The sequence below is a fragment of the Cupriavidus sp. genome (assembly GCF_057315035.1).
Map to the genome: position 1 here is coordinate 458218 of NZ_DBHKYV010000001.1, position 53369 is coordinate 511586.

Annotated in this window: 64 protein-coding genes (2 of these 64 only partly in view); 47 read left to right on the plus strand and 17 right to left on the minus strand. The window is 65.4% G+C overall.

The features are described 5' to 3' along the window. From ACO550_RS02120 to ACO550_RS02140, 5 genes are all read left to right on the plus strand, one after another. A protein-coding gene (locus tag ACO550_RS02120; RefSeq protein WP_019726273.1) for a hypothetical protein crosses the window boundary here: on the plus strand, positions 1 to 200 show its 3' portion. The gene continues 79 nt to the left of window position 1, outside the view; the window shows 200 of its 279 coding nt (coding positions 80-279); its start codon lies beyond the left edge, outside the window; its stop codon occupies positions 198 to 200. A gap of 700 nt (positions 201 to 900) precedes the next feature. Next, positions 901 to 1725: a DUF932 domain-containing protein gene (locus ACO550_RS02125; protein ID WP_025981539.1), complete on the plus strand. Its 825-nt coding sequence runs from the start codon at positions 901 to 903 to the stop codon at positions 1723 to 1725. 64 nt (positions 1726 to 1789) lie between these two features. Further along, positions 1790 to 3847, plus strand: coding sequence for a ParB/RepB/Spo0J family partition protein (locus tag ACO550_RS02130; RefSeq protein WP_019726276.1), 2058 nt, complete (start codon positions 1790 to 1792; stop codon positions 3845 to 3847). 61 nt (positions 3848 to 3908) lie between these two features. Beyond that, positions 3909 to 4118: a hypothetical protein gene (locus ACO550_RS02135; RefSeq protein WP_019726277.1), complete on the plus strand. Its 210-nt coding sequence runs from the start codon at positions 3909 to 3911 to the stop codon at positions 4116 to 4118. A gap of 854 nt (positions 4119 to 4972) precedes the next feature. Beyond that, on the plus strand, positions 4973 to 5287 hold the full coding sequence (locus tag ACO550_RS02140; RefSeq protein WP_019726278.1) for a DUF736 domain-containing protein: 315 nt from the start codon (positions 4973 to 4975) through the stop codon (positions 5285 to 5287). 334 nt (positions 5288 to 5621) lie between these two features. On the opposite strand, the gene ACO550_RS02145 is transcribed toward ACO550_RS02140, so the two are convergent. After that, positions 5622 to 5915, minus strand: a complete 294-nt coding sequence (locus tag ACO550_RS02145) for a helix-turn-helix domain-containing protein (RefSeq protein WP_019726279.1) — start codon at positions 5913 to 5915, stop codon at positions 5622 to 5624. Positions 5916 to 6138: 223 nt separating this feature from the next. Between ACO550_RS02145 and ACO550_RS02150 the strand changes: the two genes are divergently transcribed. The 16 genes from ACO550_RS02150 to ACO550_RS02225 all read left to right on the plus strand — a co-directional run bounded on the left by ACO550_RS02150 (position 6139) and on the right by ACO550_RS02225 (position 18295). Continuing rightward, the gene (locus ACO550_RS02150) at positions 6139 to 6486 is read left to right on the plus strand and encodes a DUF2958 domain-containing protein (protein ID WP_019726280.1); all 348 of its coding nucleotides are present in this window, start codon (positions 6139 to 6141) and stop codon (positions 6484 to 6486) included. A gap of 340 nt (positions 6487 to 6826) precedes the next feature. Further along, positions 6827 to 7606: a DUF2285 domain-containing protein gene (locus ACO550_RS02155; protein WP_019726283.1), complete on the plus strand. Its 780-nt coding sequence runs from the start codon at positions 6827 to 6829 to the stop codon at positions 7604 to 7606. An 83-nt stretch (positions 7607 to 7689) separates the two neighbouring features. Beyond that, positions 7690 to 7971, plus strand: coding sequence for a helix-turn-helix transcriptional regulator (locus ACO550_RS02160; RefSeq protein WP_019726284.1), 282 nt, complete (start codon positions 7690 to 7692; stop codon positions 7969 to 7971). A 26-nt stretch (positions 7972 to 7997) separates the two neighbouring features. After that, positions 7998 to 8855, plus strand: a complete 858-nt coding sequence (locus ACO550_RS02165) for a replication initiator protein A (protein ID WP_019726285.1) — start codon at positions 7998 to 8000, stop codon at positions 8853 to 8855. A gap of 253 nt (positions 8856 to 9108) precedes the next feature. After that, entirely contained in the window at positions 9109 to 9747 is a 639-nt protein-coding gene (gene parA, locus ACO550_RS02170; RefSeq protein WP_019726286.1) for a ParA family partition ATPase, read from the plus strand. Continuing rightward, complete coding sequence (locus ACO550_RS02175) at positions 9744 to 10028, plus strand: hypothetical protein (protein ID WP_025981540.1); 285 nt, start codon at positions 9744 to 9746, stop codon at positions 10026 to 10028. Before parA ends, ACO550_RS02175 begins: the two co-directional genes overlap by 4 nt. Beyond that, positions 10025 to 10558, plus strand: coding sequence for a DUF2840 domain-containing protein (locus ACO550_RS02180; protein WP_025981541.1), 534 nt, complete (start codon positions 10025 to 10027; stop codon positions 10556 to 10558). The genes ACO550_RS02175 and ACO550_RS02180 overlap by 4 nt, the downstream gene beginning before the upstream one ends. Continuing rightward, on the plus strand, positions 10555 to 11130 hold the full coding sequence (locus ACO550_RS02185; protein WP_019726289.1) for a S26 family signal peptidase: 576 nt from the start codon (positions 10555 to 10557) through the stop codon (positions 11128 to 11130). The genes ACO550_RS02180 and ACO550_RS02185 overlap by 4 nt, the downstream gene beginning before the upstream one ends. Before the next feature lie 448 nt (positions 11131 to 11578). Beyond that, a complete protein-coding gene (locus ACO550_RS02190) occupies positions 11579 to 13573 on the plus strand; it encodes a relaxase/mobilization nuclease domain-containing protein (RefSeq protein WP_034112315.1) in 1995 nt (664 codons plus the stop codon). 114 nt (positions 13574 to 13687) lie between these two features. Further along, on the plus strand, positions 13688 to 14155 hold the full coding sequence (locus tag ACO550_RS02195) for a DUF6789 family protein (protein WP_034112313.1): 468 nt from the start codon (positions 13688 to 13690) through the stop codon (positions 14153 to 14155). A 310-nt stretch (positions 14156 to 14465) separates the two neighbouring features. Further along, positions 14466 to 15029: an RNA polymerase sigma factor gene (locus tag ACO550_RS02200; protein ID WP_034112311.1), complete on the plus strand. Its 564-nt coding sequence runs from the start codon at positions 14466 to 14468 to the stop codon at positions 15027 to 15029. Between the two features lie 224 nt (positions 15030 to 15253). Further along, positions 15254 to 15589, plus strand: a complete 336-nt coding sequence (locus ACO550_RS02205; protein WP_034112309.1) for a BufA1 family periplasmic bufferin-type metallophore — start codon at positions 15254 to 15256, stop codon at positions 15587 to 15589. A gap of 69 nt (positions 15590 to 15658) precedes the next feature. Next, entirely contained in the window at positions 15659 to 16552 is an 894-nt protein-coding gene (gene bufB / locus ACO550_RS02210) for an MNIO family bufferin maturase (protein WP_052229529.1), read from the plus strand. Next, the gene (locus ACO550_RS02215) at positions 16536 to 17324 is read left to right on the plus strand and encodes an HvfC/BufC N-terminal domain-containing protein (RefSeq protein WP_034112307.1); all 789 of its coding nucleotides are present in this window, start codon (positions 16536 to 16538) and stop codon (positions 17322 to 17324) included. The genes bufB and ACO550_RS02215 overlap by 17 nt, the downstream gene beginning before the upstream one ends. Further along, the gene (locus ACO550_RS02220; protein ID WP_052229528.1) at positions 17317 to 17826 is read left to right on the plus strand and encodes a DoxX family protein; all 510 of its coding nucleotides are present in this window, start codon (positions 17317 to 17319) and stop codon (positions 17824 to 17826) included. Before ACO550_RS02215 ends, ACO550_RS02220 begins: the two co-directional genes overlap by 8 nt. Before the next feature lie 13 nt (positions 17827 to 17839). Beyond that, a complete protein-coding gene (locus tag ACO550_RS02225) occupies positions 17840 to 18295 on the plus strand; it encodes a DUF302 domain-containing protein (protein ID WP_034112305.1) in 456 nt (151 codons plus the stop codon). Between the two features lie 191 nt (positions 18296 to 18486). Here ACO550_RS02225 and merR read toward each other — a convergent pair whose 3' ends face one another. Further along, complete coding sequence (merR, locus tag ACO550_RS02230) at positions 18487 to 18894, minus strand: mercury resistance transcriptional regulator MerR (protein WP_034112304.1); 408 nt, start codon at positions 18892 to 18894, stop codon at positions 18487 to 18489. Positions 18895 to 18965: 71 nt separating this feature from the next. On the opposite strand from merR, the gene merT reads away from it, so the two are divergent. Genes merT through merA form a run of 4 tightly spaced genes read left to right on the plus strand, consistent with a single transcriptional unit; the run spans position 18966 to position 21763 of the window. After that, on the plus strand, positions 18966 to 19316 hold the full coding sequence (merT, locus tag ACO550_RS02235; RefSeq protein ID WP_034112303.1) for a mercuric ion transporter MerT: 351 nt from the start codon (positions 18966 to 18968) through the stop codon (positions 19314 to 19316). A gap of 13 nt (positions 19317 to 19329) precedes the next feature. Then, a complete protein-coding gene (gene merP / locus ACO550_RS02240) occupies positions 19330 to 19605 on the plus strand; it encodes a mercury resistance system periplasmic binding protein MerP (protein WP_034112302.1) in 276 nt (91 codons plus the stop codon). 15 nt (positions 19606 to 19620) lie between these two features. Continuing rightward, a complete protein-coding gene (merC, locus tag ACO550_RS02245; protein ID WP_034112301.1) occupies positions 19621 to 20043 on the plus strand; it encodes an organomercurial transporter MerC in 423 nt (140 codons plus the stop codon). A gap of 37 nt (positions 20044 to 20080) precedes the next feature. Then, the gene (gene merA / locus ACO550_RS02250; protein WP_034112300.1) at positions 20081 to 21763 is read left to right on the plus strand and encodes a mercury(II) reductase; all 1683 of its coding nucleotides are present in this window, start codon (positions 20081 to 20083) and stop codon (positions 21761 to 21763) included. Positions 21764 to 21788: 25 nt separating this feature from the next. Here the strand turns inward: merA and ACO550_RS02255 are convergent, their stop codons facing one another. The 5 genes from ACO550_RS02255 to ACO550_RS02275 form a co-directional block, all read right to left on the minus strand. Then, positions 21789 to 22769: an HPP family protein gene (locus tag ACO550_RS02255; RefSeq protein ID WP_196680222.1), complete on the minus strand. Its 981-nt coding sequence runs from the start codon at positions 22767 to 22769 to the stop codon at positions 21789 to 21791. 61 nt (positions 22770 to 22830) lie between these two features. Next, a complete protein-coding gene (locus ACO550_RS02260; RefSeq protein ID WP_034112296.1) occupies positions 22831 to 23403 on the minus strand; it encodes a carboxymuconolactone decarboxylase family protein in 573 nt (190 codons plus the stop codon). Beyond that, positions 23400 to 24164, minus strand: coding sequence for a YiiX/YebB-like N1pC/P60 family cysteine hydrolase (locus tag ACO550_RS02265; protein ID WP_228022245.1), 765 nt, complete (start codon positions 24162 to 24164; stop codon positions 23400 to 23402). The genes ACO550_RS02260 and ACO550_RS02265 overlap by 4 nt, the downstream gene beginning before the upstream one ends. A 46-nt stretch (positions 24165 to 24210) precedes the next feature. Beyond that, a complete protein-coding gene (locus ACO550_RS02270; protein ID WP_034112294.1) occupies positions 24211 to 24939 on the minus strand; it encodes a cytochrome c biogenesis CcdA family protein in 729 nt (242 codons plus the stop codon). Further along, a complete protein-coding gene (locus ACO550_RS02275) occupies positions 24939 to 25325 on the minus strand; it encodes a thioredoxin family protein (protein WP_034112292.1) in 387 nt (128 codons plus the stop codon). The genes ACO550_RS02270 and ACO550_RS02275 overlap by 1 nt, the downstream gene beginning before the upstream one ends. Positions 25326 to 25647: 322 nt before the next feature. Here ACO550_RS02275 and ACO550_RS02280 point away from each other — a divergent pair, with 322 nt between their 5' ends. The 16 genes from ACO550_RS02280 (at position 25648) to ACO550_RS02355 (ending at position 39559) form a co-directional block, all read left to right on the plus strand. Further along, entirely contained in the window at positions 25648 to 25860 is a 213-nt protein-coding gene (locus ACO550_RS02280; RefSeq protein WP_052229527.1) for a hypothetical protein, read from the plus strand. Between the two features lie 14 nt (positions 25861 to 25874). Further along, positions 25875 to 26780 carry a LysR family transcriptional regulator gene (locus tag ACO550_RS02285; RefSeq protein ID WP_034112290.1) on the plus strand — a complete coding sequence of 302 codons (906 nt, stop codon included), beginning with the start codon at positions 25875 to 25877 and terminating at the stop codon, positions 26778 to 26780. 33 nt (positions 26781 to 26813) lie between these two features. After that, positions 26814 to 27044, plus strand: coding sequence for an EexN family lipoprotein (locus tag ACO550_RS02290; protein ID WP_034112288.1), 231 nt, complete (start codon positions 26814 to 26816; stop codon positions 27042 to 27044). Between the two features lie 217 nt (positions 27045 to 27261). Further along, a complete protein-coding gene (locus ACO550_RS02295; RefSeq protein ID WP_034112285.1) occupies positions 27262 to 29271 on the plus strand; it encodes a conjugal transfer protein TraG in 2010 nt (669 codons plus the stop codon). Next, positions 29268 to 29732, plus strand: a complete 465-nt coding sequence (locus tag ACO550_RS02300; RefSeq protein ID WP_034112282.1) for a CopG family transcriptional regulator — start codon at positions 29268 to 29270, stop codon at positions 29730 to 29732. Before ACO550_RS02295 ends, ACO550_RS02300 begins: the two co-directional genes overlap by 4 nt. Then, complete coding sequence (gene trbB, locus ACO550_RS02305) at positions 29729 to 30781, plus strand: P-type conjugative transfer ATPase TrbB (RefSeq protein WP_034112280.1); 1053 nt, start codon at positions 29729 to 29731, stop codon at positions 30779 to 30781. Before ACO550_RS02300 ends, trbB begins: the two co-directional genes overlap by 4 nt. Continuing rightward, positions 30778 to 31170: a TrbC/VirB2 family type IV secretion system protein gene (locus ACO550_RS02310; RefSeq protein ID WP_034112278.1), complete on the plus strand. Its 393-nt coding sequence runs from the start codon at positions 30778 to 30780 to the stop codon at positions 31168 to 31170. The genes trbB and ACO550_RS02310 overlap by 4 nt, the downstream gene beginning before the upstream one ends. Further along, positions 31167 to 31439 (plus strand): VirB3 family type IV secretion system protein, encoded by a 273-nt coding sequence (locus ACO550_RS02315; protein ID WP_034112276.1) that lies wholly within the window; start codon positions 31167 to 31169, stop codon positions 31437 to 31439. Before ACO550_RS02310 ends, ACO550_RS02315 begins: the two co-directional genes overlap by 4 nt. A 12-nt stretch (positions 31440 to 31451) precedes the next feature. Then, on the plus strand, positions 31452 to 33917 hold the full coding sequence (gene trbE / locus ACO550_RS02320; RefSeq protein WP_034112274.1) for a conjugal transfer protein TrbE: 2466 nt from the start codon (positions 31452 to 31454) through the stop codon (positions 33915 to 33917). Beyond that, positions 33914 to 34669: a P-type conjugative transfer protein TrbJ gene (gene trbJ / locus ACO550_RS02325; RefSeq protein ID WP_019726306.1), complete on the plus strand. Its 756-nt coding sequence runs from the start codon at positions 33914 to 33916 to the stop codon at positions 34667 to 34669. The genes trbE and trbJ overlap by 4 nt, the downstream gene beginning before the upstream one ends. A gap of 11 nt (positions 34670 to 34680) precedes the next feature. After that, positions 34681 to 34980, plus strand: coding sequence for a hypothetical protein (locus tag ACO550_RS02330; protein WP_019726307.1), 300 nt, complete (start codon positions 34681 to 34683; stop codon positions 34978 to 34980). Continuing rightward, complete coding sequence (gene trbL, locus ACO550_RS02335; RefSeq protein WP_019726308.1) at positions 34977 to 36326, plus strand: P-type conjugative transfer protein TrbL; 1350 nt, start codon at positions 34977 to 34979, stop codon at positions 36324 to 36326. Before ACO550_RS02330 ends, trbL begins: the two co-directional genes overlap by 4 nt. Before the next feature lie 11 nt (positions 36327 to 36337). After that, entirely contained in the window at positions 36338 to 37042 is a 705-nt protein-coding gene (gene trbF / locus ACO550_RS02340) for a conjugal transfer protein TrbF (RefSeq protein WP_019726309.1), read from the plus strand. Beyond that, positions 37039 to 38031, plus strand: a complete 993-nt coding sequence (trbG, locus tag ACO550_RS02345) for a P-type conjugative transfer protein TrbG (protein ID WP_019726310.1) — start codon at positions 37039 to 37041, stop codon at positions 38029 to 38031. The genes trbF and trbG overlap by 4 nt, the downstream gene beginning before the upstream one ends. 2 nt (positions 38032 to 38033) lie before the next feature. After that, positions 38034 to 39317, plus strand: coding sequence for a TraB/TrbI/VirB10 family type IV secretion system protein (locus ACO550_RS02350; protein ID WP_019726311.1), 1284 nt, complete (start codon positions 38034 to 38036; stop codon positions 39315 to 39317). Next, on the plus strand, positions 39314 to 39559 hold the full coding sequence (locus ACO550_RS02355) for a DUF2274 domain-containing protein (RefSeq protein ID WP_019726312.1): 246 nt from the start codon (positions 39314 to 39316) through the stop codon (positions 39557 to 39559). Before ACO550_RS02350 ends, ACO550_RS02355 begins: the two co-directional genes overlap by 4 nt. A gap of 311 nt (positions 39560 to 39870) precedes the next feature. On the opposite strand, the gene ACO550_RS02360 is transcribed toward ACO550_RS02355, so the two are convergent. Both ACO550_RS02360 and ACO550_RS02365 read right to left on the minus strand, forming a co-directional pair. Continuing rightward, entirely contained in the window at positions 39871 to 40335 is a 465-nt protein-coding gene (locus ACO550_RS02360; protein WP_315593367.1) for an excinuclease ATPase, read from the minus strand. A 107-nt stretch (positions 40336 to 40442) separates the two neighbouring features. Then, on the minus strand, positions 40443 to 41414 hold the full coding sequence (locus tag ACO550_RS02365) for a M48 family metallopeptidase (protein ID WP_485994172.1): 972 nt from the start codon (positions 41412 to 41414) through the stop codon (positions 40443 to 40445). 116 nt (positions 41415 to 41530) lie between these two features. Between ACO550_RS02365 and ACO550_RS02370 the strand changes: the two genes are divergently transcribed. After that, on the plus strand, positions 41531 to 42811 hold the full coding sequence (locus tag ACO550_RS02370; protein ID WP_315593368.1) for a muropeptide transporter: 1281 nt from the start codon (positions 41531 to 41533) through the stop codon (positions 42809 to 42811). Positions 42812 to 42818: 7 nt separating this feature from the next. On the opposite strand, the gene ACO550_RS02375 is transcribed toward ACO550_RS02370, so the two are convergent. The 6 genes from ACO550_RS02375 to argB form a co-directional block, all read right to left on the minus strand. Further along, positions 42819 to 43637, minus strand: coding sequence for a thioesterase family protein (locus ACO550_RS02375; RefSeq protein ID WP_315593369.1), 819 nt, complete (start codon positions 43635 to 43637; stop codon positions 42819 to 42821). A gap of 105 nt (positions 43638 to 43742) precedes the next feature. After that, on the minus strand, positions 43743 to 44354 hold the full coding sequence (gene metW / locus ACO550_RS02380; protein ID WP_315593370.1) for a methionine biosynthesis protein MetW: 612 nt from the start codon (positions 44352 to 44354) through the stop codon (positions 43743 to 43745). After that, the gene (gene metX, locus ACO550_RS02385; protein ID WP_315593371.1) at positions 44351 to 45523 is read right to left on the minus strand and encodes a homoserine O-succinyltransferase MetX; all 1173 of its coding nucleotides are present in this window, start codon (positions 45521 to 45523) and stop codon (positions 44351 to 44353) included. Before metX ends, metW begins: the two co-directional genes overlap by 4 nt. Positions 45524 to 45807: 284 nt before the next feature. After that, the gene (gene slmA / locus ACO550_RS02390) at positions 45808 to 46464 is read right to left on the minus strand and encodes a nucleoid occlusion factor SlmA (RefSeq protein ID WP_315593372.1); all 657 of its coding nucleotides are present in this window, start codon (positions 46462 to 46464) and stop codon (positions 45808 to 45810) included. Next, the gene (locus tag ACO550_RS02395) at positions 46461 to 47459 is read right to left on the minus strand and encodes a pyrimidine 5'-nucleotidase (protein WP_485994068.1); all 999 of its coding nucleotides are present in this window, start codon (positions 47457 to 47459) and stop codon (positions 46461 to 46463) included. Before ACO550_RS02395 ends, slmA begins: the two co-directional genes overlap by 4 nt. 75 nt (positions 47460 to 47534) lie before the next feature. Continuing rightward, on the minus strand, positions 47535 to 48452 hold the full coding sequence (gene argB / locus ACO550_RS02400; RefSeq protein WP_315593373.1) for an acetylglutamate kinase: 918 nt from the start codon (positions 48450 to 48452) through the stop codon (positions 47535 to 47537). Between the two features lie 222 nt (positions 48453 to 48674). Between argB and ACO550_RS02405 the strand changes: the two genes are divergently transcribed. Both ACO550_RS02405 and ACO550_RS02410 read left to right on the plus strand, forming a co-directional pair. Further along, positions 48675 to 48896, plus strand: a complete 222-nt coding sequence (locus ACO550_RS02405; protein WP_315593374.1) for a cysteine-rich CWC family protein — start codon at positions 48675 to 48677, stop codon at positions 48894 to 48896. A gap of 64 nt (positions 48897 to 48960) precedes the next feature. Further along, positions 48961 to 49899, plus strand: coding sequence for a LysR substrate-binding domain-containing protein (locus tag ACO550_RS02410; RefSeq protein ID WP_315593375.1), 939 nt, complete (start codon positions 48961 to 48963; stop codon positions 49897 to 49899). Positions 49900 to 49941: 42 nt separating this feature from the next. On the opposite strand, the gene ACO550_RS02415 is transcribed toward ACO550_RS02410, so the two are convergent. Then, complete coding sequence (locus tag ACO550_RS02415) at positions 49942 to 50442, minus strand: copper chaperone PCu(A)C domain-containing protein (RefSeq protein WP_315593376.1); 501 nt, start codon at positions 50440 to 50442, stop codon at positions 49942 to 49944. Between the two features lie 175 nt (positions 50443 to 50617). Here ACO550_RS02415 and ACO550_RS02420 point away from each other — a divergent pair, with 175 nt between their 5' ends. Together ACO550_RS02420 and ACO550_RS02425 are read left to right on the plus strand one after the other, a co-directional pair. After that, positions 50618 to 51985: an ATP-binding protein gene (locus ACO550_RS02420; protein ID WP_315593377.1), complete on the plus strand. Its 1368-nt coding sequence runs from the start codon at positions 50618 to 50620 to the stop codon at positions 51983 to 51985. Further along, a complete protein-coding gene (locus ACO550_RS02425; protein WP_315593378.1) occupies positions 51985 to 52578 on the plus strand; it encodes a response regulator transcription factor in 594 nt (197 codons plus the stop codon). The genes ACO550_RS02420 and ACO550_RS02425 overlap by 1 nt, the downstream gene beginning before the upstream one ends. A gap of 45 nt (positions 52579 to 52623) precedes the next feature. On the opposite strand, the gene ACO550_RS02430 is transcribed toward ACO550_RS02425, so the two are convergent. After that, positions 52624 to 52944, minus strand: coding sequence for a hypothetical protein (locus ACO550_RS02430; protein ID WP_315593379.1), 321 nt, complete (start codon positions 52942 to 52944; stop codon positions 52624 to 52626). 261 nt (positions 52945 to 53205) lie between these two features. Here ACO550_RS02430 and ACO550_RS02435 point away from each other — a divergent pair, with 261 nt between their 5' ends. Further along, a protein-coding gene (locus ACO550_RS02435) for a DUF1775 domain-containing protein (protein WP_315593380.1) crosses the window boundary here: on the plus strand, positions 53206 to 53369 show its 5' end (the start). The gene runs 367 nt beyond the window's last position; the window shows 164 of its 531 coding nt (coding positions 1-164); it begins with the start codon at positions 53206 to 53208; its stop codon lies off the right edge, out of view.

A 53369-nucleotide genomic window follows, 5' to 3' on the forward strand; every position in this document is an offset into this window, starting at 1 on the left:
AGCCGCTGCGCTTCAAGATCGGCGACGCGGTGATCTACACCAACCAGTTCGGCGTGCAGTTCCGTCGCCGCGTCACCGGTTTCTACCAGCCCAGCGGGCTTTGTGGTCACTATGCGCGCGGAGCGCGCTATCTGCTGAACTCGACTTCGCCGTGGGTGCCGGTTGCGCAATCCAGCCTGCGTCCTGACGACTCGGCCTGATGCCTTCGCGCCCCTTGCGGCGCGCTACGCGCTTCGCTTGCCTCCAGGGGAAAGCCCTGCGGGCTATCCCCGCCGCGCAGACTTGGCGCCCCTGAACATCGCCGACCCGGCTGCGCCGGATCGGCCAGACAGCATCCACAGCAGATCCACGATGCCCTGCGCGTGCTCGTCCTGACCCTGTTGTCCATTCGGTTTTGAAGTCTGGGCGTCCCCGGCCACCTGGGAGATGGCCGGTCGCGCTGTCGTGCTGCGCATCGAGCCGCCTGCGGCGTCTCGCCCCTGTCGGGCTTCCATCGTTCCCTCGCTCCGCTCGGCTGACGCCTCCGGCCCAGCTTCCAGCTTCGGGCCTGCGCGCTTGCGCTTGCCGTGCGGTCGGCGTGGAAGGTGCCCGTTGCCATGTCCAGCCGTCTTCCCTGACTCCATCACCTTGTCCGCGACTGTAGCCCGCTCCCGTGTGCCATCAAGGCGCGCAGGGCCGTGTCCTCGGCTTCGCCTGCGGGCCGCACCAACCCTGCGCTTTTTTCCTTGACGGCCCCCGTCCGCGCGCTCCTGACCGTCGCGGGCGATGAACTCAGGAAAGACGGTGGCAACAGGGCCAACCGGGTTCCTCGTGCCGACCGCACCGAACAGCCGAAAGGCTGGGCTCCGAATCTAGGAATCCGGTGTGCGCTTTCTTCAACAGCCAAGTCAGGAGAACGACATGCTTGCAACCCGTTTCGCTTCCCATTCCCCCGCACTGCGCAGCGACTACCCGCTGTCCGATGACCAGATTCACCGTGTAGCGCCGTCCATCTTTGCGGATGCCCCGCATGAAAGTCGTTCGCAGCGATACGCCTATATCCCTACGGCGGCGGTTTTGACCGAGCTTCGCAAAGAAGGGTTTCAGCCTTTCATGGTGACGCAAACCCGCGTGCGCGATGAAGGCAAGCGCGAGCACACGAAACACATGCTGCGCCTGCGCCACGCCAGCCAGATCAACGGCGCGGAAGCCAATGAAATCATCCTGCTGAACTCGCACGATGGCACCAGCAGCTATCAGATGCTGGCGGGCCAGTTCCGATTTGTTTGCAGCAATGGCCTTGTGTGCGGCGACACCGTGGCCGATGTGCGCGTCCCCCATAAAGGCGACGTGGCGGGCCAAGTCATCGAAGGCGCTTTCGAGGTGCTGCGCGGTTTCGACCTTGTGCGCGATTCCCGCGACGCCATGCGCGCTATCACGCTCGATGAAGGCGAAGCCGAAGTGTTCGCCCGCGCCGCGCTGACCCTCAAGTACGACGACCCGAACAAGCCCGCGCCCATCACCGAAAGCCAGATTCTGATGCCGCGCCGGTTTGAAGACCGCCGCCCCGACTTGTGGAGCGTGTTCAACCGCACCCAAGAGAACCTGACCAAAGGCGGATTGCATGGTCGCAGCGCCAACGGACGCCGCCAGCAGACCCGTCCGATACAGGGCATTGATTCCGATGTGCGCCTCAATCGCGCCTTGTGGATGCTGGCCGATGGCCTGCGCCAGTTGAAAGCCTGACCCGTCCCCCGCAGGAGGGGCGGTTTCCCCTCCATTCCTTGTTTCACTCGATTGGAGAACCACCATGAACGCCATCACCACCACCGAAGCCCGCGCCGTCAATGCCGCCGCCGCTATCCCGCTGGAAGCCGCCGACCCGACCAAGAACCTGATTCTGGTTCCGCTGTCGCGGCTGGTGCTGCGCCCCACGGGCCGCAACGTGCGCAAGACCCCGCGCATGTCCATCCCCGAACTGGCTGCAAGCATCCAGCGCGTGGGCCTGCTGCAAAACCTGATCGTGATCGCATCCGCCGATGGCGAGCATTACGAGGTGGTCGCCGGTGGTCGTCGCCTTGCTGCGCTGAAGCTGCTGGCGAAAAAGCACCGCATCGCCAAGGATTGGGAGGTGCCTTGCTTGCAAGTGGCCGATGGCACGGCCCGCACTGCCAGTCTCACCGAGAACGTGCAGCGTGAAGCCATGCACCCGGCAGACCAGTTTGAAGCCTTCGCCGCGCTGGTGGCCGAAGGCCGACCCATCGAGGACATCGCAGCGGATTTTTCCGTCACGCCGCTGGTGGTGCAGCGCCGCTTGAAGCTTGCGAACGTCTCGCCGCGCCTCATGGCCGACTACCGCGCCGATGCCGTGAGCCTTGACCAGTTGATGGCCCTTGCCATCACCGATGACCACACCGCGCAGGAAGCCGCCTTCTACGATGCGCCAACGTGGCAGCGCCAGCCGTCCGCGCTGCGCGACCGCCTCACCGAAAGGGAAATCGACGCCTACCGGCATCCGCTGGTGCGGTTCGTCGGGCTGGAAACCTACGAGGCCGCAGGCGGTGGCGTGCGCCGTGACCTGTTCGCGGAAGGTGACGCGGGCGTGTATCTGACCGATGCCGCGCTGCTGGACAGGCTGGCGCAAGACCGGCTGGCGGGCATCGCCGCCGAGGTGAAGGCCGAAGGCTGGGCATGGGTGGATGCCACGCCGGGCGTGACCCATGCCGACCTGCACGCTTTCCAGCGTGCGCCGAGGGAGCGGCGCGAACCGACCAAGCGCGAAGCGCAGCGCATCGAAAAGCTGCAAGCCAAGGTGCAGGCCATTGGCGAAGCCCTCGATGGTGCGCTGGAAGCCGAGGACGAGGACAAGGCCGACGCGCTGCAAGAGGAAGGCGAAGCCGTGGGCGAGCAGTTGCAGGCGTTGGAAGATGGTTTGCAGGACTACAGCCCGACCGTGAAGGCCGCAGCCGGTGCCATCGTCACCATCGACCGCAACGGGCAGGCCGTGATCCATCACGGCCTGATGCGCGAAGCCGAGGCCAAGGCCCTGCGCACGCTGGAACGCCTGCGCCAAGGTTTCAGCGGTGAGGATGCCGAGAACGGCGACGAAGGCGAGGACGACGACCAGCCCAAGACCGCCGCCATGTCCGACCGACTGGCGCAGCGGTTGAGTGCCCACCGCACCGCCGCGCTACAAATCGAAGTGGCGCAGCATCCGCAAGTGGCGCTGGCCGCGCTGGTGCATGGCATGGTGCAGACCGTTTTGCACGGCAGCCACTACGGCCACGACCTGCCGCTGGGCGTGAGCCTGAAAGTGCAAGACCGGCTGGAAGGCATGGCACCGGACTGGCCGGAATCGCCCGCTGCCGTGGCGCTGCGCGAACTGCAACAGGTGGCGGGCGAAGCCTTGCCGCAGGACAGCGCCGAACTGTTCGCCGCGTTGCTGGCGAATTCGCAAGACGAACTGGTGCGACTGCTGGCGGTATGCGTGGCCGTCACGGTGGACGTGGTGACACCCCGCACCATGCGGCAGCAGCCGGGCGAGGAACTGGCGCAGGCCGTGGGGCTGGACATGGCCGCATGGTGGAAGCCCACCAATGAGGGTTATTTCCGGCATGTGCCGAAGGCCGCGATTCTGGAAGCCGTGGAGCAGTTCGCCCCGTCGCACGTCACCCGGCTGGCGAAGCTGAAGAAGGCCGACATTGCCAGCGAAGCGGAGCGGCTGGCCGATGGCACTGGCTGGATGCCTGCCATCTTCAAGGCCGAAGGCACGCAGGAAACCACGCCGGCGGCGCCGCAGGCCCAGGACAACGCCCCGGAGGATGCCGAGGCAATGGCGAATGAAACCGCCGTGGCGCTAGCCGCTTGACCCGCGCCGACAGCAAGCGCCCCGGTCTCGACCGGGGCGCTTGCTGGAAGGAGAACACCCCATGACACGTACCACCACCAGCCGCCCACGCATGGCGGCGATCTACGCCCCCGGCACGGTACGCGCCCGCCGCTGGCACGGCGATGGCGACGTGCGCGGCTACCGCCCGCCCTCGGGCTGGTCAGCCCGCGCCGACCTGACCGACATTCACCCCATCACGGGCCGCGCCTTGCCGCGTGCCGTATGGTGGCTCATCGAGACGAAGGAATAACCCGATCAGCACCGCGCCCATGCCGTTCCGTCCTGGGCGCGGTGAAAGCAAAATCCGGGCGCGGCAGTGGCCGCGCCCGGTGTTCAAGGCCAACTGCCGAATCAGAACGCCGCCGCCCTCGCGGTGGCTCAGGTGGCGGCGTTAAAGCAGCCGAGCATCCGCCCGGCCCACACCTGCGCGCTCCGCTTGCCTCCAGGGGAAAGCCCTGCGGGCTATCCCCGCCGCGCACAGCTTGGCGCCCCTCGATGCCGCCGAACCGGCTTCGCCGGATCGGCCCGGCCAGCGCTCCGCCACGATGGACGGGGCGCTGGCGAACACGCTGGCGTTTGCTGCGGCGGGTTGTGCAAATGCGTGCCGTCCTCAACGCTGGCGGTTCTTGCCCATCACGTCCATGAAGGACTGTTCACGGACAACCCGCCCAGCATCGCTATGGAGTTTCTATGCCACGCCACTAGACCGGCGCCGCAAGTTGCGGCGGAGGCGTTCTTGCCTGTCATCGGGTGGTTGACCTGGCCTGCGTCAGTGGGCGAGCCGGAGCAGTCTTCATGCGGGGATGCCGAGCCGGCCACATCTCCTTGCGGTGCGGTTCGGCCCAAGGCGTCCTTGTGTTGTTGTGAATCCTGGCGGTGGCGCGGCTGCGCCTCGGGCTTCATGGCTGCAACCGTCCGGCGAAAACAATTTCCCCTGCTTTGTCACTGCGTTCGGTGCATTCCTCGCGGGACAAATTCTTTTCGCCTCCCGGCTCTCCACTGCGTTTCGACCGCAAGCGGTGCAGCCAGCCCGTCCCCCGCCGGCCGGATCACAACAAGGACGCGATGGGCGCGAACCTTGTTCCACCGAACGGAGATTTCACTATGGCCAACATCGGCACCTTCACCGCAGACAAAGACGGCTTCACCGGCACGCTTCGCACCCTGACGCTCAACGTCAAGGTCAAGCTGGTGCCCAACGACAAGGGCGACAACGAGAAGGCCCCCGACTTCCGCCTGCAGGCCGCCAGCCACGACATCGGCGCAGCGTGGAAGAAGACCAGCGAGGCCGGGCGGGAGTACATCTCCGTGACCCTCGACGATCCATCGTTCCCGGCCACGGTCTACGCCCGCCTGATCGAAGGCGAAGACGGCACGCACGACTTGATCTGGTCGCGCAGCAAGCCCCAGGCGGCGTGACCGCCGCCCGCAGCGCCCCGCCACATGGCGGGGCGCTGCGCTGTTGTGTTGGTTCGTACCGAACCTGGTGGCAGGCGGTGGCCCATAGTGTGGGCTGCACTTCTATGCGGGGACGCGGTGCTTGCCGTTGCAATCAGGGCATGGCGTGTCGGCGCGACCCGCCGCCGGACTTTTACGGGCTACGCCCCGTGCCGTCTTTGCCGTCACGGCCATCCGGCTCCAATCCCTCACGCCTTCGCGCCTGCGGCGCTGCGCACTTCGCTTGCCTCCGAGGGAAAGCCCTACGAGCTATCCCCGCCGCGCACAGCTTGGCGCCCCTCGATGCAGCCGGAGCCTACGGATGGGCCGCCGCTGCGAGCTGGCTTTCAGCCTCGCTCATCAGCACTGCCGTGCTGCATTCGAGCGCGCCGGCGATCTTGAAGATGATCGCCAGCGTGGGCATGTGCTCGCCGCGCTCGACCTTGCCCATGTGCGAGCGCTCGACGCCAGCCAGGTGCGCCAGCGATTCCTGCGCAATGCCGCGCTCCGTCCGCAACGCGCGCACCGCCGCGCCGAAGGCTTGCGCCAACTCGGCATCGTAGGTGGTGGCGCCGGCCGGTCGGCCGCGCTGAATGGGTCGCTTCTGCATAGACAGAAGCGTCAAGTCGCAGCACAATTAAAACCACGTTATCTTTAACTCTTTCAGTGAAACCTCACTGTTTTGCGTTTTTACGGGAATCCGCATTTGTGCCTCTGCGGATTTCCACAAAGGCGCATAGCCACGGAATCACAATCGTGCTTTTTCCCAAATCCGCCGATGCGGCTTTGCGTTTTCACGCTTGGGCGGATTTGTGAATTGGGAATAGATCGCCATGAACTCACTCATCACCGAGGACGAGCGCCAACGCCTGCTGACCCACGGCCAGGCACGTGCTGACGGTCAGGCCGGCGACCCGCTGCCCGTGGTGCGCCTGTTCACACCGGACGCACACCTCACCTGGCTGCTCGCTTCGCTCGACCCGGCCGACGGCGATACGGCCTACGGCCTGATCGACCTGGGCCTGGGGATGCCTGAGCTGGGCACCGTGAAGCTGTCCGATCTGGCATCCATCGTCGGGCCGCGCAAGCAGCCTGTGATGCGGGATCGGTATTTCCAGGCGGCGCGGCCCCTGTCGGAATATGTCCGGCTGGCCCAGGAGAACGGCGGCATTGTCGATTAAGCCAATCGCGTTCCGGCGCAGCCGGACGTATTGAGACTATTTCCGTCGGAATTCGGATTTGTCCGGTCTCAATTCGCACTCTTGCACCAAAACAGGGCCTTTGAGACGGAAACGGCCACGATCTTTGGCGCGAGTTACGGCACCTTGATTTGTGCCGCGTGACTTTTTTGGACTGCGCGGCCGTCGTATTCGGACGCATTGCGCAATACCCCGGAGCCAATCGGTCTTGACACTTGATGTACAGCTTAAACAGGTTCGGATGATGTTTTGATGTGGATGCGGTGGCTCCGTTCTTGAACGCCCGTGACGACGTTCCTGCTGTTCGACGGGAGCTTGAGTCATGGTCAATCCTCACCATATCGCGCATTGGTATCCGACCGCCGCGTACCTCTACATCTTGTGCCTGGACACGCTCGCACTGGCCTGGGAGTACCTGCGCCGCCACCCCGATTACCGGCTCGACTGGCAGCGCCACCAGCGCCGACCGCAAGCGGCGCAACAGGCGGCGCTTCGCTGGGGCTTGCGTCTGCTGGAAGACCCGGCCCTGGATGCGCGCGACGCGCATCCGGCCTGGCTGCCCGGCCACGATGCCGTGGTGCAACTCCATCCCGATGCCGATCCGCCGCCCGATGCGGCGGCCTTCGCGTTCTGGCACATCCCCGGTCACAAGCAACTGCTGCACGACGGTAAAGGGCTGGCGCTGATCGCGCACAACCCCGGCCATTGCGCGCGCTTCGCGCTGGCGCCCGGCCTGGAAGATGGCATGGCGGTCGCCTATGCCAATCGCGGAGGTGGCGGCGGCGCTGCCGCACCTGCGCCTACGCGCAGCGCGACGCTGGCCGCGGCCAGGCCCCGGCCTACACCGGCCGCGATGCTGGAGTTGCACACCCTGCAGGCGCTCGACGCGACCCTGGCGGGTGCGTCCTTGCGCGACGTGGCCGAAGGGCTGTTCGGTGCCGATGCCGTGGCGGCGGACTGGCACGCCGACGGCGACCTGCGCGCCCGCGTGCGCCGCCTGGTGCGGCGCGGCGATGCACTGATGCGCGGCGGTTATCGCCGGCTAGCACAACTGCCGCCGCTTGAGAAGGGACGTTTTGATGGGGACGCAAAACGTCCCTGAGCAGCGGAGCTTCGTTTTCTGAGACTGCCTCCATCCGGTTGCGCTGTGTGGCCGGAGCTTTGAAAGCTATGGAGGTTCACACCATGCGTCCCGCTCCCTTGCGGCCTGCCGCCACTGTCCCGACCGCTGCCGCACAACCGCAGCGTTACCTCACCAACGACGAAGCCGCCGAGTACCTGCGCCTGTCGCCGCGCACGCTGGAGAAGCAGCGCGTGATCGGCGGTGGCCCGCGCTTTCGCAAGTTCGGCCGGCGCGTCATGTACGCCGTGGCCGACCTCGACGCCTGGGCCGCCGACCGCAGCTTCGAGACGACTTCCGATCCTGAGTACGCCGAACAGCACTCGGCGGACAGCCGTGCGCGCTGATCGCTGGCACGCGCCAGGCCACCGCCATGCCCAGCCCCGCGCTGCCGTCCCGGCAGCGGCCCTCGCAAGAACGCGAACAGCTCGACCTGTTCCGTGCCTTGCCGGGCGACATGGCGCCGCGCGACAGCCAGGACTTGATGGCCTTTCCGTTCTTCTCGCTGGCGAAGTCGCGGCGCACGGCGCCCATCGACTTCCGGGCGGGCAACGTCACGATCCGCGTGGAAGGCACACAGGAGCACGGCATCGCCACGATCTGGGACGCGGACGTGCTGATCTGGGCTGCTTCGCAGATCGTGGAGGCGCGCGACGCAGGCTTACGCCCGTCGCGGCTGATGCAGGCCACGCCCTACGAGATCCTGCGCTTCATCGGGCGCGGTACGTCGCTGCGCGACTACCAGCGCCTCAAAGCCGCGTTGGATCGGCTGCAATCCACGACCGTGGCCACGTCGATCCGCGAGACAACCGGGCGACGCCTGCATCGGTTTTCGTGGATCAACGAGTGGAAGGAACTGGCCGATGCCAAGGGCACGCCCTTGGGGCTGGAGCTGATCCTGCCGGATTGGTTCTTTGGTGGGGTGATGGATGCCGCTCTGGTGCTGACCATCGACCCGGCGTATTTCCGGCTGACGGGCGGCATCGAACGGTGGCTGTACCGCCTGGTGCGCAAGCACGGCGGGCGGCAGGAAGGCGGCTGGCAATTCGATTTCCGGCACCTGTACCGGAAATCGGGCAGCGTCACGCGCTTCTCGGACTTTGCCTACGACCTGCGCGCGCTCGTCGCGCGGCAGTCGCTGCCCGGCTATGTCCTGAGCATCGAGCGGATGCCGGGCGATGGAGTCGAGTTGCTGATGTTTCGGCCCGTGCCGTTCACGGCACGGGGATAACTTCGGGAAAAGCGGTGGACGGGCTCGTGCTATCAGGAGTACGGGGTATCGTGCTATCGGGAGTACGACTATCGTGCTATCAGGAGTACGGATCGTCCGCAAAGCCAATAACGGCGCGGGTTTCGACCTCCCTTAACTTACCTAACTTAAATTCTCTAACTTGTAGTAGGGAAACGCCGTCGCGGTGGACAACCGCTGCGCGGCCACAAACGCAGCAGACAAAGCCTGCTCTTCCAGCATGGAGGGCCAGGCCATGATCGTCGCGCTGCTCAACCAGAAAGGCGGCGTGGGCAAGACCACGCTCGCCACCCATATCGCCGGCGAGCTGGCGATGCGCGGCCAGCATGTCGTGCTGCTGGACGCCGACCCGCAGGGTTCTTCACTGGACTGGACGCAACGACGCAGCCAGCAAGGCTTGCCTCGGCTGTTCAGCGCCGTGGGCCTCGCACGCGAAACGCTGCATCAGGAAGCGCCAGAACTCGCCAGGCGGGCCGATCACGTCGTCATCGACGGCCCGCCGCGCATCGCCGCCCTCGCGCGCTCCGCGCTACTCGCGGCCGAGCGCGTGCTGATCCCGGTGCAGCCCAGCCCCTACGACCTGTGGGCCAGTGCCGAGATGGTCGCACTGATCCGTGAGGCCCAAGTGTTCCGGCCTGCGCTGCGCGCGGCCTTCGTCATCAACCGGCGCGTCAGCACCACCGTGATCGGGCGCGAAGCGCGCCAGGCGCTCGCCGACCAGCCGCTTCCTGCGCTGCGCGCGGAAGTGCATCAGCGCATCGTGTTCGCCGACAGCGTGGCCGCTGGCCGCCTTTCACGCGAGACGGCGCCGGGCAGCGCCGCCGCCCGCGAAATCACCGCCCTAGTGGACGAATTGCTGCGGTGGACGACATGACAGCGAAGCCGCCACCCAACAGCAAACGCACGGCAAAGCGCGTCGGCATCGGCGCGCGTCCGCCTGCGAATCCGCACGCTGAAGCGTGGATTCGCCAGGGCGACGCCGATGCGTTGGGCAAGGGCGACCTCTACACGGCTCGCCTCACTCTCGACATCACGCCCGCCATGCGGGCGCGCATCAAGGTATCGGCCTTCACGCAAGGCGTGACCGTGGCCGACCTGCTGCGCGGCCTGCTAGAGCGAGAGTTTCCCGAGAACCGCAGGGAGAACACACCATGACCGCATCCGTTTCGCCTGCCGCTGTCGCGGCCACGGCTGCACTGGCTGCGCCTATCGGCCAGCCTGCCAGTGCGCCGATGACGCGCGTGGCGCTCGCCTACATCGACCAGCGTTTCGACCTCTATCTGCGCTTCGGCGAGCCGTCGCGCATCCTTCGCCTCGACCACTGGCGGCGATGCGCGTTGTTCCTGCCCGGCGCGATGCTTTGCCGCATCCGCTGGCAGGCCAACGCCTACGGCACGATCCGCTGGCAACTCATGGTGATGCAGACTTGCACGCCGCTGGCCGGCGCGCAGCGCATCCCCGGCGTGCAGCCGGGCGCGCGCCTGCTGCTACACGCCGAAGGCGACGCCAACGTGCGCGCCGTGCTGGAACGCATCGACGGCGTCGAGGCGCTGGGCATCGCGCCCGCAGACGCCTCCCCCGCGTACTGGCGCACGCTGGGCAATCGGCTCGCTGCGCGCTTGCCGCTGCCGGACTACAGCGCCGAGCGGCACGCCGCCTGGCTAGCCGGGAGGGCGCTGCCATGACCGCCGCTTCCACCATCGGCACTGCGCCGCGTTCTCGCGCGCGCCTCGTCCTGGCGGGCTTGTCCGCCTGCGGCCTCGCTGCGCTGGCCTGGGCGTCCTTCGTGCATCCGCTGCCGCGCCTGATCTACAACCCGTCCGACAGCGTTCCCATGGGTTGGTATCGCGTCGATCCGCTGAACCATCGGCCCGGCTCGCTGCCACGTCCCTTGTCCGTGGGCAGCATCGTCTTGGCCTCGCTGCCGCCAGATGCCGCAGCGCTGGCCGCGCAACGCCGCTACCTGCCGGCGGGCGTGCCGCTGCTCAAGCGCGTGGGCGCGATCGCGCCGCAGGAGGTGTGCATCGCTGGCGGCATCGTCCGCATCGACGGCGTGCCTTCGGCCGCCGTGCTGCGCGCCGACCGCTGGGGCCGGCCGCTGCCATCCTGGCAGCAGTGCCGCCGCCTCGAACCGGGCGAGTTGCTCCTGTTGAGCGTGACCAATCCGGCATCGTTCGATGGCCGGTATTTCGGGCCGGTGCGCACGTCCGCCGTGATCGGCATCGCGCACCCGGTCTGGCTGGAGAAGCGTCCATGATGGCTGCCGATGAGATGCACGTCGCCGTGCATCTCATCGTGCCATCGGGCATGTCGATCCGGTGGCTTTCTTCGTGCCGTCGCGCATGTCGTGCGAGCGCCGATCCTGCGTATCGGGCGCCGCACTTCGCGCTGCCTTCCCGTGTGCAGGCGTCTTGCCTCGAACGCGCCCGGCCTGTGGCCGTCGCCGCGTTCGCCGGCGTGCTGGCTGCTCGCGCAGCAGCGCCGCCGGGCCGCCGCTGCCCGGAGCGCCAGCGAGGGGCAAAGGCGGAAGGCAAGACAAAAGGACGCGGCACCGGGCCGCGTCGAAAGCCAGTCTGCACGTGGGGTTGGCGCAGCACGGCGCGGCTTTGCCGCCGTGCCGCTTGTGGCGCGAGGCCCGCGCCAATACGGGCATGTCCGCGTGCTTCGCACGATCAGACACGCCAGAGCTTGCAGGGAGAACGACCATGACTGACCGCCGCGATGACGATTTCCGCGTGCGCCCCAGCGCCCCGAAGAACCGGGGCAAGGGCCAAGGCCAGAGCTTCGTTTCCAAGGTGCTCAAGCAGGCAGGCAAGGCCAGCAGCGGCAAGTCCACGATGCGCCGTCCTGGCGCGACGGGTGGCACGGGCCAGCGGCCCGGCTCGCGACTGGGGCGCGGCTACACAGCGGCGCGCTTCGCCGGGGCGAAGCTGACGCCCATGTCTCGGCGCGTGACCATCAAGACGCTGTTGGTGAATCACCAGCGGGCCAGCCCGCAGTCGCTCGCCAAGCACCTGCACTACATCGAGCGCGACGGCGTGGGCCGCGACGGCGAGCCGGGCCAAGCCTACGGGCCGCAGACCGACGTGGCCGACCTCGACGCCTTCAAGGAACGCTGCGCCGACGACCGGCACCATTTCCGCTTCATCCTCTCGCCCGAGGATGGCGCGGAGCTGGAAGACCTGCGTACCTACACGCGGCATCTCATGGGCCGCATGGAGGCCGACCTGGGCACGGACCTCGATTGGGTGGCGGTCAACCACTGGAACACCGACAACCCGCACACGCACATCGTCGTGCGCGGGCGCGACGACACGGGCAAAGACCTCATCATCGCGGGCGACTACATTGCCGATGGCTTCCGCCATCGCGCCGCCGAACTGGCGACCGAATGGCTGGGGCCGCGCACCGAGCTGGAGATCCAGCAGACCTTGCAGCACGAGGTAGAGCAAGAGCGGTGGACGAGCCTGGATCGCACCTTGAAGCGCGAGGCCGGCGACGATGGCCTGGTGCATGTCGAACGGCTCAACGAACCCCGCCTGCAACGCCAGCGCCTGCTGCTGATCGGCCGCCTGCAACGCTTGCAGCGCCTGGGCCTGGCCGACGAGACGCAGCCCGGCACCTGGGCCGTGCATGCCGATGCGGAAAAGACCCTGCGCGCCCTGGGCGAGCGCGGCGACATCATCCGCACCATGCAGCGGGCCATGCGCGGCGAGCCGCGCGAGCTGGCGGTGTTCGAGCCAGGGCAGGACGCGGATGGAAGTGGCCGCAGCATCCTCGGGCGCGTGGCCGCGAAAGGACTGGCCGACGAACTGCGTGATCGGGGCTATCTGGTCATCGACGGCGTGGACGGCAAGGCGCACTACGTCGCGCTCAACGCCCACGACGAGCTGGCGAATTACCCGACCGGCGCCGTGGTGGAGGTCAAGGGATCGGCCGACGTGCGCGCGGCCGACAAGAACATCGCCGCGCTGGCGAGCGATGGCCTGTACCGCACCGACCATCACCTCGCCATCGCGCAGGGCCAGGCCGTGCCCGGCCGCGACCCGCAGGAGGTCGTGGCGGCCCACGTCCGCAGGCTGGAAGCCCTGCGCCGGGCGGGCATCGTGGAGCGGGTGGCCGAGGGGCTATGGAAGGTGCCGGGCGACCTGCCCGAGCAGGGCCGCCGCTACGACGCGCAACGCCTGGGCGGCGTAGCCGTGGAGCTGAAATCGCACCTGCCCATCGAGCGGCAGGCCCGCGTGATCGGGGCCACCTGGCTCGACCAGCAGTTGATCGGCGGCGGCTCCGGCCTGGGCGACCTGGGCTTTGGCGGTGAGGCCAAGCAGGCGATGCAGCAGCGCGCCGACTTCCTGGCCGAACAGGGGCTGGCCGAGCGGCGCGGGCAGCGCGTGATCCTGGCGCGCAACCTGCTGGGCACGCTGCGCAACCGGGAACTGGCGCAGTCCGCCAAGGACATTGCCGCCGACACCGGCCTGGAGCATCGACCCGTGGCCGACGGGCAGCGCGTGGCCGGCATCTACCGGCGCAGCGTCATGCTTGCCAGCGGGCGCTACGCGATGCTGGATGACGGCATGGGATTTAGCCTCGTGCCGTGGCGGCCGGTGATCGAGCAGCGCTTGGGGCAGCAAATCGCCGCAACGGTGCGCGGCGGGCAGGTGTCCTGGAGGTGGGGACGGCAACTCGGCCCAACAATTTAGCGGATCAACCGAATCGTTTTTCCAGTTCGGCGCCTCTTATAGGAAAAATGGGAGCAGTCGGTGCCTCCATCCAATCCGGGATCAACGATCCCCAACCTTGAGGAGCTTGTAACCATGTCTTGTTACGTTCGTTCGATGGTGGCTGGATTTGTCGCCACTGTAGCGCTGTCGCTGCTGATGCTGATGAAGGGCGCCATGGGCTTGATGCCCGAATTGAATCCAATCGCCATGCTCACGGAGATGGCGCACGCAAAAATGGGTATGCCGGCTTCGCCCATGGTCGGATGGGTGGCGCACTTCATGATTGGCACCGTCGTGTGGGGCATCCTGTTCCAACTGCTGTATGGCAGGCTGCCAGGGCGCAGTGCGCTGCTCAAGGGAATGTCGTTTTCCTTGCTAGCTTGGCTCATGATGATGATCGGTCCGATGCCAATGGCCGACGCAGGCCTGTTCGGGATGAACCTGGGGATGATGGCGCCGATGATGACCCTGATGATGCACCTCATTTGGGGCGCAGTGCTGGGCTACACCTATGGTCGGCTCAATGCCAATTCGTGCGCTGTTCGGACTGCAACTTCTTAATGAGCAGAAATTGCCATATTGAGGATACGAAAATGATGAAGGACACAGAGGCTACGGCGGAACGCGAGATTCCGCCGGATAACAGTACGCTCTACGTCGGGTTGGGCCTTGGACTGGGTAGCTATGTGACAGCCACCAGCGTTTTAGCAGGCTTTGTCTGCCCGGTTTGCGTTGTAGCAGCTCCCGCTTTGCTTGCGACAGGTGTTTATCAGAAAATTAGGAATCGTAGCCGAAGACCCGAGAATCGGAGCGAAATACAAATAAAGGCTCGCTGAATTAACCAATCATCGAGTCAGCACAGGAGATCAGCATGGGCACCCCTGTTGGCGACCGCAACAATTTAATCATGGCGGCACAGACTGGAGACGCGGCCGCCCTTTCCCGTCTGCTGGCAGTGTGCCAAGCCGATGCACGCCGCTATGCGTACAAGCACTGCCATGCGAGCGACGTTGATGATGCGGTTCAAGAATCACTACTCATCATTTCTCGCAAGGTCAGCGGGCTAAAAGCGGCTGCGGCCTTTTCATCGTGGCTGTTCACGGTCATCAAGCACGAATGCCGCAAGCTCGCGCGGATGATGTTCAAGCACGAGCCACTGCCTGATGAAGTAGCCGAGGAGCTGCTGCTTCATCGTCCCGACGATGAATTGAGAATCGATCTTGCCAATGCCCTGGAGTCGTTGCCTGCCCATTACCTCGAAGTGGTACTTCTGCGCGACTTCGAGGAATTGACCATTGCCGAGATCGCTGCTCAGTTGGGTGAGCAGCCCGGCGCGATCAAGAGTCGGCTCCATCGTGCCCGCGAGCTAGTGCGCGAATACATGCTCAGTTCAGAACCATCCTCGGGGCACGGACACCGCACACCGACGAAATAGCCAAGCTGAGTCCTCGTCCGGGCCGCCTCGCCAAGCGAGGCGGCAATTTCTTGCGCATTGTCATGGATAACCCTCAATTGCTAGGCCCAGGCCAGTGATTGAGGTTTTTTTGCTTTCTACCGAACCGTTTTGCACGGCGGTCGCCTCTTAGGAAATGAGGCTGGCGATTGCTGGCCGATTACCCGCAGCTCACTCGGCTGCTTCTTTCCTATCAGGAGATCACAATGTCAAACCGTATGTTGTCCGCCGCCGTCGCCACGGCGTTTGTCGCAGCCTTCGCCGCCCCCGCCTTTTCGCAGGGCATGAGCCAGGCCGACATGCAGAAGAAGATGCAGGAGAACCAAGCCAAGAGCATGGAGATGATGAAGACCGGCAAGTTCGACAAGTGCTATGGCGTTGCCCTGAAGGGGCAGAACGACTGCTTCGCCGGCGCCGGCACAAGTTGCGCGGGTACCAGCACCGCCGACTACCAGGGGAACGCCTGGAAGCTGGTCGCCAAGGGCACCTGCACCACGATCTCGACGCCCAACGGGCACGGCAGTCTCAGCGCCAAGTCCTGACGCGAGCATTCACCTTGGTGGGCGGTGGCCTGTCGCCCCGCCCGCCAGCTTGTGACAACGAGGATCAACATGGGCATTCACCAAACTGCGCACGCCGCCGGGCGGGGAATCCCTGCGCGAGCCGGCGTAGGCCTTAAGGCCGACCACTACCGAACCATCATCGAAACGCGGCCGGATATGGGCTTCTTTGAAGTTCATGCGGAAAACTACATGGGCGCTGGCGGCCCGCCCCATCGCTACCTGACGGCCATCCGAGAACACTATCCCCTGTCGTTGCACGGCGTGGGCCTGTCCATCGGTGCCGACAGGCCACTCGACCAAGCGCATTTGCTGCGTCTCAAGGCGCTGAACGAGCGGTACGAACCCGGCCTGCTTTCCGAACACCTGGCATGGTCTTCACATGGCACCAGCTACCTCGATGATCTGTTGCCGGTGCCGTACACCGACGACACGCTGAACCGCATCTGCGAGCACATCGACCAGGTGCAAACAGCTATGGCCCGGCAAATGCTGCTGGAGAACCCCGCGACCTACATCTGGTTCAAGGAGAGCACATGGCGCGAGACGGATTTCATCAGGGAGATCACCCGGAGAACCGGGTGCGGTCTGCTGCTGGACGTGAACAACGTCCACGTGGCGAGCACGAATCAGCAATGGGACGCGCGCGCCTACATCAACGATTTCCCCCTCGACCATGTGCAGCAAATCCACTTGGCCGGCCACTCCCTTCAGACGGACGAGAAGGGACGCCCTTTGCTGATCGACTCACACGACCAAAGAGTGGATGAGCGGGTGTGGAACCTCTTTAGGCAGGTCATCCAATGCATCGGGCCAGTCCCTACGCTGATCGAGTGGGATTCCAACATTCCCGCATGGCCCGAGCTGCAAACAGAGGCCGTGATGGCCGATGTGCTGATGGGCATGTCCAACGTACAGGAGCGACGCCATGGCACGCTTGGCTGAACGCCTGGAGGAATTCGCCTCGGCGCTGCTCGACCCGGAACGCGCGGTGCCCGAGGGGCTGGTCGGCCCCGACGGCGAGCCGAGCGCACGGCGCTTTGCCGTCTATCGGAACAATGTGTTCGTTGGCCTGACGGACGCGCTGCGCGCGGGCTTTCCCTGCGTCGTCAAGCTGGTGGGCGACGAATTCTTCGCGGCGATGGCCCGCGTCTTCGCGGCCGCCACGCCGCCCAGCTCGCCGGTGCTGCTGCACTACGGCGCCGAGTTCCCGGACTTCATCGCGTCCTTTCCACCCGCGGAACCCTTACCCTATCTCGCCGACGTGGCCCGCATCGAGCGCGCCGCGACCGAGGCGTACCACGCGCACGAGGCAGAACCCTTGGCGCCCAGCGTGCTTGCAGGAGTACCGCCTGACCAAGCTTCCATGCTGCGGTTTCGGCTCCACCCTTCCGTGCGCCTGGTGCGTTCGCCATTCCCAGCCTTCACCATCTGGAGGATGAACACCTCGGATGGCACGCCAGCACCCGTTGACCTCTCCGAAGCGCAGGACACGATGGTGCTACGCCCCGACGCCGAGGTGGACGTGCGCAAGATACTTCCCGCGAGCCATGACTTCGTAGCCGCGCTCGGCCAGGGCCTGACGCTATCGCAGGCCATGGAAACGGCCCTCGCCACCGACGGCGATTTTGACCTGTCGGAGAACTTGCGGGAATTGATCCAGATGGGCGCCTTTGTCGGCTTCGCGTTGGAAGCCGGGGAGAACGATCATGAGTAACTTCCAAGTGCCGAAAGGTTGGCCCGGAATACTTGGCGCGGCGAACTGTGCATTGCACTGGCTGGCAAAGATCGCCGGCATGGCCGCGCCGCTGTTCCTTCGGGTGGCGCTGGCCTTGCCCTTCTTCAAGTCGGGCCTCACCAAATGGGACGGTCTCCTGTCGCTGTCGCCAGCGGCGAGTTTTCTGTTTGAAGATGAATTCAAGCTGCACATCCTGGGGAAGGTCTATGACCTGCCTGCGCCGGACGTACTCGCCTTCGCCAGTGGATCGGCCGAGATCATCTTTCCGATCCTGCTGATTCTCGGACTTGGCACGCGCATGAGTGCCCTGGGCTTGCTCGGCATGACGGCGGTGATCCAGCTCATCGTGCCGGACGGGTGGGCGAACTTTCATTTGCCCTGGGCGACGATGGCGATTGCCCTGATCGCTATCGGGCCGGGCCGGCTTTCACTCGACCATGGGATTCGCGGCTTCTTGGAGCATTGCGAGGCTTCGGCCTGACAAGGAGGTCAGCATGCTTGCATTGCGCGCCATATCCCTCGTGATGGCAGGTTTCTTTGCTTCGGGGGCCGGAGCTGCCGATGGGCTGATTGCGGTACAAAGCCCGTACAGTGTCAAGGAAACGATTGACCGTTTCGAGACGGCCGCCAAGTCTCGGGGCATCTATATCTTCCTGCGCCTCGATCACGCGCAGGGCGCGAAGAAGGTCGGCAAGGACTTGCGGTCGACCGAGCTTCTGGTGTTCGGCAATCCCCAGGGCGGCACCCCCTTGATGGAATGCGCGCAGACTGCCGGTATCGACCTTCCGCTCAAGGCCTTGGCCTGGCAGGACGCGACTGGGCAAGTGTGGCTTGGCTACAACGATCCGAAGTATCTCGCATCGCGCCATGGCGCCGACAACTGCGGCCCCGTCGTGGAAAACATCTCCAAGGCGCTGGGCGGCATGACGCAGGAGGCGATTCGGAAGTGAGCGCGCTCGTCCGTCTTGGCCTCACCGTCAGGGCAGTGAAGCGCCTGTTTTGCTCCGCCTGCGCCATACTGGGGGCAGCATGTTCAGAGACAAGGCGCCAATGTCCACAGAGCCTGCGAATCGGCAATCGAGGGCGGTACTGACGAACGCTGCGATCACGCCGTAGTGTCAGCAGCCGTCCATATGCCAGTTCAACCGCCATGCAGCGCGTCAATCAACGGGCAGGACACATGGCCCTCATGCGCACAGCATTCGTTCACCAATTTTGACAGCGCCTGTTCCATCCGCATAAGGTCGTTCAGGCGGGTGCGAACATCGGCCAGCCGCAGTGCGGCAAGGTCGGCTGCTTCACTGCAATGGGTGCCGTCCTCCAGCTTCAGCAACTCCCCGATTTCATCGAGGCTGAATCCCAGCCGCTGCGCCGCCTTCACGAACTTCACCCGCGCCACGTCGGCGCTGCAGTAGCGTCGAATGCTGCCGTAGGGCCGGTTCGGCGTCGGCAGCAGCCCTTTGTGCTGATAGAAGCGGATCGTCTCCACGTTGACCCCGGCTGCCTTGGCGAAGGCGCCGATGGTCAGGCTTTCCAAGGTGTTTTCCATTCCGCTTGACTCCGTAGTTGACTACGGAAGTAACGTTACTCCAACGAGCAAATCCTCGAAAGGAGAACCTGATGTCGGAATCGCAAGACGGGCGCGGCGCCCTCGCCGCCGGCGGGCTGGCCGCCATCCTCGCTTCGACCTGCTGCCTGGGGCCACTGGTTCTGGTCGCTCTGGGCTTCAGCGGTGCCTGGATCGGCAACTTGACCGCACTGGAACCGTATCGCCCGATCTTCATCGGCGCGGCGCTGGTGGCGTTGTTCTTCGCCTGGCGACACATCTACCGGCCGGCAACTGCCTGCAAGCCGGGCGAGGTGTGTGCGATCCCGCAGGTTCGCACCACCTACAAGCTGATTTTCTGGATCGTGGCAGCGCTCGTTCTGGTCGCGCTCGGATTTCCCTACGTGTTGCCTTTCTTCTATTGATCGGGAGTTCACCATGAAAAAACTGCTTGCCTCCCTTGCGCTCGTTGCCGTCACCGTTCCAGTGTGGGCCGCTACCCAGACCGTCACGCTGGCCGTGCCCGGCATGACCTGCGCCGCTTGCCCGATCACCGTCAAGAAGGCGCTCTCCAAGGTCGAGGGCGTCAGCCAAGTCGATGTGACCTTCGAGAAGCGCGAAGCGGTCGTCACCTTTGATGATGCCAAGGCCAGCGTCCAGAAGCTGACCAAAGCCACCGAAGACGCGGGCTATCCGTCCAGCGTCAAGCGCTAAACCGGGAGCGATGCCATGAAACCGATTGCGCGTATCGCCGACAAAGCCGGGGCATTGGGCACCCTCGTCTCCGCGATGGGCTGCGCAATGTGCTTTCCCGCACTCGCCAGCCTAGGCGCGGCCATCGGGCTGGGTTTTCTCCAGCAATACGAAGGCTTGTTCATTTCCAGGCTGTTGCCATTGTTTGCTGCATTGGCGCTTGCGGCCAACGCGCTCGGTTGGCTACGCCACCGGCAATGGCACCGGAGTCTGCTGGGTATGGTCGGTCCCGCCATCGTTATCGTGGGCGCGGTCTGGCTGCTTGGCACCGCTTGGATGCGGCCCCTGGTCTATACGGGGATCGCCTTGATGGCCGTCGTTTCGGTCTGGGATTTGGTATCTCAGGCCAACCGCCGCTGCGGTCCTGACGGCTGCGAACTGCCCGCGAAACACGGCTGACTGGCTTGCGCCACAACGAATTGAAAGGAATGACTTCATGACACAGTTGAAGATCACCGGCATGACCTGCGACTCCTGCGCGGTCCACGTCAAGGAAGCACTGGAAAACGTGCCTGGCGTGCAATCGGCCGAAGTGTCCTACACCAAGGGCAGCGCCCAGCTCGCCATCGCGGCCGGCACTTCACCCGATGCCCTGATCGCGGCTGTCGCCGGACTCGGCTACCGCGCGGCGCTGGCCGATGCGTCGAACGCGCTTCCCAAAGGCGGACTGCTCGACCGCATGCGCGATTGGGTCGACGGCGGCGACAAGGCCAGCCACGACGGCGGCCTGCATATTGTCGTCATCGGCAGCGGTGGGGCCGCGATGGCGGCGGCGCTGAAGGCCGTCGAACGCGGCGCACGGGTGACGCTAATCGAGCGCGGCACCATCGGCGGCACCTGCGTCAATGTCGGCTGCGTGCCCTCGAAGATCATGATCCGCGCCGCCCACATCGCCCACCTGCGCCGCGAAAGCCCGTTCGATGGCGGCATCCAGGCGAACCCGCCGCTGATCCTGCGCGAACGGCTGCTGGCCCAGCAGCAGGCGCGCGTCGATGAGTTGCGCCATGCCAAGTACGAAAGCATCCTGGACGGCAACCCAGCCATCATGCGGCTAGCGGGCGAAGCCCGTTTCAAGGACGGCCGCAACCTCACCGTGCGGCTGAACGAGGGCGGCGAGCGCGTGGTTTCGTTCGACCGCTGCCTGATCGCCACCGGCGCGAGCGCGGCGGTGCCGCCGATCCCAGGCCTCAAGGACACGCCCTACTGGACTTCAACCGAGGCGCTGGTGAGCGACACGATTCCCGCACGCCTAGCCGTGATCGGCTCATCGGTAGTGGCTGTTGAGCTGGCGCAAGCCTTCGCCCGGCTTGGGGCCAAGGTCACGATCCTGGCGCGCAGCACGCTGTTCTTTCGCGAAGACCCGGCCATCGGCGAAGCCGTGACGGTGGCGTTTCGCTTGGAGGGCATCGAGGTGCTGGAACATACGCAAGCCAGCCAGGTCGCGCACGTGGACGGCGAGTTTGTGTTGACCACCAACCATGGCGAACTGTGTGCCGACCGGCTGCTGGTGGCGACGGGCCGCACACCTAATACGCGCAGCCTCAACCTCGAAGCCGCCCGGGTGGCGGTGAACAAGCAAGGGGCCATCGAGATCGACCTCAGCATGCGCACCAGCGCCCCGGACATCTACGCCGGCGGCGACTGCACCGACCAGCCGCAGTTCGTCTACGTCGCGGCGGCGGCTGGTACCCGCGCCGCGATCAACATGACCGGCGGCGACGCGTCGCTGGACCTGACCGCCATGCCAGCGGTGGTGTTCACCGACCCACAGGTCTCTACCGTGGGCTTGAGCGAGCAGGAGGCGCACCACGCCGGCATCGAGACCGACAGCCGCACGCTCACCCTCGACAACGTGCCGCGCGCGCTCGCCAACTTCGATACGCGCGGCTTCATCAAGCTGGTGATCGAGGAAGGCAGCCACCGTTTGATCGGCGTGCAGGCGGTGGCCCCAGAAGCGGGCGAGTTGATCCAGGCAGCGGCGCTGGCGATCCGCGCGCGCATGACGGTGCAGGAACTGGCCGACCAGTTGTTCCCGTATCTGACGATGGTCGAGGGCCTGAAGCTCGCCGCGCAGACCTTCAGCAAGGACGTGAAGCAGCTATCGTGCTGCGCTGGATAGCAAAAGCTAAGAAGGTTGCGCCCCCTCAGGACGGTGAAAGGCGCATCCTTCTCAGCCTGCCCCATACGAGGAACAGCATGGTCAGAGTTAAGGTGCCAATGCCCACGGAGGCCGCGAATCGGTAATCGACGGCTGGGATGATAAACGGCAGCAGGCCCACGGCGAGCGCCGGCGGCACGTGCAGATCGAATAATCGCAAGATTAGGATGCCGCATGCCGCGCTGGAGATCACCGCCAGCGGGGCGCCCCCGAACGTCGTGACCAGTGCAACCCCGATCAATGCGCTCAGGGTACACGCGACCGGCAGCAGCAGCGGCTTCTTGACCCAAGGGCAAACGTCCGCATGGGCAAACATTTCAAAGCCGATCACGATAAGCGGCGGGAACAGGATCAACCGCCAACCCGTGGCTTCGGCCAGAATCGCCGTGCCTACCAGAAACACCAGAAAGAACGGGAGCCACGAGTAGGTGCTTGGAGTTTCCTCGGTAACGTCATCGGCCACATCGGAGGCGGTTCGCACCGGCGGTAGCGGGACGAAGCGAGGCCAGACAAGGGAGATCGCGGCGAGCAATATCAGGCCGACCAGCAACGATGCCGGGTAGTACCAGCTTGTGATGTTGAGTGAGATTGGCAGCACGCCCGCCGAAATGGCCGGGGCAATCGATGACTTCAATATGCGGATGATGAGCATCGCGGCTGCGGTCGCCAGCAGGATCGGCACGATCCCGCTGCCCATGCTTCGGGCGAAGATCGTGCCTACCAGCCCGGTAAGAAGCGGTGTGAGAACCAGCATCCCCGGCGCTTTGGCCCAGGTGCCGTGCGGTCGCTTGATGATGTCATGGGCCAGGGCGCCTAGTTCGGGAAAAAGAATGTAGTGAACATGCGTGGCCGCCGCGATCCACGCGATGACACCCATGTAGAGCGCCGTCAGCAACTCCCCAAAGAATCCCCACGGCAGCGACGATCGCCGTATACCAAACAATCTCATGCCTTCCATCCACGACATCCATTTTCTTGAAGGCCCACCTCGGGCAAGTGATGGTTGACTCCAAGGTGGGGCGCCGTACTTATTTCGTCCCTATCGGCAGAGCGTAGGACGCAAAGGCCGCGTCCACGGGTGTGTCGAACAGGTGATTGGTGTAGTTCGAGATCGTCTTGACGGCGATGGCGAGCACCACCTGTAGAGCCTGCTGCTCGCTGTAGCCCGCGTCGGTGAAGGTCTGCAAACTCGCCTGCGACGGATTGCCCCGCGTCTGCACCATGTCCTTGACGAAGGCGGTAAGGGCGTGCAGCTTCGGGTCATCCATCGGCGTGCCCTCACGGATTGCCTGGAGCGCCTGCGGCGGCACCTTCGATACCTTCTCGGCGATCATGCTGTGAGCGGCCACGCAGTAGTGGCAGCCGTTTTCCCGACTGATGACCAGCAGCACGACTTCCTGCTCGGCCGGCGTGAAGCCGGATTCCTTGCGGAACCAGTCATACCCATGGAGGTAGGTCGAGAGCGCGCCAGGGGCGTGGGCCATTTCTCCATACATGTTGGGAACAAATCCCTGCTTCCTGCGCGTGTTACTCAGGAACTCGCGGCTCCTTTCAGGGGCGGTGTCTTCGGTAAGAAGAGGCAGTGTCAGCTTGGCGTTCATGGAGTGCTCCTAAGTGGAAATATTCCGGCTTCCAGATTGGGTTTGATGATGGCGAAGTTGGGCGAGACGTCGAAGTCGCGCGGGGCGAACAGGCTGTGGTGCCGCACATGAAGAATCTCGGCCACACAGCCGGGGCACATCGGGTCCTGCGACGGCACGGTCTCGATCAGCGGCAGGATCGGATAGCGAATCGACTGGAAAGCTTGGGCGATCAGCGTCGAGCAGATGGCGCGGGTGGGGTCGCCGCTGCCCAGGCCGAGCATGCGACGGCGCCAACGCACCGGCACCGGCGGCGTGGGCAACAGATATCGGGCCAGGTCGATCACGTTCTTCAAGTCGTACTGATGGCCCAGCCGAGCCACCGCCGTGCCGACCAGGGTGTCAATCTCGGCAGCGGTCAGGCCCACGGGCCGGCACACTCGGGTATGCAGATCGGCGAACTCGGCCACGCTGACCAGACGCACGCCTTCGCGTAGATCGGCTTCAAGAAAGCAACGGGGCCGCCCTTCGGCATCGGTCGGCCTGCCGGCCGTGCCGACAAACAGTGCCGCGTGCGACCAGGTGGATTGGGTCAGGTACTTGATGGCCACGCTGACCCGGCTCTGACCTTCGACCAGCAGCACGTCGCCGGGCTGCAGGCACGCCATGAGAAGGTCTGGATCGGTCGGCGGGGCCACGCTATGCACATGGTGGGGCCGACTGAGGTAGCGGCTCAGTCCTTCTCCACAGCGGCGCGCGATGCTGTCCAAGATGTTTCCCACGGCGTCACCCTGTCGAAACGAAGGTGAAATTCGGGCGCGGCATGGCTCAGAACCTCGTCGTCAGTTGTGTGAGCCAGGCCGGTGAATGTTCCACAAGCCATGCTTCCATCGGCTTGTCGGCGCCTGTCAGGATCAGGGCGGCCAGGGCAAGCATGATCGCGCCCAACAGGACTTTCCCGGCCTTGCCGGCGTGCAGGAGCTTGGATCGCGTGCGGCCGATCGCGCTGCGCGACACATAGGCCAGTGCAACCAGGGGCAATGCCGCGCCGATACCGAACACCGCCATCATTGAGCCTGCTTGCGCCAGGTTCGTACCCTGGCTGGCCAGAACGATGGCCGCGCCAAGCGTCGGCCCCACGCAGGGACTCCAGACCAGCCCCAGCACTAGGCCCACCACGAACTGCCCCGTCAGCCCGTCCAGTTGGACACGCGCAAGCAGGTCGTTCCCGGCATTGCCGATGCCGGCCGTCAGCGACGCAAACAGCTGCTGGAGGGCGCTGGACATGAGCACCACGCCTAACAGTCCCAGGACGGCCGCGCCCACGCCCCGGAAGATCGTTGTGTCGATGCCGAGCGAGGCGCCTGCCCAGGCCAGCGCCGTGCCGACAATGGCATAGGACAGAGCGAGGCCGCCCGCCAGGGCCAACGGCGCGTGCCGATGGGCGTTGACCGCCGAGCCAATCAGGATCGGTACGATGGGCAGGACGCAAGGCGACAGCGTGGAAAGCACCCCCGCGAGCAGTCCGAGGCCGTAGGAACCGAGGCCGAGCGTCATCAGCGCGTGGTCTTCTGAATCAGGCCCTCGATGCCGGCCTCGGTGGTGTCGCCCACGGAGCGGGCCACTTCCTGGGTGCCTTTGAAGCCTACCAGCGTACTTTGCATGCTGACCTTGAAGGCCCGGACGGTGCTCTTTTCGCTGTCGAAGTCCACGGTCAGCAAGGTCACGTCCTTGTAGGCGGGCTGCTTCATTAGGGTTTCCAAGATCGGCTTCTGCGCCTTGCAGGTCGGGCACCACGTCGCGCTGACGTCCACTACCACGGGCTGGCCAGCCTGCGTCAGACGGTCGAACTCGGCTTGGCTGAACGGTTTGATCTCCCCGGCGCTGGCGATGCTGGCGAACGTGGCAAGAGCGAGAAAGGCGGCGGTCATACGTAGTTTCATGGGCGTAATCCTGAATAAGGGGAGAACCGCCCAAGGCGATGACTCGCGCGGGCGAACACGGTCGCCAAGAGTGACGGCCTCTTCCTAAGAGGCGGGGAGTCGTCAAGATGGTTCGCATCCGAGCGAAAAAAATCTGCGAGGCCGCACTGCGGAATCTGTCCCCGCTTTTGGCAGGGCCAGCTTTTTTGCACATGCGGCGAACCGTTTTGGCGGTTGCGCCCCTCTTATTGGCAGGAGGGAGTAGTGCGGCCGCCCAAGGGGGGCGTCCTCAGCATCTCTCAGTTCTTCCCGTCGCACCGTTCCCAGGTGATAGGAGCGCATCATGTATTGCAGCACTTCTGTTAAAGCGCAATTGGTTCGTGGCGCATTGGCCGTGACATCCATTGCGGGCGCCATCGTTTTAACCCCTAACTTTTGGCCTGCGGCAGGGCTATTTGGTTTGGCCATCTATCTTATGCGCGGGTGTCCCGCCTGCTGGCTCGCGGGACTAATGGAAGCCATTCGGGTTCGCAACGAGCGCAAGTCGCTGCTGTAGCTCGATCCACGAACATGGAGCTACGTCATCTACGATGCTTTCTTGCGGTTGCGGAGGAACTCCACTTCGCTCGTGCCGCCGAACGACTGCACATTGACCAGTCGCCGCTATCCCGTACCATCAAGGAACTAGAGGAAGAACTTAGCGCACGCCTTTTCGTTCGCACCACCCGCAGCACGCAATTGACCCGCGCTGGCCGACTACTCTTGGAGCACGTGCCGCGCATCTTCGCTGCATTGGAGCAAGCGCGCGATAGCGTCAAATCCGCTGCCAACGGCTTTCACGGTCAGTTGCGCATCGCCTTGTCCGATGGTGTGACGCCTTCGCGCTTGCCGGCCTTGCTGGCACGATGCCGTGAAGAAGATCCCGAAGTAGAGATACGGCTGTTTGAAGTGCCACTAGCCCAGCAGATCAAGGGTCTTCACGATGACCTATACGATGCTGGATTTTCGATGGCAGATGACGTGGGTGATGGCATCTTGGTTGCTCCCGCCTGGGAAGATGAATTGATGCTGGCGGTGCCGGCACGCCATCCGGTGCTGGCCTATAAGCGCGTTCCGTTGGAGGAAGTATTGCGCCATCCGCTGGTTCTGGGCGATCCAGCCGTATGCGAGGGCCATGCACGGCAGGTCGAACGTATCCTGCGCAAACATGAACAAGAGCCGTTGATCGTCCAGCACGTCGCCAGCTTCGATCTGATGATGACACTCGTTTCTGCTGGAATTGCATTGGGGTTGGCCGGCACGGCGCACATCACAGGCAGCCGCGAGCCTGGCGTCATAGGTCGGCCGTTAGCGGGACAACCACCGATGTTGACAACCTATCTACTTCGCCGCGACATGGAGCCATGCGAGATGTTGACTCGCTTCATTGAACGAGTTGCTTGCCTCGATTCAACAGATGACATTGGCACTGCCTAAGATTTCCAGAACTGCGATGAAAGGACTGGAGCCATGAACAAATTGCTACCGCTGCTGATGATCGCCGCCGCATTGGCGGCATGCGGTCAATCCCAACCTTCGGAAACTGTGGACTACCTTGTGGCCCATCCTGAGCGCATCAAGGAACTCCAGCGCCAATGCAAGGAGGATCGCGCGAAGGTCGGCGACGAACTCTGCGTGCGCGCGGCCGAAGCCGCCAATCGGCGCTTCTTCGGTGATCGACCCGAGCAGAAATCCAAGTAGCGCCCCTCGCAGTCGCTACGCCGCGACAGAATTCGCGCCGTTACCTCATCACGCCGCAACGCGCTCGCGTTCGCGGCGTTTTTATTGTCTTCGCCCTTGCAAGAAATCTGGCCTTTTCAGCCTGAATTGCCGCCAGAACGGCCTTTGACCGACCTGCGCACGCGCCTTGATCCTCAGTGCTGCGGCACCTCCGTGTGCCGTGATTGGAGACAAGGTCATGCAAGGGACGAACGTGCTGTTCGGTCAGATTGCCGTCGTATTCGGCATCGTGATCGCCGGCGTGTGGGCAGCCACACAATGGACGGCAGCAGCCCTTGGCTATCAAGTACGCCTTGGCTCGCCCTGGTTCGACTTCCTGGGCACGCCGGTCTATCACCCGTGGCGGCTGTTCGAGTGGTGGTTCTTCTTCGACGCCTACGCACCGCGTGTCTTCGACATTGGCGGCGCGATTGCCGGCGGCAGCGGCCTTGTCGCCGTGCTGGTTGCCATCGGCATGTCGATCTGGCGCTCGCGCCAATCACGCCTCGTCACCACCTACGGCTCGGCCCGCTGGGCGAACGCGGAGGACATTCGCAAGGCGGGTCTAACGCAGCCAGCCGGCGTGTTCCTCGGCCAGCATAACCGGCAGTACCTGCGCCATGAAGGCCCAGAACACGTCTTGACCTTTGCGCCCACGCGCAGCGGCAAAGGCGTTGGCCTGGTGGTGCCGACACTGCTTTCCTGGCCCGCGTCCGCCGTCATCCACGACATCAAGGGCGAGAACTGGCAGATCACCGCCGGCTGGCGCTCGCGCTTCTCGCATTGCCTGTTGTTCAACCCCACGGATGCGAAGTCGGCGGCCTACAACCCGCTGCTGGAGGTGCGACGCGGCGCGCATGAAGTGCGCGACGTGCAGAACATCGCGGACATTCTGGTCGATCCCGAAGGCGCGCTGGAGCGGCGCAACCATTGGGAGAAGACTTCGCACGCGCTGCTGGTCGGGGCCATCTTGCATGTGCTCTACGCGGGCGAGGACAAGACGCTGCGCGGCGTCGCCAACTTCCTCTCCGATCCGGCCAGCCCATTCGAGCTGACCTTGCACCGGATGATGACCACGCCCCATCTGGGCGATGGCCCGCATCCGGTGGTTGCCTCTGCGGCGCGCGAAGTGCTCAACAAGTCGGACAACGAGCGCTCGGGCGTCTTGTCCACGGCCATGTCGTTCCTCGGCCTGTACCGCGACCCGACGGTGGCCGAAGTCACCTCGCGCTGCGACTGGCGCATCGCCGATCTCATTTCCGTCGAGCACCCCGTATCGCTGTACCTCGTGGTGCCGCCTTCGGACATTTCGCGCACCAAACCGCTCATCCGCCTGATCCTCAACCAGATCGGCCGGCGGCTCACCGAATCACTCGACGGCAGCGATGGCATCGAGCGCCGCCACAAGTTGCTGCTGATGCTCGACGAATTCCCGGCCTTGGGCCGGCTCGACTTCTTCGAGACGGCACTGGCCTTCATGGCGGGCTACGGCATCCGCAGTTTTCTCATCGCGCAGTCGCTCAACCAGATCGACAAGGCGTATGGGCAGAACCATTCGATTCTGGACAACTGCCATGTGCGCGTGACGTTCGCCACCAACGACGAACGCACCGCCAAGCGCATTTCCGAAACGCTTGGCACCGCTACCGAGCTACGCGCGCAGCGCAACTACGCTGGTCATCGGCTCGCGCCGTGGCTGGGCCACCTGATGGTGTCGCGGCAGGAGACGGCCCGCCCGCTGCTGACGCCGGGCGAAGTCATGCAGCTTCCGCCCGACGAGGCCGTGGTGATGGTCTCCAGCGTCGCGCCGATCAAGGCCAAGAAGCTGCGCTACTACGCAGACAGCAATTTCAAGCGGCGCGTGCTGTCACCGCCTGTGCTCGCTGCCGGGCGCTATGCCGATGTTCCTCCGGTACGCCCCGACGACTGGAGCGGACTGGCGATTCCGCCGACGCCTGCCGCACCGGCTACGTCATCCGCCGATGGCCTGGAACACCTGGGCACGGCCGACGACGGCTGCCCGCGCCGCCAGCCAGAGCTAACTGAGGCCGTCGCCTACGACCCCGAGAGCGCCGCGCCCGCGGCCGACCTCGGCCTGCTCGATGACGACGACGACCTGCCGCTTCCCCTTCCGCGCCAGCTTGATCCGGCCATGCAGCGCACGGCCCGGCTGGCATCCCTCGACCCCAACGACGGAATCGAGCTATGAGCCACTACCGCCTGAACCTCTTTATCCAGCCCGAGCACGCCCAGCGGCTCGATGAACTGGCCGCCAAGAAAGGCGTGTCCAAGTCCAGCATCGTCGCTGCCGCCTTAGCGTCTTGGCTGTCGCCGGACGCGGCCGACCAGCGCGAAGCGGCCATCGCCAAGCGGCTGGATCGGCTGTCGCGCCAAGCCGAGCGCATGGAGCGTGACCAGAACATCGCCATCGAGACGCTGGCGCTGTTCATCCGCTACTACCTCACGGTCAGCACGCCGGTTCCCGAGGCCCACCAAGACGCGGCCCGCGCCCAGGGCAAGGCGCGCTTCGAGCAGTTCGTCGAACAGCTCGGCCGCCACCTGCTGCGCGGGCGCAGCCTCGTGCGTGACGTGGTGGAGGAACTGCATCCCGACCCGATGCGAATGGGGGGCACGGCGGCAGCCGCCCAGGCCCAGGAGCGTGCGTCATGAGCACCACTCCCCAATCCATGACCACTGCGGCGCTTGACCGACGTATCCAGATGCTGCGCACGGCAATGGGGCCGCTGATCGCCGCCGCGCTCGAAGACCCGGACGTGGTGGAAATCATGCTCAACCCGGATCGCACCCTCTGGGTGGATCGCCTGTCCTCGGGTCGCGCCCCGATGGGCGTGGAGATGCCCGAAGCCGATGGCGAGCGAATCATCCGCCTCGTCGCGGCCCATGTCGGTGCGGAAGTGCATCGCGGCCAGCCGCTGCTATCGGCCGAGTTGCCCGAAACCGGCGAACGCTTCGAGGGCATCTTGCCGCCCGCTGCACCGGGGCCGGCCTTCGCGCTGCGCAAGCGCGCCATCGGCGTCATTCCGCTGGAGCGGTACGTCGTGGAGGGAATGATGACGGCCGCACAGGCGGGCTTTCTGGTTCGCGCTGTGCGCGAGCGCAAGAACATCCTGATCGCCGGGGCCACCAGCAGCGGCAAGACGACCCTTGCCAATGCTCTGCTCGCCGAGATAGCCGCCACGGGCGACCGCGTGCTGGTGCTCGAAGACACGGTGGAACTGCAATGCGCGGCCCGCGACCACGTACCGCTGCGCACCCGCGCTGGCGTGGTGTCCATGACCGAGCTGGTGCGCTCATCCATGCGCCTGCGCCCGGATCGCGTGGTCGTTGGCGAGGTGCGCGGCGCCGAGGCGCTGGATCTCATCAAGGTATGGGGCACGGGCCACCCCGGCGGCATCGCCACGATCCACGCCGGCTCCGCACTGGGCGCGCTGCTGCGCCTGGAGCAACTGATTCTCGAAGTGGCGGTGAACCCGCCGCGTGCGCTGATCGCCGAGGCGGTCAACGTGGTGATCCACATCGCTGGGCGTGGGCGCAAGCGCCGCATCGAGAGCATCGCCCGCGTCGTCGGCTTCGACGGCGTGGGCTACCAACTGGCGGACGCACTGGAGACGCCGTTCCCCGAGCTGCTGCCACTTCCCGATGCCGCACCCGCTGCGGCGATTTCCCCGTCCCCTGACCAACCTGGAGAACTGCCATGACGCAGATGATCGTTCCTGCTTTCCGTTTTTCTGCAAATCCGGCTTTGCGCCTGCCCACACGGTCGCGGCTGCACAGCCTGGGTCGCCCTGCGGCGCAAGGGCTGCTGCTGTCCGCGCTGCTGCTGTTTCTGGCCGGCACCGCGCAGGCCGCCGGCTCCTCGATGCCCTGGGAAGGCCCGTTGCAGTCGATTTTGGAGTCGATTCAAGGGCCGGTGGCGCGCATCGTCGCGGTCATCATCATCATCGCGACGGGCCTGGCGCTCGCCTTTGGCGACACGTCGGGCGGTTTTCGCAAGCTGATCCAGATCGTGTTCGGCTTGAGCATCGCCTTCGCGGCTTCGAGCTTCTTCCTGTCCTTCTTCAGCTTCTCCGGCGGAGCTGTCGTATGAGCGGGTCTGACACCTTCGCGGCCGGGTTCGAGGTGCCGCTGCATCGCTCGCTGACCGAGCCGATCTTGATGGGCGGTGCACCGCGCACCGTGGCGATTGCCAACGGCACGCTGGCCGCCGCCGTCGGGCTGGGCCTGCAACTGTGGATTCCGGGCGTGGTGCTCTGGATCGTCGGCCACGCGCTGGCGGTCTGGGGTGCGCGTGTCGATCCGCAGTTCATGGCCGTGTTTGCCCGGCACATCAAGCACCGCCCGCTGCTGGACGTGTGAGGGGACGCCGCCATGCTGAACCTTGCCGAATACCGCCAGCGGCCCGCGCTGCTGGCCGACTGGCTGCCCTGGGCCGGGCTGATCGCGCCGGGCGTCGTCTTGAACAAGGACGGCAGTTTCCAGCGCACGGCGCGGTTTCGCGGGCCTGACCTCGACAGCGCCACGCAAGGCGAGCTGATCGCCACGTCGGCCCGCTTGAACAACGCGCTGCGCCGGATGGGCTCGGGCTGGGCGCTGTTCATCGAGGCCGAGCGCCGCGCTGCGGCCGACTACCCACATTCCGACTTTCCCGAACCGTTGTCTTGGCTAGTGGACGAGGAACGCCGGGCAGCGTTCGAGGAATCGGGCAACCATTTCGAGAGCGGCTACCACCTGACGCTGGTGTACCTGCCGCCCGAGGAATCCCGCGCCCGCGCGGCGGGCATGTTGTACGAGAACCGTCCCACCGAAGGCGTGGACTGGCGCGAGCGACTGACCGCCTTCATCGCGGAAACAGATCGCGTCTTTGACCTGCTTGATGGCGTGATGCCGGAGATTGCCTGGCTGGACGACAGCCAGACGCTGACCTACCTGCACGCGGCTATCTCGACGCGGCGCTACCGTGTGGGCGTACCTGAAGTGCCGTTTCACCTCGATGCGCTGCTGGCCGATGCCCCGCTGGTCGGCGGCCTCGCGCCGATGCTGGGCGACCAGCACCTGCGTATTGCGACAGTGCGGGGCTTCCCGACCTCGACCTGGCCGGGGATTCTGGACGACCTCAACCGCCTGGGGTTTGCGTACCGCTGGAGCACGCGCTTTCTCTGCCTCGACAAATCCGAGGCGGAAAAAGAACTCGCCCGCCTGCGCCGCCAGTGGTTCGCCAAGCGCAAGAACGTCATCGCGCTGCTGCGCGAAACGATCTTCCAGCAGGAAAGCCCGCTGGTGGACACGGATGCCAGCAACAAGGCCGCCGACGCGAACGCCGCCTTGCAGGAGCTGGGCAGCGATCAAGTGGCCTTCGGCTACCTCACCGCCACGGTAACGGTGCTCGATGCCGATCCCGCCGTGGCAGATGAAAAGCTGCGCATGGTGGAGCGCGTCATCCAGGGGCGCGGCTTCGTCACCATCCCCGAAACGCTCAACGCCGTGGATGCGTGGCTGTCCTCGATTCCGGGGCATGCCTACGCGAACGTGCGCCAGCCCATCGTCTCGACGCTGAATTTGGCGCACCTGATGCCGGTGTCCGCCGTGTGGGCCGGGCCGGAGAAGAACGAACACCTCGACGGCCCGCCGTTGATCGTCACGCGCACCGAAGGCGCGACACCGTTCCGGCTGGTGACGCACATCGGCGACGTGGGCCACACGCTGGTGGCCGGCCCGACCGGCATGGGCAAGTCGGTCTTGCTCGCCACCCTGGCGATGCAGTTCCGCCGCTATCGCGGCTCGCGCATCTTCGCGTTCGACATGGGGCGCTCGATGCGCGCCACGATCCTGGGCCTCGGCGGCGAGCACTACGACCTCGGGCTGGATGGCGAGATCGCTTTCCAGCCCTTGGCGCGCATCGACCGCGATGGCTACCGAACCTGGGCCGCCGAATGGATCGAGGGCCGCTTGCTGCACGAAGGTGTCGCCGTCGGCCCCGAAGAAAAGGCGGCGGTCTGGTCGGCACTTGGCAGCCTTGCCGGTGCGCCGGTGGAACAGCGCACCATGACCGGCCTGTCGGTGCTGCTGCAATCGAACGCGCTGCGCCAGGCGCTCGCGCCCTATGTGCTGGGCGGTGCCCACGGCAAGCTGCTGGACGCCGACCGCGACCGACTGGGCATGGCCGACGTGCAAGGCTTCGAGATGGAAGAGCTAATGCACAGCAAGGCTGCGGTGCAGGCGGTGCTGCGCTATCTGTTCGCCCGCTTCGATGAGCGCTTCGACGGGGCGCCGACGCTGCTGATCCTCGATGAGGCGTGGCTGTTCCTCGACGAGCCCGCGTTTGCCGCGCGCATTCGCCAGTGGCTCAAGACGCTGCGCAAGAAGAACGTCAGCGTCATCTTCTCCACGCAGTCGCTCGCGGACATCAAGGATTCGAGCATCGCGCCGGCCATCATTGAGAGCTGCGCCAGCCGCATCTTCCTGGCCAATCCGCAGGCGACAGAACCGCAGATTCGCACGATCTACGAAGGCTTCGGCCTCAACAGCCGGCAGATCGAGATCGTCGCCACCGCGCAGCCCAAGCGCGACTACTACTACCAATCCCGTCTCGGCAATCGCCTGTTCGACCTTGACCTGGGGCCGGCGGTGCTGGCCTTCGCGGGCGCTTCCACGCCGCAAGACCAGCGCGACATCGACGCGGTGCTCACCGTGGCTTCCACCGCTTCTTCCACGTTCGCAGCCGCATGGCTGCGCCACCGCAGCCTCGATTGGGCGGCCGAGCTGCTGCGTGACTTCCCCGGCACGCCGCCGGGCGCCGCCTTTGTTCCCACCCATCCGCAGGAGAACCACCCATGAAAACCCATGCTCCCAAGCTCGCCGCGTTGACCGCCGCCTGCGTGCTCGCCTTCGGCATCGCGCAGCCCGCGCACGCGCTGTTCGGCGTCGGCGACATCGTGCTCGACCCGACCAATCTGGTGCAGAACACGCTCACCGCCGTTCGCACGCTGGAGCAGATCAACAACCAGATCCGCCAGCTCCAGAACGAAGCGCAGATGCTCATCAACCAGGCGCGCAACTTGGCCAGCCTGCCGTCCAGCGTGGTGGGCCAGTTGCGCGCGAACCTGGCGACCACCCAGCGCCTCATCGCGCAGGCCAAAGGCCTGGCCTACGACGTGACGAACATCGACCGCGAGTTTTCGCGCCTGTACCCCGAGAAGTACGCCGCCACGGTGAGCGGCAATCAGATGTACCTCGATGCGCAGGAGCGCTGGAAGAACACGCTCAACGGCCTGCAGACCACCATGCAGATGCAGGCCCAAGCGTCGCAGAACCTGAGCGACGACGAAAGCGTGCTGGCCGACCTCGTGGGCAAGAGCCAGTCGGCGGAGGGCGCGTTGCAGGCGATGCAGGCCATGAACCAGTTGCTCGCCCTGCAGGCCAAGCAGTCGATCCAGACGCAGCGGCTCCAGATCACGCAAGACCGGGCCGCCTCGCTGGAGCTGGCGAGGCAGGCCGCGGCCACGGAGCGCGGGCGCGAGGTGACGCGCCGCTTCCTGGGCGAAGGCACGCCGTACACGCCGCAGCCCGTCCATTTCTACAACCGCTGACGGGGACGGCCATGAAGAACGCGCCCGTCCTGTTCGCTCTCACGTCCCTGTTGGCCGGCTGCGACCGGCCGCCCGCGGTGGATGCACTGGCCGCTGACCCGTCCCGGCTGCACACGCTGCGCGCGCAATGCCGTGCGGGCGAGCACGGCGGCGCGTTCTGCGCGCAGGTGGCGCAAGCCGACCTGCGCCGCTTTCTCTCCGGCAAGGCCGGCCCCGGCGAGTACCAGACGCCCGCCGACCTGCCGCCGATTCCGCCCAGCTTCGATGAGCCCGCCGATGGCAACGGGCCAGGGCAGGAGGACTCGCCATGAACGACGTGACCATCATCGACCGTTTTCTCGATACGTTCTCGCGCTACATCGACTCGGGCTTTGGCCTGCTGCATGGCGAGGTGGCCTTTCTCACTGCCACGCTGATCGTCATCGACATGACCATCGCCGGGCTCTTCTGGGCGATGGGACATGCCACCGGCCAGGGCGAGGACGTGATCGCCAAGCTGATCCGCAAGGTGCTGTACGTCGGCGCCTTCGCCTACATCATCGGCAACTTCAACTGGCTGGCCGGCATCGTGTTCCGTTCGTTCGCGGGCCTGGGCCTGACCGCCAGCGGCTCGACCCTGAGCATGGAGAACTTCCTGCAACCGGGCAGGCTGGCCAAGGTCGGCATCGACGCCGGGGCGCCGATCCTCAAGCAGATCGGCGACATGGCGGGATTTCCTGAGGTGTTCGTGAACATCACGCCCATCGTCGTGATGTTCCTCGCCTGGCTGATCGTCCTGCTGTGCTTCTTCGTGCTGGCGATCCAGCTTTTCATCACGCTGATCGAGTTCAAGCTGACCACGCTCGCGGGCTTCGTGCTGGTGCCGTTCGCGCTGTGGAACAAGACCGCGTTCCTGGCAGAAAAGGTGCTGGGCAACGTGGTGTCCTCGGGCATCAAGGTGCTGGTGCTGGCCGTCATCGTGGGCATTGGCTCGGGCCTGTTCGCCGAGTTCCAGGTGCAGCCGGCCGAGCCATCCATCGACCATTCGGTCGTTGTCATGCTGGCCTCGCTGACCCTGCTGGCGCTGGGCATCTTCGGGCCAGGCATTGCGGCCGGGCTGGTGTCGGGTGGCCCGCAGCTCGGCGCGGGCGCGATGGCCGGTGCCGCGCTGGGCGCGGCCGGCGCTGCGGTTGCCGTGGGTGCAGCGGCCACGGGCGTCGGCGGTGCTGTCGCAGCCGGCGCGCGCATGGCTCCGGCTGCGGCCAAGCTGGCCGGCAGCGGTGCACGTGCCGCCGTCGGGGCCGCCAGCAGCGCGAAGTCGGCGTTTCAGGCCGGCTCCGCGTCCGCTGGCGGTGGCTTCAAAGGCGCAGCCGCCGGCGTGGGCAATGTCGCCAAGACCGGCGCGCAGGCCGCCGGGCAGAAGGTGGCCGATGGCGCGCGCTCGATGAAGGAGCGTGTCGCCGCTGCCTTCCGGCCGGATGACGCCCCTGCATCCAGTGGCCCGCAGAGCGCAGCCGATTCGGCAGCGCCTACCGCTGCCGAACAGCCCGCCTGGGCCAAGCGCCTGCATCGCAGGCAGCAACTGACCCATGCCGCGACGACTGCCGCCCACACGCTGCGCGGTGGCGATGGCGGCAGCTCCAGCCAAGGCCCCAGCCTGCGCGATTCCGACTCATAAGGAGATAGACCATGCGATTCAAAAGACCCCAGGTGCGCTACGCCGACACGTCGCAGCCCGCCACGCCGTACCAAGCCGCAGGCCAGGTCTGGGACGAGCGCATCGGCTCGCCGCGCGTGCAGGCGAAGAACTGGCGCCTGATGGCCTTCGGCTGCCTCGCTCTCGCATTGCTGATGGCCGGTGGCCTGGTCTGGCGCTCGGCGCAGTCCATCGTGACGCCCTATGTGATCGAGGTCGATCAGGCTGGGCAGGTGCGTACCGTGGGCGAAGCCGCCACGCCGTACCGGCCCAGCGATGCGCAGGTGGCCTACCACCTGGGCCGCTTCATCGGCCTGGTGCGCTCGCTGTCCATCGACCCCATCGTGGTTCGGCAGAACTGGCTCGATGCCTACAACTACACCACCGACAAGGGCGCCGTGGTGCTAAACGACTACGCCCGCGTGAACGATCCGTTCGCGCGCATCGGCAAGGAGTCGGTGACGGTGCAGATCACCAGCGTGACCCGCGCCAGCGACACGTCTTTCAACGTGCGCTGGACGGAGACGCGCTACGTCAACGGCGCCCTGGATCGCACCGAGCGCTGGAACGCGGTGATTTCCATCGTGCAGCAGACCCCGCGCACCGAGCAGCGCCTGCGTAAGAACCCCTTAGGCATCTACGTCAACGGACTGTCGTGGAGCCGCGAACTGGAAGGAAACGAAGGAGCAAAACCATGAATGCGATTTTCCGTAAATCCGCCTTGCCGCTGATCTTGCTGGCATCCAGCGTCTTGTTCTCGGGCTGCGCCACGCAGGGCAAGCCGCCGCCGGTCATCTCGCTCGACGAGCCGGTGCAAGCCCAGCCGCTGCCCGAGGCGCCGAAGCCGGTGGAGGTCGTGACCGTGCCCGAGGTGTTGCCGATGCCGGCGCAGATGAAGCCCGTACCGGATGCCAAGTCTGCGGTGGAACCCGCCGATGAAACCGTGCGCGTGGCCCGCGCCAATGCCGAGGCGCGCATCGCGCCCACGCGCGAGGGCTACGTCAATGCGATTCAGGTGTGGCCCTTCACTGATGGCGCGCTGTACCAGGTCTATGCGGCCGTGGGCCGTGTGACGGTGATCGCGCTCCAGCCCGGCGAGGAACTGGTGACGGTCGCCGCTGGCGACACGGTGCGCTGGATCGTGGGCGACACATCGAGCGGCAGCGGTGAGGCGTTGCGCGTCAACGTGATGGTCAAGCCGATCCGCTCGGGCCTGAAGACGAATCTCGTCATCACCACAAGCCGACGCACCTACCTGCTGGAGCTGACCTCGACCGAGAAGACGTGGATGGCGTCGGTGTCCTGGGAGTACCCCAAGGACAAGATGCTGGCCCTGCAGCGCCAGGCGCAGGCGGCCAGCGCCGCTGCGCCGGTCGATGCGGGCCTGTCGCTGGAGAAGATCCGTTTCCGCTACGCGGTCAGCGGCAGCAATCCGCCGTGGAAGCCCCTGCGTGCCTTCGATGACGGTGAGAAGGTCTACATCCAGTTTCCGCCGGGCATTGCCCAAGGCGAGCTGCCGCCGCTGTTCGTGATCGGCGCGCAGGGCGACGGCCAGCTCGTCAACTACCGATTCCGCTCACCGTACTACATCGTGGATCGGCTGTTTGGCGCGGCCGAACTGCGCCTGGGCGGGGACAAGGGCGACGTGGTGCGGATCGAGCGCACGGATGGCACGCGGAGGAACTGACCATGAGCCAGGACGACATTCCCGACCATGCCGCGCCGCAGACCGGCAAGGTGGCGCCCGAGGCAATGGCGCTGCGCGCGCAGCCGCGTCCGGTGACTCGGTTGAATCGGCGCACGCTAGCCATCCTCACCGGCGGCCTGTCGGTCGCCGTGCTTGGGGCCACGATCTGGTCGTTGCAGCCGCATCGGCGCGGCGCGGGCGAGCAAACCGAGCTGTACAACGTGGATCGCGTCTCGAAGTCCGAAGGGCTGGACGGCCTGCCTTCCGACTATTCCAAGCTGCCGGCGAAGGTGCCGGAGCTGGGGCCACCGCTGCCGGGCGACCTCGGCCCGGCCATCGTGAAGTCACAGCAGCCGGTGACACCGGCCTATGCGCCGCCAGGCCACGACCCGGAGGATGCTCGGCGCAAGGAAGCCGATGCCGCTGCGGCCTCGACGGTGTTCTTCCGCTCGGGCAATCCAGGCAAGACCGCTGCACCGGCGACTGCGCAAGCCGCTGCGGCGGGCCCGGCATCGGCCTTGGCGGGCTTTGATCCGCTCGCCGCCGGGCCGGCCTCGACGGCGGCACAAACTCAACAATCCGCGTCCGACCCGACCGCCGTGCAGAACCGACAAGACCAGAAAGAGGCTTTCCTGAAAGGCGCTTCTACGGAAACCCGCAATTCCGGCCAACTGACCCTGCCGGCTTCGCCGTACCAGGTCATGGCCGGAACGGTGATCGCTGGCGCGCTGGTGACGGGTATCAAGTCCGACCTGCCGGGCGACGTGATCGGCACGGTGACGGAGCCTGTCTACGACTCGGCCACGGGTAAGTTCCTGCTGATCCCGCAGGGTTCGCGCCTCATGGGCAAGTACAACAGCCAGGTGAGCTACGGGCAGAGCCGCGTGCAGGTGGTGTGGAACCGCATCATCCTGCCGGACACGTCTTCGCTGACGCTCGACAACCTGGCGGGTACCGACCCGGCCGGCTATGCCGGCCTGGAGGATGGGGTCGATTGGCATTGGGATCGCGTTTTTGCCGGCGCGGCTCTGACCACGCTGCTGGGCGTGGGCGCCGAGCTGGCCGCGCCGCAGAACCGGCAGGACGGCAACCGCGTCATCATCGCCGGACAGGGCAGTTTGCAGGACAGCGTGAACCAGGTAGGCCAGGAGATGACCCGGCGCAACATGAACATCCAGCCGACGTTGACCGAGCGGCCGGGCCTGCCGGTTCGCATCATCGTGAACCGCGATCTCGTGCTTCGGCCGTACCAACCGTTGTTCTTCAACCGGGGAGCGATGCGATGAGCACGACCAAGAAGCTGCGGCTGGGGCCGCTGCCGAAGACCGAGAGTGTCAAGCTGACCTTCGCATGTCCCGCTGGCTTGAAGACAGACCTTGACCGCTATGCCGCGCTACATGCGCAGACCTACGGCGAAACGGTCGATGCGGCGACGCTGATCCCGCACATGCTGGAGGCATTCATGGCGGGGGATCGTGGATTCAGGAAAGGAACGACCGCCAAGGTCGTTCCGCAGAAACAGACCTGACGACCTTGCCGCCACTTCAACGACAAAGCGCAGCCTGAGGCTGCGCTTTGTCGTTCCGGGGGCAGTTGGGCTACTATAGAGAAAGGAGAAAGGCAAGTCGGCCTGCTGTTGGGAAACGTCCCCCGATGCAACGCGCTCCGGCTTTCTTCCTCATCGCTCTTATGTGGCACCTAGCCCACAACGCAGCAGTCAATCCAAACTGCCCGAAACAGAGCTAACCTCGCGTCCCATATAGAGTTTCAAGCCCTGGGCGATTTGCGCTCAGGGCTTGACACGAGCAGTTTTTTATGGCCTTCGCCAGGCCGGAATCTTCAACTGCCGACCTTGACCAGCGTGCCCTTCAGCGCAACGCCGATATAAGCCATTCCCTTGGCGCACACGTAAGTGGTTTCGCTGGACGTTTCGTCGTCCTTCCAGTTGCTGCGAATCTCCATCACCCCATTGTTGCCGGCGGTGCTGGCGCGCTGCTGCAGTTCCTGGACCGCTTCCACGAAGACCGACTCGCACAACTGCGCATCGGTCGGCTTGGGTTCGCCGTTGGCCTTGTTCACCGGGCGGCGCACGCGCTTGACCGTCTTGAAGAACACCGGGCTCTGCGCACCATCCAGTTTGTTGAAGCCAAACGACAGCTTGATGTTCGGGTCGATACGCGAAGTGGCCGCGGACGACTTCAATGCCGCATCGATCGGCATGTTCATCAGTTCGTCGGCCGCGCTGGCCGCGCCCGATGCCATCAGCGCCGTCACGACCAGTGCACTGCGCAATGCGGTCTTCATATGCTCTCCCTGAGTTCTCGTGGTTCGTTGTTCGTTGTTTGTGGCCGGCGAATACCGTCTGAAACTATCGTAGCCGATCCGCCGTACAACGCATCACATTGGCGTCTTTACTTTTTTAGAGGATGCAGGCGATCCTCGTCGCCCTCATCGACCGGGGCATCGCCGAGGTTCGTCATATTGGGCTGATACGGCGCCAGTTTGACCATCGGCATGTTCATGGATGCGGCGTAGAGCGGCAGCACCTCTTTCATGTGGGCCTCGAGCACGGCAATGCGGCTGCGGCCCGACGGGTGGGTCGACATGAACTCATCGCCGGCCTGCAGGAACTTGCCCATCTTCTGCCACAGTGTGATGGCGGCACGCGGGTCATAGCCGGCGCGCGCGGCGATATCCATGCCGATCAGGTCCGCCTCGGTTTCCTCCTGCCGCGAGAAACGCAGGGAAAGCATCTTGGCGTTGGAGCCAATGTCCATATTGCCGATATTGCCGAAGCCGGTCAGCTGCGACACGACATTGGCCCCCAGGTTCGAGATCTCGGCCTGCGCCGCGCGCTGGCGCGCGTGCTCCTCCAGCGCATGCGCGATCTCATGCCCCATGACCACCGCCACTTCGTCGTCGGTCAGTTTCAGGTCGTCGAGCAAGCCGGTGTAGACGGCCATCTTGCCGCCGGGCATGCAGAAGGCATTGATCTGCTTGGCGCGGATCACGTTGATCTCCCACGGCCAGCGTCCGGCACGCGGATTCCAGAGCACGGTCTGTGGCAGCAACCGGATGCCGATCTCGCGCAGGCGCTGCACCTGCGGGTCATCGTCACCGAGCAACGTATGCCGGGCGATGGCTTCCTGCCTGACCTGCTCGTATTCGCGCGCGGCCTGCTGGTCGATGACTTCCATCGGCACGATCTCGCGCACGCGCGAACTGCGCCGATCCAGCTGTACGCCATCGTCGGGCGCGGCCACCACGACCACCTCCTGCGCCACGGCGGGCAATGCCGGCACGCATGCCGCCGCGCCCAGCATTGGCGCCAGGGTCGCACGAAACGTAATGGCCAGCGCGGCGCGCAGGATGGACTGACGCATGGTCTCGGGCATGATGGGTTGCACGGCGGGGCTCGATGCGTAAGAAGTCGTGACGAGTTCGGGGGCAGCCCGAACGGTGATGCAATAATACACGCCAGCCCTGGCGCTTCCCCATCATGAATTTCCATACCTATCTCGACATCTTCCGCAACCGCCGCATGGGCGCCATGCTCACGCTCGGCTTCGCGTCCGGCCTGCCGCTGGCGCTGACCTCCGGCACGCTGCAGGCATGGATGACCGTGGAAGGGCTCGACATCAAGACGATCGGCTTCTTCTCGCTGGTCGGACAGGCCTATATCTTCAAGTTCCTCTGGGCACCGCTGATGGACCGCTACACCCCGCCGCTGCTGGGGCGGCGGCGCGGCTGGTTGCTGGTGACGCAGCTTGGGCTGGTAGCGGCCATCGCGGCCATGGCGTTCTGTCCGCCGCAGCAGGCACTATGGACGCTCGCGGCGCTGGCCACGCTGGTGGCATTCCTGTCTGCGTCACAGGACATCGTCTTCGACGCGTATAGCACCGATGTGCTGCGGCCCGAGGAACGCGGCGCGGGCGCCGCGGTCAAGGTGCTCGGCTACCGGCTGGCGATGCTGGTGTCGGGCGGGCTGGCGCTGTACCTGGCGGACCGCGTGCTGGGCTGGTCGAACATGTACCTGCTGATGGCGGGGCTGATGGGCGTGGGGCTGCTGACGCTGTTCTGGGCACCGGAACCGGACGTGCCGGCGCGCGCGCCGCGCTCGCTCGAAGAAGCGGTGCTGGGCCCGTTGCGTGATTTCTTCGGCCGCCAGGGTGCGTGGTGGCTGCTGCTGCTGATCGTGCTGTACAAGCTTGGCGACGCGTTCGCGGGCAGCCTGTCGACCACGTTCCTGATCCGCGGCCTGGGCTTTGATCCGGGCGAAGTCGGTATCGTCAACAAGACGCTGGGGCTGGCGGCAACCATCGTCGGGGCGCTGTTTGGCGGGTCGCTGATGGTACGCCTGGGCCTGTATCGGTCGCTGATGCTGTTTGGCATCCTGCAGGCCGTGTCGAACCTCGGCTACTGGATCCTGTCGGTGACGCCACCGCACCTGTGGTCGATGGGCGCCACCATTGCCATCGAGAACCTCTGCGGCGGCATGGGCACCGCTGCCTTCGTGGCGTTGCTGATGACGCTGTGCAACCGCTCGTTCTCGGCCACGCAGTATGCGCTGCTGTCGGCGCTGGCCTCGATCGGCCGAGTCTACGTGGGCCCCACCTCGGGCTATATGGTCGAGGCATGGGGCTGGGCGCCGTTCTACCTGGGTACCGTGCTGGCCGCGGTACCGGGCGTGGCATTGCTCTGGGCGATGCGCAACACGGTCCACCGCTACGAAGCGCAGGCCCGCGAGCCTGCCGAGACGCCAGTCGCGCGCCCGGCCTGAGCCTGATTTACTCCTTGTAGTAGACGATCTGGTGCGAGCTGGCGAGCAGCTCACCGTCCGGACTCCAGATCTCCGCGCTCTGGTCAAAGAATCCCTGGCGGAACACGCGCGCCTGCGCGCTGCCCAGTACATGGCGCTCGCCGAGCGCGGCCAGCGTGGCCGCATCGGCGTGGAAATAGGTGGTCAGCGACACCGTGCCTGCCGGCACGAAGCCCGCACGCTTGAGGAAAATGCGCGGATAGAACGCGTCGCACCATGCGGCGATGGCGGCATAGTCCGGCACGCGCGGCGGTTCGTCGCGAATCCAGAACTGGGTCAGGCTGTCGGGGTTTTCCGTGCCCGCCACGGCGTTGGGCTTGGCGCCGCGCACTGCGCGCATGTCGTAGCTGCCAATCCACTTGACCGGGGCAAAGCCACCCATCCGGGGTAGCGTAGCGGCGCCCGGTACATCGGGCATCGCGGCCTCGCCGCAGTTCCACGTATCACGGCGCACCGCAAACACGGCGCTGCCCGTGGTGGTGATCTCGCCGTTCTGCAGCAGTTCGAGATGCCAGTGCTGCGTCGACCGGTTGGTACGCGATGGCCGGGCGATGACCTCGAACGCGCCTTCGGCAATCGGGCCGGCAAAATTGACGGTCAGCGCACTCGGGTCGCCAAGCCGCTGCGGGTGGTCCAGGGCCGCCTGCAGCATCACGGCCGCCGTGGCGCCGCCGAACGGCCCGATCATGTTCCAGTAGGCCTGGCTGGTATGTCCCAGGAAACGGTGCTCGCCGGCAGGTTCGAGTTGCAGGGCTTGATCGAGCGGATGCAGGGGCGTTTGCGTCATGGCAGGAAAAGCGGCAGGAAAATCGTACGATCGTTCGGTAATTACCGTACGGTATGCCTGCCAGAGGCTTGCGTCAAGCTAGGGACGGTCAGCCTGTTCGGCCTGTCAAGCCGCCCCCACCCGGTACACCGCCAGGCTGCCACGCCAGTTGAAGCCCCAGTTCACGGTCACGCCTTCATGCATGACCACGCGGTCCAGCACGCGCAGGCCCACCTTGGGCGCCAGTTCCTCGAAATCGCTGATCGTCAGCACGCGCACGTTCGGCGTGTTGTACCACTGGTAGGGCAACGACTCGGATACCGGCATGCGGCCACGGAAGACCGACAGGCGGTGCGGCCAGTAGCCAAAATTCGGGAACGAGACAATGCATTCGCGTCCCACGCGCAGCGTGTCGCGCAGTACCTGGGCCGTGTTGTGGATGGTCTGCAGCGTTTGCGACAGGATCACCGTGTCGAAGCTCTTGTCCTCGAACAGCGCCAGGCCGCCCTCCAGGTTCTGCTGGATAACGTGCACGCCCTTCTGCGCGCAGGCCAGCACCTCTTCATCACGGATCTCGATGCCGTAGGCATGCACGTCGAGCTCGTCCTGCAGCACGCGCAACAGGCTGCCATCGCCGCAGCCCGCGTCCAGCACCGTGGAATTGGGTTCGATCCAGCGCGCGATCGCACGAAAATCGGGACGCAAGGCAAGGATATTGGGATTGGTAGCGGCGTTCATGCACCGATCTCCTCGGCAATGCGTTCGTAATAGGCCCGCATCAGGTTGTGATAGCGCGCGTCGTCCAGCAGGAACGCGTCATGGCCGTGCGGGGCGTCGATCTCCGCGTACGACACCCGCCGCTTGTTGTCGAGCAGCGCCTTGACGATCTCGCGGCTGCGGTTCGGCGCGAAGCGCCAGTCGGTGCTGAAGCTCACCACCAGGAAGCTCGAACTGGTCTGCGCCATCGCCTTCGTGAGATCGCCGTTGAAGGCCAGCGCCGGGTCGAAGTAATCGAGTGCGCGCGTGATCAGCAGATAGGTGTTGGCGTCGAAGTATTCGGCAAACTTGTCGCCCTGGTAGCGCAGGTAGCTTTCCACCTGGAACTCGACGTCGAACGAGAAGCGGATATCCTCGGCCTTCAGTGTGCGGCCGAATTTCTCGGCCATGTCCTCGTCGGACAGGTACGTGATATGGCCGATCATGCGCGCCACGCGCAGCCCGCGCTTGGGCTTGACGTTGTGCGCATAGTAATTGCCGCCATGGAAGTCGGGGTCGGACAGGATTGCGCTGCGCGCGACCTCATTGAACGCGATGTTCTGCGCCGACAGCTTGGGCGTCGACGCCACCACGATGCAGTGACGCAGGCGGTCCGGATACATCAGGCTCCAGGCCAGTGCCTGCATGCCCCCGAGGCTGCCGCCCATGACCGCGGCAAACTGCTCGATGCCGAACAGGTCGGCCACACGCGCCTGGGCATTGACCCAGTCCTCGACCGTCACCACCGGGAACAGCGCACCATACGGCATGCCGGTGGCAGGGTTGGTACTCATGGGTCCAGTGGAACCGAAGCACGACCCGAGGTTGTTGACCCCGATCACGAAGAAGCGGTCGGTATCGAGCGGCTTGCCGGGGCCGACCATGTTGTCCCACCAGCCGATATCGCGCGGATTGTCGGCGGCGATGCCGGCCACGTGATGCGAGGCATTGAGTGCGTGGCACACCAGCACGGCATTGCTGCGCGCCGCATTGAGCGTGCCATAGGTCTCGACCATCAGGTCGTAGCCGGCCAGCTGGCTGCCGTTACGCAGCTTCAGGGGCTCGGCGAAATGCAGACGCTGGGGCGTGACGACACCGACGGAATCGGTCGGCACGTCGAGTACACCAGCGGGAGGAGCGACATCGGTCATGGAGCGGGCCCGCGTCAATCAGCAGGCGTAAAAAAACCCGACCGGCCAATGCGTTGGATTCGCAGCCAAGTCGGGCTTCCGCGGTGTCCCGCGTGTCGGCGCCAATCATGTGGATGAACCATCCGCGAGGCACCGACCCAACCTCTTTAGCCGCATTTATATTGGCAACCGGAAAGACATCTTCCCGTTGCCGCGCGCCCGCAAGCCAGTCATCAAATCGGCGCGACCCGCACATTATAGTGCAAACCGCGTGTCGTGCCCGTTCCCGATGTTTTTTGCGCGGATCAGCCCAGCAGCACGCGCAGTTGCGCGTCGATGTTATCGCTCGGCATTTTGCGGAATCCGCTCTTGGCGTAGCGGTGCCACTGGCCCTGCACGGCGGCGGTAATCAGCGCCACCCGCGCCGGGATATCCGCATCGGCCGGGAATGCGGCCTGCGTGACCGCCACCTTCAGGCACTGCCGCAGCGACGCTTCGATACGGTCCACCATCTGGTTGATACGTTCCTGCAGGCGCTCATGCTCGCCCACCAGCGCCTCGCCGGTCAGCACGCGCGTCATGCCCGGATTCTTTTCCGCGAACGTCAGCAGCATGCGCACGATCGCGTGGACCTGGCGCAGGCCGTGCTCCTCCTGGGTGGTGATCTGGTTGATCAGGCCAAACACGGTCTGTTCGATAAAGCCGATCAGCCCTTCGAACATCTGCGCCTTGCTGGCGAAATGGCGATACAGCGCGGCCTCGGAGACCGACAGCTTCGCGGCCAGCGCGGCCGTGGTGATTTTTTCCCCGCGCGGATGCTCGAGCATGCTGGCCAGCGTCTGCAGGATCTGGATTCGGCGTTCGCCCGGACGTGGGCGCTTGCGTGCCGGGGTCTCCGGCTCGTTGACCGATGCGATGGCGGACATAGGCGCCTCAGCCTGGCGAGCGATGGTTTGCGTCATGACCCGATTCTCCGCTTTTGTCGTAGGAGTTGATGCATCAATTGTACTTTTATGTCCACATAACCCGGGCGATTCAGCATGCGCGCACGCACTTGCGGTGCGTGATCGGGCTGCATCTGTGGCGCCGTTGCCGCACTCTGGGCCGCTGTCGGGTCCTGGCTCTCGGCCGCGACCAGCGTCACCGACCGTTCCTGTGCCGCGTGGCCCATATGCTGGCGATCTTCCGCCGCCAGCATCGACCGGGTGGCTTCGTCGCGTGCCGCGCCGGCCTGGGCCGATACGAGGTGCGGGCGCGATGGCGCGGCCGTACGCAGGAAACCGGTCAGCCACGCGGTGCGGATGCCGGTGCCCGCATAGTGTTTCAGATGCGACAGCGTGTCTTCCACGAGCACCACCCGGTGCGGCGCCACGCCGGTCTGCGCCAGCAATCGACGCAACATGCGCCGGTCGGGCTTCGGACGCAGGTGGCCGTGCACCCACATGTCCTCGATGGCCACCACCCGTTCGAAACAGTGCTCGATACCGGCTACGGCCATCACGGCATGCGCATAGTCGCGCGGTGCGTTCGTGACCAGGATCTTGCGGCCCGGCAACCGGCGCAGTGCCGCCACCAGGCCCCGCCGCACCCGCACCAGCGCGGCCAGCTCCGGAAAGTCATGGGCCGCGCGCAGGAAATCAGCCGGATCCACCTGGTGATGGCGGATCATGCCCAGCAGCGTTGCGCCATAGCGCTTCCAGTATTCGACGCGCACGCGGCTGGCGGTCGCCTCGTCACTGCCCAGCACGCGTGCCACATAGGCCGTCATCATCCGGTTGATCGCCGGAAAGATCGCGTGCGAGGCATCGTGCAGCGTATTGTCGAGATCGAACAGCCATACCGTTTCGCCCGACGTGTCGCCGACCGCGTCCCGGCGCAAATGCCGGCGCGGTCGGTGGGCGGACGCGGCGCGCGCGCGCACCAGGCCGCGACGCTGGGTGGGCTGTCGGATAAACACGCTGGGTTGTGGACCTGAAAGGGAATGAAGGAAACCGGGAACCCGCACGCGGCGGGTTCCGTGGTACTGGCGCGCTCAGTGCGAGCGGATCATCGTGCCGAACGCCTGTTCGGTCAGGATTTCGAGCAGCAGCGAGTGTTCGATGCGACCGTCGATGATGTGCACCGAATGCACGCCGCTCTTGGCGGCATCCAGCGCGGACGAGATCTTGGGCAGCATGCCGCCCGAGATCGTGCCGTCGGCGAACAGCTCCTCGATCTCGCGCGCGGACAGGTCGGTCAGCAGGTTGCCCTTCTTGTCCATCACGCCCGGGATGTTCGTCATCATGACGAGCTTCTCGGCCTTCAGGATCTCGGCCATCTTGCCGGCCACGACGTCGGCGTTGATGTTGTACGCCTGGCCATCGTCGGAGAAGCCGATCGGCGAGATCACCGGGATGAACGCGTCATCCTGCAGTGCCTTCACCACGGCCGGGTTGATCGCCTCGATATCGCCCACGAAGCCGATGTCGATGAACGTGCCCGGGTTCTCGCGGTCCGGCATCTGCAGGCGCTTGGCGCGGATCAGGCCGCCGTCCTTGCCGGTCAGGCCCACTGCCTGGCCGCCGTACTGGTTGATCAGCATGACGATGTCCTGCTGGACTTCGCCGCCGAGCACCCATTCCACCACTTCCATGGTTTCTTCGTCGGTGACGCGCATGCCCTGGATGAAGGTGCCGACCTTGCCCACCTTCTTCAGGGCTTCGTCGATCTGCGGACCACCGCCGTGCACCACCACCGGATTCATGCCCACGAGCTTGAGCAGGATCACGTCGCGCGCGAAGCCGTGCTTGAGCTTTTCCTCGGTCATCGCATTGCCGCCGTACTTGACCACAATGGTCTTGCCGTGGAACTTGCGGATATAAGGAAGCGCCTCGGCAAGGATTTCAGCCTTGAGGGCGGGGGCGATGGCCGCAACCGTCGTGGCGGCAGCCCCAGGATTGTCAGCGTTCATGGCTTCGGACATTCCGTGTGATGTAGAGCAGGTATCATGGCGAACCGTCCGCCGGATAAGGCGATACGGGCGAGGCCGGCGTTGCGGCAAAAACCGTCTGGGAGCAGGACCACCAGGGGAGGATTGGAACCCCGAGTGCGTCATCCGGCCACGGCAGGCGCCGATTTTACAAGAAACCGGCGACCACATAGCAATCGCGGCAATGCAACAACGGTATATGCCATGACCGACCCGTCGACGATCCAGACCGGACAGCTTCGTCCAGTCGAACATTGCAGCGTTTGCGGCGCCGCTTTCGTCTGCGGCTACGTGGCCGGCCTGCCGGAATGCTGGTGCGCCAGCCAGCCTCTGCTGCCCTCGCGCCAGATCGTGGCGGGCCAGCATTGCCTGTGCCCGGACTGCCTGAAACGACGTCAGGCCGAGACACCTCCGAAGCGTTCCTGAAAAATTCTGCGTTTTACGTTTTGCGAATGACAAAACGGGCGCAGTCCGGTTTAACATTCGCGACATGAATAGCCTACGCGGAATCGACCTCAACCTGCTGGTGGTGCTGGAAGCACTGCTGGCCGAACGCCATATCTCGCGCGCCGCGCTGCGGCTGCAGCTGAGCCAGCCGGCCGTGAGCCATTCGCTGGCGCGGTTGCGACAGTTGCTGGACGATCAGTTGCTGGTGCGTGGACAGGGTGGCCTGGTGTTGACCCCGCGCGCCCACGAGCTGACCGGCCCGCTGGCGGAGGCACTGGCGCAGGTGCGCATCCTGCTGGGGCCGGGCGGCTTCCAGCCGGCCACGGCACGGCGCACGTTCAGGCTGGCGATGTCCGACTACGGTGCGCTGGTGGTGCTGCCGCGCCTGTTGCGCGCCTTGCGCAAGGCCGCGCCCAATATCGACCTGGTGGTGACGCAGGCCAGCCGCGAGACGATGACCGCGCAGATTGCCGATGGGGAACTCGATATTGCGCTGGCCGCCTTTGCGTTCGAACCCGAGGGCGTCCGCACCGCGGTGCTGTTCGACGACGACTTTGCGTGCGCGGTGGATGCCGCGACGGTACGCGATACCGGCAGGCTCGACCACGTGGCCTACCTGGCACGCTCGCACGTGCTGGTCACCGCCACCACCGAGCGTGGCGAAGCCATCGATGCGGCCGTGACGCGACTTGGCGGACGACGCAAGATTGCGTGCGCCATCCCTCACTGGAGCGTGGCGCCGGGGCTGATCCTGGGTACCAACATGGTCCTGACGACCGCACGGCGCAGCCTCGAGGCGCTCGCCGACGACCGGCTGGCCATCTTCGAGGCGCCATTCACGATCCCTGGCTTCACATACAGCATGATCTGGCCCGAGAAGGCCGACGCGGATCCTGGCCTGACCTGGCTGCGCGAGCGCATGCAGCAGGCCGCGGCCAAGCCGGACGCGGAAAGCGAAGCGGCGATCAGCCTGCGCGGGTAAGCCGCGCAGGGTCCGGAATCACGGTCCGGAATCAGACGCCGATCAGTGCTTGTGGTCCATGTGGCCACCGGACGGGGCCGGCGCGGTCACGTCGCGCACCTGGGCCGTGACCGTCTGCTCGGTCACCTTGCCGTTCTGCTCGATCTTCAGCGTGATGGGCACCGTGTCGCCGGCCTTCAGTTGCTGCTTCAGGCCCATCAGCATCACGTGATAGCCGCCCGGCTTCAATTGGACGTCCTGCATCTTCGGCAGGTCCAATGCCGGCACCTGGCGCATCCGCATCACGTTGTTGCTGTCCATCTTCATTTCATGGATCTCGGCGGTGGCCACTGGCGACGACACACCTACCAGCTTGCCGGCCTCATGCGCATGGAGCGTCATGAAGGCGCCGGACGCGGTCTGGGCCGGCACGGTGCCGCGCACCCACGCGTCGCTGACATCGACCTGCGCCATGGCGTGCGCGCTGGCCAGCAGGCCAGCCAGGCCCAGGGTAACGATCGAAGCAGCGCGTGCCGCGCGGACTTTGGCTTGGGAATGGAACATCTGGAACATCTCCGCGATTGGGCTCGAATAATGGGCGGGCTCAGGGGTGGTCATTAGACCACGGCGCGGCCCCGGGTGCATGTAGCCGGATAGTCTGGCAGTGCCGCAGCCCGCCCAGAATGCGGCAAGGTGTCGCACGGCGGGCGGATGACGCCGGCATTGCTACACTCGCGCCATGCATTCCTCGATCGACCTGCCCCCCTTCTCCGCCATCCTCGGCATGCCGGCGCAACGCCACAGCCTGGTCAGCATGCGCCGCCTGTGCTGGCTGCGCTGGGCGCTGCTGGCGGGCCAGGCAACGCTGCTGGTATCTTGCGAATCGGTGGCCGGCATCATCCTGCCCTACCAGCCGCTGCTGTTCCTGTTCGTGGTGCAGGCCGTGTTCAACCTGTACACCGTGGCGCGCCTGCGCTGGCATGCCGTGCACAACACGATGCCGGGCGACGGCGAACTGATGGTGCAGATGATGGTGGACCTGACGGCGCTGTCGGCCATCCTGTTCTACACGGGCGGCGCCACCAACCCGTTCGTATCGTTCTACCTGCCCGGGCTGGCCATTGCCGCGGCGATCCTGCCGTGGCGGCTGGTAATGGTACTGGCGGTCTACGCATTGTCCTGCTATTCGCTGCTGTTGCTGGAATACCTGCCGCTGCATCTGCACAACCCCGACAATGCGGTGAACTATCACCTGGCGGGGATGTGGCTGAACTTCGTGGCCAGCGCGGTGATGATCGCGTTCTTCGTGGCGCGCCTGTCGAATGTACTGCGCCAACGCGATGCGCAGCTCAATGAAGCGCGCGAGCTGCTGCTGCGCGAGGCCCGCGTCGAAGCGCTCAATGACCAGGCCGCGGCCGTGGCGCACGAGATCGGCACGCCGCTGGCCACGCTGGCCGTGATTGCCGGCGAACTGCGCGCCGATGCTGCCGATACGCAGCGCGGCACCACCGCCGTGGCCGACTATCTGCCCGACCTGCGCACAATGGAGCAGCAGCTCGAACTGTGCCGCTCGATCCTGGCACGGCTGCGCGAGGATCATGAAACACTGGCGCCGCAGCGTATCGACGCGTGGATCGGATCGTTTGTCGAACGCTGGCAACTGCGCCATCCGCAGGCCAGCCTGCAGGCCGACGTGGTGGCCGATGCCGGCGCGCAGGCCGTTGACACCGCGCGCGTGAGCCAGATCCTGACCATCGTGCTCGACAATGCCGCACGCAGCCAGCAGGCGATGGGCCATGACCATCGCAAGGGCCCGCCGCTGGAGCTGACAATCGCACGCGATGCCGAGGCCTTGCAATGCCGCGTGACCGATCACGGCAACGGCATTCCAGCCGCCCTGCGGGCCCGGCTTGGCGAATCGCCGGTGGCCAGCACCCATGGCGGCCAGGGCATCGGCCTGTACCTGGCCCAAAGCGCCGCGCGCCAGCTGGGTGGCCAGTTGGCATGGCTGGACAATCCCGCCGGCGGCACGATAACCGAACTGCGGCTGCCGCTGGCCCGCACCGATGCTCGCCAGCCCATTCTTCATTCTGACTTTCAACCGTGATGACCGACACCCAAGCGTCTCCCGATGCCACGCCCTTCCTTGTGATCGACGATGACGAGGTCTTCTCGGGCACGCTGGCCCGTGCGCTGACGCGCCGTGGTTATGCGGTGCAGGTGGCCCACAACGGCAGCAGCGCGTTGGCGCTGGCCGCGAAGACACCGTTCGCCTATGTCACGCTGGACCTGCACCTGGGGCCGCCTCCGGAGGCCGGCGGCACCGCGGCCGCCGAATCGGGGCTGCATCTGGTCGGGCCATTGCGGCATGCCCTGCCCGAGTCGCGAATCCTGGTACTGACCGGCTATGCGAGCATTGCCACGGCCGTGGCGGCGGTCAAGCAGGGCGCGGACGAATACCTGGCCAAGCCGGCCAACGTGGATTCGATCCTGACCGCGCTGATGGCGGGGGTTTCGGAAGAAGCGGCTGAAGCCGCGCTGGAAGAGCCCATGCCGCTATCGGTGGCTCGGCTCGAGTGGGAGCATATCCAGCGCGTACTCACCGAGCACGGCGGCAATATCTCGGCCACGGCGCGCGCGCTGAACATGCATCGGCGCACGCTGCAGCGCAAGCTTGGCAAGCGGCCGGTGTCGCGCTGAATGGCGCGGCAAGCGGTGCGGTGAGGGGTGCGGTAAAGGGTGCGATCAGAGACGCAACTGGACGTAGTCCCAACCGAGATCGTCGTCGTCCGAGGCATCGGCAATGCGCACCGCATCGGTGGCATGGCGATCGGCCAGCGTGACCAGCGCACCGGAGGCCATTGCCTCGGCGGCCACGGCGGCGCGGGTCGACACGGACGCGGGTACCGCGGCCGCATTGGCATTCGGCACCACGGCGGGCCGGAAGCAAAGGAACACCGTGGCGGCGGTAATGGCGCCCACGACGCCGGCGGTGGCCATCGCCACGCGTCGCTTGCGCACGCGGTTGCTCTTGAAGAAGGGCGAACGCGAAATGTTGCGTGACATGGCTGACTCCCTTTAGGTGTTTGTGCAAAATGCGGTGGCTCCCGCATTGGTCCATCGACCAGCAAGGTGCGCAAGGGTCTCATTGGGGGCCGCAGGTGCGCCAGTGTGCTTACCAATGCTTACCAACCTTACGGGCGCGAGCACAGATGGAAACATCGATGCACCAATGGGGTACGCCGCAAGCACTGCGTCACCACGTCGCATATCGTTGCCGGCGTTGGGCGCTAGACTGGTGCACTTCCCATCTCATCCGCAAGCTTCATGACCCCGCGCATCCTGATTGCCGCCCTGCTCGCCGTGGCCGCCCCGCTGGCCTCCGCCCATATCGTCTTCGAACAGAAACAGGCGACGGCAGGCAGCTATTTCAAGGGCGTGCTGCTGGTGGGACACGGCTGCAACGGCAGCGCCACGAAGTCATTGACCGT

What these genes read in the sequence shown, in the direction of transcription:
- ACO550_RS02150 (WP_019726280.1), top strand. Translation starts at nt 6,139, where the DNA reads ATGAACTCACTCATCACCGAGGACGAGCGCCAACGCCTGCTGACCCAC.
- ACO550_RS02280 (WP_052229527.1), top strand. Translation starts at nt 25,648, where the DNA reads ATGTATTGCAGCACTTCTGTTAAAGCGCAATTGGTTCGTGGCGCATTG.
- ACO550_RS02295 (WP_034112285.1), top strand. Translation starts at nt 27,262, where the DNA reads ATGCAAGGGACGAACGTGCTGTTCGGTCAGATTGCCGTCGTATTCGGC.
- ACO550_RS02190 (WP_034112315.1), top strand. Translation starts at nt 11,579, where the DNA reads ATGACTGACCGCCGCGATGACGATTTCCGCGTGCGCCCCAGCGCCCCG.
- trbE (WP_034112274.1), top strand. Translation starts at nt 31,452, where the DNA reads ATGCTGAACCTTGCCGAATACCGCCAGCGGCCCGCGCTGCTGGCCGAC.
- ACO550_RS02185 (WP_019726289.1), top strand. Translation starts at nt 10,555, where the DNA reads ATGACCGCCGCTTCCACCATCGGCACTGCGCCGCGTTCTCGCGCGCGC.
- ACO550_RS02365 (WP_485994172.1), bottom strand. Translation starts at nt 41,414, where the DNA reads ATGCGTCAGTCCATCCTGCGCGCCGCGCTGGCCATTACGTTTCGTGCG.
- ACO550_RS02155 (WP_019726283.1), top strand. Translation starts at nt 6,827, where the DNA reads ATGGTCAATCCTCACCATATCGCGCATTGGTATCCGACCGCCGCGTAC.
- ACO550_RS02200 (WP_034112311.1), top strand. Translation starts at nt 14,466, where the DNA reads ATGGGCACCCCTGTTGGCGACCGCAACAATTTAATCATGGCGGCACAG.
- ACO550_RS02130 (WP_019726276.1), top strand. Translation starts at nt 1,790, where the DNA reads ATGAACGCCATCACCACCACCGAAGCCCGCGCCGTCAATGCCGCCGCC.
- ACO550_RS02315 (WP_034112276.1), top strand. Translation starts at nt 31,167, where the DNA reads ATGAGCGGGTCTGACACCTTCGCGGCCGGGTTCGAGGTGCCGCTGCAT.
- ACO550_RS02410 (WP_315593375.1), top strand. Translation starts at nt 48,961, where the DNA reads ATGAATAGCCTACGCGGAATCGACCTCAACCTGCTGGTGGTGCTGGAA.
- ACO550_RS02140 (WP_019726278.1), top strand. Translation starts at nt 4,973, where the DNA reads ATGGCCAACATCGGCACCTTCACCGCAGACAAAGACGGCTTCACCGGC.
- ACO550_RS02350 (WP_019726311.1), top strand. Translation starts at nt 38,034, where the DNA reads ATGAGCCAGGACGACATTCCCGACCATGCCGCGCCGCAGACCGGCAAG.
- ACO550_RS02270 (WP_034112294.1), bottom strand. Translation starts at nt 24,939, where the DNA reads ATGACGCTCGGCCTCGGTTCCTACGGCCTCGGACTGCTCGCGGGGGTG.
- ACO550_RS02420 (WP_315593377.1), top strand. Translation starts at nt 50,618, where the DNA reads ATGCATTCCTCGATCGACCTGCCCCCCTTCTCCGCCATCCTCGGCATG.
- ACO550_RS02375 (WP_315593369.1), bottom strand. Translation starts at nt 43,637, where the DNA reads ATGACGCAAACGCCCCTGCATCCGCTCGATCAAGCCCTGCAACTCGAA.
- ACO550_RS02255 (WP_196680222.1), bottom strand. Translation starts at nt 22,769, where the DNA reads ATGTCGTGGATGGAAGGCATGAGATTGTTTGGTATACGGCGATCGTCG.
- trbG (WP_019726310.1), top strand. Translation starts at nt 37,039, where the DNA reads ATGAATGCGATTTTCCGTAAATCCGCCTTGCCGCTGATCTTGCTGGCA.
- trbL (WP_019726308.1), top strand. Translation starts at nt 34,977, where the DNA reads ATGAACGACGTGACCATCATCGACCGTTTTCTCGATACGTTCTCGCGC.
- parA (WP_019726286.1), top strand. Translation starts at nt 9,109, where the DNA reads ATGATCGTCGCGCTGCTCAACCAGAAAGGCGGCGTGGGCAAGACCACG.
- merC (WP_034112301.1), top strand. Translation starts at nt 19,621, where the DNA reads ATGAAACCGATTGCGCGTATCGCCGACAAAGCCGGGGCATTGGGCACC.
- ACO550_RS02285 (WP_034112290.1), top strand. Translation starts at nt 25,875, where the DNA reads ATGGAGCTACGTCATCTACGATGCTTTCTTGCGGTTGCGGAGGAACTC.
- ACO550_RS02260 (WP_034112296.1), bottom strand. Translation starts at nt 23,403, where the DNA reads ATGAACGCCAAGCTGACACTGCCTCTTCTTACCGAAGACACCGCCCCT.
- ACO550_RS02195 (WP_034112313.1), top strand. Translation starts at nt 13,688, where the DNA reads ATGTCTTGTTACGTTCGTTCGATGGTGGCTGGATTTGTCGCCACTGTA.
- ACO550_RS02290 (WP_034112288.1), top strand. Translation starts at nt 26,814, where the DNA reads ATGAACAAATTGCTACCGCTGCTGATGATCGCCGCCGCATTGGCGGCA.
- ACO550_RS02225 (WP_034112305.1), top strand. Translation starts at nt 17,840, where the DNA reads ATGCTTGCATTGCGCGCCATATCCCTCGTGATGGCAGGTTTCTTTGCT.
- bufB (WP_052229529.1), top strand. Translation starts at nt 15,659, where the DNA reads ATGGGCATTCACCAAACTGCGCACGCCGCCGGGCGGGGAATCCCTGCG.
- ACO550_RS02425 (WP_315593378.1), top strand. Translation starts at nt 51,985, where the DNA reads ATGACCGACACCCAAGCGTCTCCCGATGCCACGCCCTTCCTTGTGATC.
- ACO550_RS02310 (WP_034112278.1), top strand. Translation starts at nt 30,778, where the DNA reads ATGACGCAGATGATCGTTCCTGCTTTCCGTTTTTCTGCAAATCCGGCT.
- merA (WP_034112300.1), top strand. Translation starts at nt 20,081, where the DNA reads ATGACACAGTTGAAGATCACCGGCATGACCTGCGACTCCTGCGCGGTC.
- ACO550_RS02355 (WP_019726312.1), top strand. Translation starts at nt 39,314, where the DNA reads ATGAGCACGACCAAGAAGCTGCGGCTGGGGCCGCTGCCGAAGACCGAG.
- ACO550_RS02220 (WP_052229528.1), top strand. Translation starts at nt 17,317, where the DNA reads ATGAGTAACTTCCAAGTGCCGAAAGGTTGGCCCGGAATACTTGGCGCG.
- slmA (WP_315593372.1), bottom strand. Translation starts at nt 46,464, where the DNA reads ATGACGCAAACCATCGCTCGCCAGGCTGAGGCGCCTATGTCCGCCATC.
- ACO550_RS02415 (WP_315593376.1), bottom strand. Translation starts at nt 50,442, where the DNA reads ATGTTCCATTCCCAAGCCAAAGTCCGCGCGGCACGCGCTGCTTCGATC.
- ACO550_RS02215 (WP_034112307.1), top strand. Translation starts at nt 16,536, where the DNA reads ATGGCACGCTTGGCTGAACGCCTGGAGGAATTCGCCTCGGCGCTGCTC.
- ACO550_RS02275 (WP_034112292.1), bottom strand. Translation starts at nt 25,325, where the DNA reads ATGAAACTACGTATGACCGCCGCCTTTCTCGCTCTTGCCACGTTCGCC.
- ACO550_RS02360 (WP_315593367.1), bottom strand. Translation starts at nt 40,335, where the DNA reads ATGAAGACCGCATTGCGCAGTGCACTGGTCGTGACGGCGCTGATGGCA.
- trbB (WP_034112280.1), top strand. Translation starts at nt 29,729, where the DNA reads ATGAGCACCACTCCCCAATCCATGACCACTGCGGCGCTTGACCGACGT.
- ACO550_RS02180 (WP_025981541.1), top strand. Translation starts at nt 10,025, where the DNA reads ATGACCGCATCCGTTTCGCCTGCCGCTGTCGCGGCCACGGCTGCACTG.
- ACO550_RS02430 (WP_315593379.1), bottom strand. Translation starts at nt 52,944, where the DNA reads ATGTCACGCAACATTTCGCGTTCGCCCTTCTTCAAGAGCAACCGCGTG.
- trbJ (WP_019726306.1), top strand. Translation starts at nt 33,914, where the DNA reads ATGAAAACCCATGCTCCCAAGCTCGCCGCGTTGACCGCCGCCTGCGTG.
- ACO550_RS02370 (WP_315593368.1), top strand. Translation starts at nt 41,531, where the DNA reads ATGAATTTCCATACCTATCTCGACATCTTCCGCAACCGCCGCATGGGC.
- ACO550_RS02135 (WP_019726277.1), top strand. Translation starts at nt 3,909, where the DNA reads ATGACACGTACCACCACCAGCCGCCCACGCATGGCGGCGATCTACGCC.
- ACO550_RS02300 (WP_034112282.1), top strand. Translation starts at nt 29,268, where the DNA reads ATGAGCCACTACCGCCTGAACCTCTTTATCCAGCCCGAGCACGCCCAG.
- ACO550_RS02330 (WP_019726307.1), top strand. Translation starts at nt 34,681, where the DNA reads ATGAAGAACGCGCCCGTCCTGTTCGCTCTCACGTCCCTGTTGGCCGGC.
- ACO550_RS02165 (WP_019726285.1), top strand. Translation starts at nt 7,998, where the DNA reads ATGCCCAGCCCCGCGCTGCCGTCCCGGCAGCGGCCCTCGCAAGAACGC.
- merR (WP_034112304.1), bottom strand. Translation starts at nt 18,894, where the DNA reads ATGGAAAACACCTTGGAAAGCCTGACCATCGGCGCCTTCGCCAAGGCA.
- ACO550_RS02160 (WP_019726284.1), top strand. Translation starts at nt 7,690, where the DNA reads ATGCGTCCCGCTCCCTTGCGGCCTGCCGCCACTGTCCCGACCGCTGCC.
- ACO550_RS02205 (WP_034112309.1), top strand. Translation starts at nt 15,254, where the DNA reads ATGTCAAACCGTATGTTGTCCGCCGCCGTCGCCACGGCGTTTGTCGCA.
- merT (WP_034112303.1), top strand. Translation starts at nt 18,966, where the DNA reads ATGTCGGAATCGCAAGACGGGCGCGGCGCCCTCGCCGCCGGCGGGCTG.
- merP (WP_034112302.1), top strand. Translation starts at nt 19,330, where the DNA reads ATGAAAAAACTGCTTGCCTCCCTTGCGCTCGTTGCCGTCACCGTTCCA.
- metW (WP_315593370.1), bottom strand. Translation starts at nt 44,354, where the DNA reads ATGAACGCCGCTACCAATCCCAATATCCTTGCCTTGCGTCCCGATTTT.
- argB (WP_315593373.1), bottom strand. Translation starts at nt 48,452, where the DNA reads ATGAACGCTGACAATCCTGGGGCTGCCGCCACGACGGTTGCGGCCATC.
- ACO550_RS02175 (WP_025981540.1), top strand. Translation starts at nt 9,744, where the DNA reads ATGACAGCGAAGCCGCCACCCAACAGCAAACGCACGGCAAAGCGCGTC.
- ACO550_RS02145 (WP_019726279.1), bottom strand. Translation starts at nt 5,915, where the DNA reads ATGCAGAAGCGACCCATTCAGCGCGGCCGACCGGCCGGCGCCACCACC.
- ACO550_RS02405 (WP_315593374.1), top strand. Translation starts at nt 48,675, where the DNA reads ATGACCGACCCGTCGACGATCCAGACCGGACAGCTTCGTCCAGTCGAA.
- ACO550_RS02125 (WP_025981539.1), top strand. Translation starts at nt 901, where the DNA reads ATGCTTGCAACCCGTTTCGCTTCCCATTCCCCCGCACTGCGCAGCGAC.
- trbF (WP_019726309.1), top strand. Translation starts at nt 36,338, where the DNA reads ATGCGATTCAAAAGACCCCAGGTGCGCTACGCCGACACGTCGCAGCCC.
- metX (WP_315593371.1), bottom strand. Translation starts at nt 45,523, where the DNA reads ATGACCGATGTCGCTCCTCCCGCTGGTGTACTCGACGTGCCGACCGAT.